The organism is Actinoplanes sp. NPDC023936 (assembly GCF_040639325.1).
Taxonomy (GTDB): Bacteria; Actinomycetota; Actinomycetes; order Mycobacteriales; family Micromonosporaceae; genus Actinoplanes.
The window spans coordinates 1-56843 of record NZ_JBEZZR010000042.1; the positions used below are offsets into that span (position 1 = coordinate 1).

General features: G+C 71.0%; 54 protein-coding genes (1 of these 54 running past the window's edge). 15 read left to right on the top strand and 39 right to left on the bottom strand.

All coding sequences use genetic code 11. The annotated features are described in order from the left end of the window. The first annotated feature begins 7 nt into the window (after positions 1 to 7). The 3 genes from AB0F72_RS35410 to AB0F72_RS35420 are packed head-to-tail and all read left to right on the top strand — an operon-like array spanning position 8 to position 1946. Positions 8 to 535, top strand: coding sequence for a hypothetical protein (locus tag AB0F72_RS35410; RefSeq protein ID WP_360441253.1), 528 nt, complete (start codon positions 8 to 10; stop codon positions 533 to 535). Between the two features lie 24 nt (positions 536 to 559). After that, complete coding sequence (locus tag AB0F72_RS35415; RefSeq protein ID WP_360441084.1) at positions 560 to 1483, top strand: 5,10-methylenetetrahydrofolate reductase; 924 nt, start codon at positions 560 to 562, stop codon at positions 1481 to 1483. Positions 1484 to 1541: 58 nt separating this feature from the next. Then, on the top strand, positions 1542 to 1946 hold the full coding sequence (locus tag AB0F72_RS35420) for a hypothetical protein (RefSeq protein ID WP_360441087.1): 405 nt from the start codon (positions 1542 to 1544) through the stop codon (positions 1944 to 1946). 3 nt (positions 1947 to 1949) lie between these two features. On the opposite strand, the gene AB0F72_RS35425 is transcribed toward AB0F72_RS35420, so the two are convergent. Further along, a complete protein-coding gene (locus AB0F72_RS35425; RefSeq protein WP_360441090.1) occupies positions 1950 to 2648 on the bottom strand; it encodes a hypothetical protein in 699 nt (232 codons plus the stop codon). Between the two features lies 1 nt (position 2649). Then, positions 2650 to 3114 carry a hypothetical protein gene (locus AB0F72_RS35430; RefSeq protein ID WP_360441093.1) on the bottom strand — a complete coding sequence of 155 codons (465 nt, stop codon included), beginning with the start codon at positions 3112 to 3114 and terminating at the stop codon, positions 2650 to 2652. 424 nt (positions 3115 to 3538) lie between these two features. On the opposite strand from AB0F72_RS35430, the gene AB0F72_RS35435 reads away from it, so the two are divergent. After that, on the top strand, positions 3539 to 3832 hold the full coding sequence (locus AB0F72_RS35435; RefSeq protein WP_360441096.1) for an MTH1187 family thiamine-binding protein: 294 nt from the start codon (positions 3539 to 3541) through the stop codon (positions 3830 to 3832). Beyond that, positions 3829 to 4503 carry an HAD family hydrolase gene (locus AB0F72_RS35440; RefSeq protein ID WP_360441099.1) on the top strand — a complete coding sequence of 225 codons (675 nt, stop codon included), beginning with the start codon at positions 3829 to 3831 and terminating at the stop codon, positions 4501 to 4503. Before AB0F72_RS35435 ends, AB0F72_RS35440 begins: the two co-directional genes overlap by 4 nt. A 3-nt stretch (positions 4504 to 4506) precedes the next feature. On the opposite strand, the gene AB0F72_RS35445 is transcribed toward AB0F72_RS35440, so the two are convergent. The 3 genes from AB0F72_RS35445 to recO are packed head-to-tail and all read right to left on the bottom strand — an operon-like array spanning position 4507 to position 6602. Then, positions 4507 to 5031, bottom strand: coding sequence for a phosphoglycerate mutase family protein (locus AB0F72_RS35445; RefSeq protein WP_360441102.1), 525 nt, complete (start codon positions 5029 to 5031; stop codon positions 4507 to 4509). Positions 5032 to 5046: 15 nt separating this feature from the next. Further along, on the bottom strand, positions 5047 to 5829 hold the full coding sequence (locus AB0F72_RS35450; RefSeq protein ID WP_360441105.1) for an isoprenyl transferase: 783 nt from the start codon (positions 5827 to 5829) through the stop codon (positions 5047 to 5049). After that, a complete protein-coding gene (gene recO, locus AB0F72_RS35455) occupies positions 5826 to 6602 on the bottom strand; it encodes a DNA repair protein RecO (RefSeq protein ID WP_360441108.1) in 777 nt (258 codons plus the stop codon). Before recO ends, AB0F72_RS35450 begins: the two co-directional genes overlap by 4 nt. A 107-nt stretch (positions 6603 to 6709) precedes the next feature. On the opposite strand from recO, the gene AB0F72_RS35460 reads away from it, so the two are divergent. After that, positions 6710 to 7474 carry a DUF4097 family beta strand repeat-containing protein gene (locus tag AB0F72_RS35460; RefSeq protein WP_360441111.1) on the top strand — a complete coding sequence of 255 codons (765 nt, stop codon included), beginning with the start codon at positions 6710 to 6712 and terminating at the stop codon, positions 7472 to 7474. On the opposite strand, the gene AB0F72_RS35465 is transcribed toward AB0F72_RS35460, so the two are convergent. The 8 genes from AB0F72_RS35465 to AB0F72_RS35500 form a co-directional block, all read right to left on the bottom strand. Next, the gene (locus tag AB0F72_RS35465) at positions 7433 to 8533 is read right to left on the bottom strand and encodes an acyltransferase (protein ID WP_360441114.1); all 1101 of its coding nucleotides are present in this window, start codon (positions 8531 to 8533) and stop codon (positions 7433 to 7435) included. The genes AB0F72_RS35460 and AB0F72_RS35465 overlap by 42 nt on opposite strands. 83 nt (positions 8534 to 8616) lie before the next feature. Continuing rightward, the gene (gene era, locus AB0F72_RS35470; protein ID WP_360441256.1) at positions 8617 to 9537 is read right to left on the bottom strand and encodes a GTPase Era; all 921 of its coding nucleotides are present in this window, start codon (positions 9535 to 9537) and stop codon (positions 8617 to 8619) included. Between the two features lie 218 nt (positions 9538 to 9755). After that, positions 9756 to 10136, bottom strand: coding sequence for a cytidine deaminase (locus tag AB0F72_RS35475; RefSeq protein ID WP_360441117.1), 381 nt, complete (start codon positions 10134 to 10136; stop codon positions 9756 to 9758). Beyond that, positions 10129 to 11502 (bottom strand): hemolysin family protein, encoded by a 1374-nt coding sequence (locus tag AB0F72_RS35480; protein WP_360441119.1) that lies wholly within the window; start codon positions 11500 to 11502, stop codon positions 10129 to 10131. Before AB0F72_RS35480 ends, AB0F72_RS35475 begins: the two co-directional genes overlap by 8 nt. 2 nt (positions 11503 to 11504) lie before the next feature. After that, on the bottom strand, positions 11505 to 11975 hold the full coding sequence (ybeY, locus tag AB0F72_RS35485; protein ID WP_014441299.1) for an rRNA maturation RNase YbeY: 471 nt from the start codon (positions 11973 to 11975) through the stop codon (positions 11505 to 11507). 24 nt (positions 11976 to 11999) lie between these two features. Continuing rightward, on the bottom strand, positions 12000 to 13076 hold the full coding sequence (locus AB0F72_RS35490; protein ID WP_014441298.1) for a PhoH family protein: 1077 nt from the start codon (positions 13074 to 13076) through the stop codon (positions 12000 to 12002). A 135-nt stretch (positions 13077 to 13211) separates the two neighbouring features. Continuing rightward, complete coding sequence (locus AB0F72_RS35495; RefSeq protein WP_360441124.1) at positions 13212 to 14609, bottom strand: serine hydrolase domain-containing protein; 1398 nt, start codon at positions 14607 to 14609, stop codon at positions 13212 to 13214. Next, positions 14606 to 14953: an HIT domain-containing protein gene (locus tag AB0F72_RS35500; RefSeq protein ID WP_360441127.1), complete on the bottom strand. Its 348-nt coding sequence runs from the start codon at positions 14951 to 14953 to the stop codon at positions 14606 to 14608. The genes AB0F72_RS35495 and AB0F72_RS35500 overlap by 4 nt, the downstream gene beginning before the upstream one ends. A gap of 69 nt (positions 14954 to 15022) precedes the next feature. On the opposite strand from AB0F72_RS35500, the gene AB0F72_RS35505 reads away from it, so the two are divergent. Further along, complete coding sequence (locus AB0F72_RS35505) at positions 15023 to 17491, top strand: glycoside hydrolase family 3 C-terminal domain-containing protein (protein WP_360441130.1); 2469 nt, start codon at positions 15023 to 15025, stop codon at positions 17489 to 17491. A gap of 610 nt (positions 17492 to 18101) precedes the next feature. On the opposite strand, the gene AB0F72_RS35510 is transcribed toward AB0F72_RS35505, so the two are convergent. The 3 genes from AB0F72_RS35510 to hrcA form a co-directional block, all read right to left on the bottom strand. Next, on the bottom strand, positions 18102 to 18836 hold the full coding sequence (locus tag AB0F72_RS35510) for a 16S rRNA (uracil(1498)-N(3))-methyltransferase (RefSeq protein ID WP_360441133.1): 735 nt from the start codon (positions 18834 to 18836) through the stop codon (positions 18102 to 18104). A gap of 176 nt (positions 18837 to 19012) precedes the next feature. Continuing rightward, positions 19013 to 20149: a molecular chaperone DnaJ gene (gene dnaJ, locus AB0F72_RS35515; RefSeq protein ID WP_360441136.1), complete on the bottom strand. Its 1137-nt coding sequence runs from the start codon at positions 20147 to 20149 to the stop codon at positions 19013 to 19015. A 34-nt stretch (positions 20150 to 20183) separates the two neighbouring features. Continuing rightward, entirely contained in the window at positions 20184 to 21206 is a 1023-nt protein-coding gene (hrcA, locus tag AB0F72_RS35520) for a heat-inducible transcriptional repressor HrcA (RefSeq protein WP_360441139.1), read from the bottom strand. Positions 21207 to 21358: 152 nt separating this feature from the next. Between hrcA and AB0F72_RS35525 the strand changes: the two genes are divergently transcribed. Beyond that, positions 21359 to 21892, top strand: a complete 534-nt coding sequence (locus tag AB0F72_RS35525) for a DUF4870 domain-containing protein (RefSeq protein WP_360441142.1) — start codon at positions 21359 to 21361, stop codon at positions 21890 to 21892. Here AB0F72_RS35525 and hemW read toward each other — a convergent pair. Continuing rightward, a complete protein-coding gene (gene hemW / locus AB0F72_RS35530) occupies positions 21885 to 23084 on the bottom strand; it encodes a radical SAM family heme chaperone HemW (RefSeq protein WP_360441145.1) in 1200 nt (399 codons plus the stop codon). The genes AB0F72_RS35525 and hemW overlap by 8 nt on opposite strands. Positions 23085 to 23110: 26 nt before the next feature. Between hemW and AB0F72_RS35535 the strand changes: the two genes are divergently transcribed. From AB0F72_RS35535 to AB0F72_RS35545, 3 genes are all read left to right on the top strand, one after another. After that, a complete protein-coding gene (locus AB0F72_RS35535; RefSeq protein ID WP_360441148.1) occupies positions 23111 to 23848 on the top strand; it encodes an enoyl-CoA hydratase-related protein in 738 nt (245 codons plus the stop codon). A gap of 55 nt (positions 23849 to 23903) precedes the next feature. Next, the gene (locus tag AB0F72_RS35540) at positions 23904 to 24770 is read left to right on the top strand and encodes a hypothetical protein (protein WP_360441151.1); all 867 of its coding nucleotides are present in this window, start codon (positions 23904 to 23906) and stop codon (positions 24768 to 24770) included. Between the two features lie 113 nt (positions 24771 to 24883). Beyond that, the gene (locus AB0F72_RS35545; RefSeq protein ID WP_360441154.1) at positions 24884 to 26524 is read left to right on the top strand and encodes a PAS domain S-box protein; all 1641 of its coding nucleotides are present in this window, start codon (positions 24884 to 24886) and stop codon (positions 26522 to 26524) included. 86 nt (positions 26525 to 26610) lie between these two features. Here the strand turns inward: AB0F72_RS35545 and AB0F72_RS35550 are convergent, their stop codons facing one another. The 4 genes from AB0F72_RS35550 to AB0F72_RS35565 all read right to left on the bottom strand — a co-directional run bounded on the left by AB0F72_RS35550 (position 26611) and on the right by AB0F72_RS35565 (position 30440). Continuing rightward, on the bottom strand, positions 26611 to 26892 hold the full coding sequence (locus AB0F72_RS35550; RefSeq protein ID WP_360441157.1) for a GlsB/YeaQ/YmgE family stress response membrane protein: 282 nt from the start codon (positions 26890 to 26892) through the stop codon (positions 26611 to 26613). 81 nt (positions 26893 to 26973) lie between these two features. Next, positions 26974 to 28854 (bottom strand): translation elongation factor 4, encoded by a 1881-nt coding sequence (lepA, locus tag AB0F72_RS35555; RefSeq protein WP_360441160.1) that lies wholly within the window; start codon positions 28852 to 28854, stop codon positions 26974 to 26976. A gap of 135 nt (positions 28855 to 28989) precedes the next feature. Next, positions 28990 to 29817, bottom strand: coding sequence for a transcription elongation factor (locus AB0F72_RS35560; RefSeq protein WP_360441163.1), 828 nt, complete (start codon positions 29815 to 29817; stop codon positions 28990 to 28992). 86 nt (positions 29818 to 29903) lie between these two features. Continuing rightward, positions 29904 to 30440 carry a DUF4240 domain-containing protein gene (locus tag AB0F72_RS35565; RefSeq protein WP_360441166.1) on the bottom strand — a complete coding sequence of 179 codons (537 nt, stop codon included), beginning with the start codon at positions 30438 to 30440 and terminating at the stop codon, positions 29904 to 29906. Between the two features lie 37 nt (positions 30441 to 30477). Here AB0F72_RS35565 and AB0F72_RS35570 point away from each other — a divergent pair, with 37 nt between their 5' ends. Both AB0F72_RS35570 and rpsT read left to right on the top strand, forming a co-directional pair. Next, on the top strand, positions 30478 to 31461 hold the full coding sequence (locus AB0F72_RS35570; protein ID WP_360441169.1) for a phosphotransferase: 984 nt from the start codon (positions 30478 to 30480) through the stop codon (positions 31459 to 31461). A 169-nt stretch (positions 31462 to 31630) separates the two neighbouring features. Continuing rightward, a complete protein-coding gene (rpsT, locus tag AB0F72_RS35575; RefSeq protein WP_014441280.1) occupies positions 31631 to 31897 on the top strand; it encodes a 30S ribosomal protein S20 in 267 nt (88 codons plus the stop codon). Between the two features lie 839 nt (positions 31898 to 32736). Here the strand turns inward: rpsT and AB0F72_RS35580 are convergent. The 4 genes from AB0F72_RS35580 to AB0F72_RS35595 all read right to left on the bottom strand — a co-directional run bounded on the left by AB0F72_RS35580 (position 32737) and on the right by AB0F72_RS35595 (position 38188). After that, positions 32737 to 33762: a hypothetical protein gene (locus AB0F72_RS35580; RefSeq protein ID WP_360441268.1), complete on the bottom strand. Its 1026-nt coding sequence runs from the start codon at positions 33760 to 33762 to the stop codon at positions 32737 to 32739. Then, positions 33759 to 34742 (bottom strand): DNA polymerase III subunit delta, encoded by a 984-nt coding sequence (gene holA / locus AB0F72_RS35585; RefSeq protein WP_360441259.1) that lies wholly within the window; start codon positions 34740 to 34742, stop codon positions 33759 to 33761. Before holA ends, AB0F72_RS35580 begins: the two co-directional genes overlap by 4 nt. Before the next feature lie 348 nt (positions 34743 to 35090). Beyond that, positions 35091 to 37460: a ComEC/Rec2 family competence protein gene (locus AB0F72_RS35590; protein WP_360441173.1), complete on the bottom strand. Its 2370-nt coding sequence runs from the start codon at positions 37458 to 37460 to the stop codon at positions 35091 to 35093. Continuing rightward, on the bottom strand, positions 37457 to 38188 hold the full coding sequence (locus AB0F72_RS35595) for a ComEA family DNA-binding protein (protein ID WP_360441262.1): 732 nt from the start codon (positions 38186 to 38188) through the stop codon (positions 37457 to 37459). The genes AB0F72_RS35590 and AB0F72_RS35595 overlap by 4 nt, the downstream gene beginning before the upstream one ends. Positions 38189 to 38552: 364 nt before the next feature. Here AB0F72_RS35595 and AB0F72_RS35600 point away from each other — a divergent pair, with 364 nt between their 5' ends. Further along, positions 38553 to 39323 carry a putative protein N(5)-glutamine methyltransferase gene (locus AB0F72_RS35600; RefSeq protein ID WP_360441176.1) on the top strand — a complete coding sequence of 257 codons (771 nt, stop codon included), beginning with the start codon at positions 38553 to 38555 and terminating at the stop codon, positions 39321 to 39323. Positions 39324 to 39342: 19 nt separating this feature from the next. Further along, a complete protein-coding gene (locus AB0F72_RS35605; protein ID WP_360441179.1) occupies positions 39343 to 40185 on the top strand; it encodes a hypothetical protein in 843 nt (280 codons plus the stop codon). Here AB0F72_RS35605 and AB0F72_RS35610 read toward each other — a convergent pair. The 14 genes from AB0F72_RS35610 to AB0F72_RS35675 form a co-directional block, all read right to left on the bottom strand. Continuing rightward, the gene (locus AB0F72_RS35610) at positions 40166 to 41014 is read right to left on the bottom strand and encodes a DegV family protein (RefSeq protein WP_360441182.1); all 849 of its coding nucleotides are present in this window, start codon (positions 41012 to 41014) and stop codon (positions 40166 to 40168) included. The genes AB0F72_RS35605 and AB0F72_RS35610 overlap by 20 nt on opposite strands. 29 nt (positions 41015 to 41043) lie before the next feature. Beyond that, the gene (locus AB0F72_RS35615; RefSeq protein ID WP_360441185.1) at positions 41044 to 41442 is read right to left on the bottom strand and encodes a hypothetical protein; all 399 of its coding nucleotides are present in this window, start codon (positions 41440 to 41442) and stop codon (positions 41044 to 41046) included. A 36-nt stretch (positions 41443 to 41478) separates the two neighbouring features. Beyond that, positions 41479 to 42111, bottom strand: coding sequence for a histidine phosphatase family protein (locus AB0F72_RS35620; RefSeq protein WP_360441188.1), 633 nt, complete (start codon positions 42109 to 42111; stop codon positions 41479 to 41481). Beyond that, positions 42108 to 42509: a ribosome silencing factor gene (gene rsfS, locus AB0F72_RS35625; protein WP_041829574.1), complete on the bottom strand. Its 402-nt coding sequence runs from the start codon at positions 42507 to 42509 to the stop codon at positions 42108 to 42110. The genes AB0F72_RS35620 and rsfS overlap by 4 nt, the downstream gene beginning before the upstream one ends. Positions 42510 to 42550: 41 nt before the next feature. Further along, positions 42551 to 43156, bottom strand: a complete 606-nt coding sequence (nadD, locus tag AB0F72_RS35630; protein ID WP_360441192.1) for a nicotinate-nucleotide adenylyltransferase — start codon at positions 43154 to 43156, stop codon at positions 42551 to 42553. A 46-nt stretch (positions 43157 to 43202) separates the two neighbouring features. Beyond that, on the bottom strand, positions 43203 to 44705 hold the full coding sequence (locus AB0F72_RS35635) for an ATP-binding protein (protein ID WP_360441195.1): 1503 nt from the start codon (positions 44703 to 44705) through the stop codon (positions 43203 to 43205). 59 nt (positions 44706 to 44764) lie between these two features. Further along, positions 44765 to 47260, bottom strand: coding sequence for an aminopeptidase N (pepN, locus tag AB0F72_RS35640; RefSeq protein ID WP_360441198.1), 2496 nt, complete (start codon positions 47258 to 47260; stop codon positions 44765 to 44767). Positions 47261 to 47411: 151 nt separating this feature from the next. Further along, on the bottom strand, positions 47412 to 47852 hold the full coding sequence (locus tag AB0F72_RS35645) for a GNAT family N-acetyltransferase (protein ID WP_360441201.1): 441 nt from the start codon (positions 47850 to 47852) through the stop codon (positions 47412 to 47414). A gap of 57 nt (positions 47853 to 47909) precedes the next feature. Next, complete coding sequence (obgE, locus tag AB0F72_RS35650) at positions 47910 to 49427, bottom strand: GTPase ObgE (RefSeq protein ID WP_360441204.1); 1518 nt, start codon at positions 49425 to 49427, stop codon at positions 47910 to 47912. A gap of 78 nt (positions 49428 to 49505) precedes the next feature. Then, positions 49506 to 49763 (bottom strand): 50S ribosomal protein L27, encoded by a 258-nt coding sequence (gene rpmA, locus AB0F72_RS35655; RefSeq protein ID WP_014441262.1) that lies wholly within the window; start codon positions 49761 to 49763, stop codon positions 49506 to 49508. An 8-nt stretch (positions 49764 to 49771) separates the two neighbouring features. Beyond that, entirely contained in the window at positions 49772 to 50086 is a 315-nt protein-coding gene (rplU, locus tag AB0F72_RS35660; protein WP_014441261.1) for a 50S ribosomal protein L21, read from the bottom strand. A gap of 237 nt (positions 50087 to 50323) precedes the next feature. Further along, positions 50324 to 53866 (bottom strand): Rne/Rng family ribonuclease, encoded by a 3543-nt coding sequence (locus AB0F72_RS35665; RefSeq protein ID WP_360441208.1) that lies wholly within the window; start codon positions 53864 to 53866, stop codon positions 50324 to 50326. A gap of 264 nt (positions 53867 to 54130) precedes the next feature. Further along, a complete protein-coding gene (locus tag AB0F72_RS35670; protein WP_360441211.1) occupies positions 54131 to 54865 on the bottom strand; it encodes a TIGR03936 family radical SAM-associated protein in 735 nt (244 codons plus the stop codon). Positions 54866 to 54916: 51 nt separating this feature from the next. Beyond that, positions 54917 to 56843: the 3' portion of a TIGR03960 family B12-binding radical SAM protein gene (locus AB0F72_RS35675; protein WP_360441214.1), read on the bottom strand. Its footprint extends 17 nt past the window's final position; only the last 1927 of its 1944 coding nucleotides appear in the window; its start codon lies beyond the right edge, outside the window; it ends in the stop codon at positions 54917 to 54919.

Below are 56843 nucleotides of genomic sequence, written 5' to 3' on the forward strand. Positions count from 1 at the left end.
CCACCTCGTGTCCCCCCCCCGATTCCCGCCCGCCGCCGCCCGGCCCCCCCCCGCGGCCGGCGCCGCCCGGATCGTCGGTCTCAGCCTGGGTCACCGGACCCTCGCCGAGGCCGACCACTGGATCGCCGAGCTGACCCCGGCGCCCGTGCTGGCCTGCACGCACCTGGTCGCGGAGCCGTTCCCGCACGTGGCGATCAGCCTGCTCACCGCTCTTTCCTACAGCAGCTCGGACGGCTTGCAGGCGGCCGCCGATCTCGCCGCCTCGGGGCAGCACGGCCGCGCCGTGCGGTTCCCCGGGGTCGAACGGCTGACCGGGGAGCTGACCGTCAGCGAGATCCTGCAGCGCAGCTCGATCTCCCGGGTGGAGGTGCTCGGCAGCGGGCCGGCCGCACCGGACACCGTTGTGGAGACCGGCGCTTTCGTCCGTCCCCAGTTCCGTGGCGGTGAGCTGGTGCTGGTCACCACGCCGGCGGCCGGCGGGCGGCTGATCCCGTTCGAAAGGCGGGATCCGACCCCCTGCTGTGCCGACCACTGATCGACACTTCCCTACTGTGGGGACATGACTCGTCTCCATCTGCCACAACAGCTGGCCGAAGCGCGCAGCGGCGTGCTGCTCTTCAGCATCACGCCGCCGCGGCGCAGCACCGCCGCGGAGCGGGTCGCGGAGATCGCCAAGGTCACCCTGGACCGGCTCAGCGGCCTGGACCTCGACGGCCTGATCCTCTACGACATCGACGACGAGTCCGACCGCAACCCCGACGAGCGGCCCTTCCCGTTCTCGGAGACCCTCGACCCGGCCCGCTATTACGCCGACCATCTGAACGGCTGGGACAAGCCGGTGGTCATCTACCGCTGCGTCGGGAAGTACTCCTCGGCCGAGCTCCGCGAGTGGATGTCAGGCGTCGACCACCGGGTCCTGAGCGTGTTCGTCGGCGCCTCCTCCGGAGGCAAGAACGTGCGCACCAGTCTGCGTGAGGCGCACGCGCTGCGCTCGGAAGTACGCCCGGAGCTGCCCCTGGGCGCCGTCGTGATCGGCGAACGCCGCGACGAACACCTGCGGATGCTCGCGAAACAGGAACGCGGCGCCGGCTTCTTCATCTCCCAGGTCGTCTACCACGTCAACGAGACGAAGAACCTGCTCTCCGACTACTACTACGCCTGCCGCGCGGGCGGCATCCCGCCCCGCACGATCATCTTCACGCTGTCGCTCTGCGGCTCGCTGAAGACCTTGGAGTTCCTCCGCTGGCTGGGCGTGGACGTCCCCCGCTGGCTCCAGAACTCCCTCCGGCACGCCGAGGACCCGCTGGCCGAGTCGTACCGCCAGTGTGTGGCGATCGCCCGGGACCTGATCGACTTCTGCGAGCACCTGGGCATCCCGTACGGCTTCAACGTCGAGAACGTCTCCATCCGCAAGACCGAGATCGAGGCCACCACCGACCTGGCCGCGGAGGTGGGCGAGCTGCTCCACTACCGCCGCCACTGACTGCCGCCACCACTGACACCCGCCGCCGCTGATTGACCGGGCCTGGCACCATCGCGTCGTGGCATGGGAATGGGTCGCACCGGCGGTGACGGGCACGGTCGGTGTCTTCACCATCCTGCTCGCCCACAAGACGCTCCGGGTCCAGCACGAGCGGGCCCTGGCCGCTGAGCGCCGCGGGCTCTACGGCAAGTTCCTCGGGGCGCTGCGCGAGGTGGAGCACTGCGACATCCGGGTCGCCTCGACCGAGGACCTTGACGAGACCCTGTCCCAAGGCGCGGTCCAGGCTTACCGGGAGGCCCGCACCCGGGCGTCCGCCCTGCTCGCGGAGATCAGCATCGTCGCCCCGTCGAAGGTGGAACGAGCCGCCAAGGCCTATTACGACGCGGCCGTGCTCAAGCCGTCAGGCAGCGCCGCTTCCCTTCGCCTCGCGCTCACCGACGCGATGCGAGCGGACATCGCCTGACCGTCAACGAGCGACAAGCACCTCGACGCGGTCCTCGACGCTCGTGACCTGGGCCGGAGCGGCGGCATGCATGATCTCGACCTCGGCCCGCTCGACCCGGAGCCGCCACGCCTGCGCGGTCCTGCCCACCGACGTCCGCGCGAGCTGGCGGGACCGGTCCCGGCGCCCGCGCCTGCCGGCGCCCCGACCCGAGGCCGCGGTGCAGCTCTCGGCCGTGGCGGCCGCGTCCCGGCTCCGCAGCCGGTGTTTGCTCGACATCACGACGAACGTCCCGAGCACCGCTGTCACGAACCAGCCGAAGACCGAACCCCACTTGAGGTGGCTGGCTGTGGCGGACTGGAGGTGCCGCAGGTGTTTCGTGAGAGCTGACCGATCGGCGATGGGTGTCCCCTCCGGGAGGATTTCGTCGAAGACCGAGGTGTCACCGGCCACGTCGAAGACATAACTGGCCATCAACGAGTCCAGAAGGGTGTGCCGCCCCGCTTTGTGGATCTGCCGGTCGACGAGTGCCTTGACGTGCCGCGCCGAGGTGCTGTCACCGATCTCGCCGCGGCGCAGCTGGTCGGTGATCCGGTCGCGCAGCATCCACAGCCGGTTCCGGTAGATGCTGTGCGCCAGGTTGGTGAGCTGCTTGACCAGAACGAACGGCAGCACGGCGACGGTCAGGGACATCAGCAGTAGCACTACCGAAATGGCGTCCATGTCACGGGCCCGCCTTCGGATTGGGCGGCGACTTCGCCTCGAGTTCTTTCTCCAGCTCGTCCATCCGCAGGCGCTGAGTTTTGATCTTGCGCTTCCGGAGCCGACTCTGAATGAGAAGAACTCCGGAGCAGACGCAGAGGACGACGGCGAACAGAATCACGATGCGAAAACTGTTCGCGGTAGGGGCTTCCTTGCCGGCCAGGTTACCGACGAGTTCGACGACCACGCGCAACGGAAATGTCGAGATCAAGAGCAGCAGCACCGCACCGAAAATCTCCGCGACGCGCTGCCACAACGAGTACCGAGCGACCCGGACCGTCGCCCGCTCCTTGTCGCGGAGCACCTGGTTTTCCGCCCTGAGCTGGGAAATCTCCAGCCTCGCCTCGGCTACCTGCAGCTCGGCCTCTTTGGCACGGTGCTCGAACTGCTCCAAGCGAAGCGCGGTGCGCTCGGCGTCGATGGACATGGCGGGCAGCATAGCGGTGTCCAATAGATCAATACCCGTAGCCCCAGCCCGACACGCGATTGGCGACTCCGAATCTTGGCGACTTCCGATCAATGACCCGCTACCCATGATCCCCCATTCCGATGGGCGCTTACCGTGGCTACCGAACGGCACACACGTTCAGAAACGCCTCAGCCCGTGACCGAAATCTGTCCCCCATCCGACACCGTTTAACTCAAAGAAGCCGAATGACCACTTTGCGTAAATCCTATCGCGCTTTTCAAGAATTGCGCATCATCATCACTGTGATACGGACTCCGCGCCCCGCCGGTTGTGCCACCACTACCGCGATCGGATGACCAGGCCACTCACGCCTAGTAGTTACGAAGCAAGACTAGTCCCATGCATAGATCAACTCAAGCGTGCGACCTGGAAGGATGAACCCATGCTGGTTGCCTTCTCTGTCACGCCGATCGGGGCCGGTGACTCCGTCGGGGACGCCGTCGCCGAGGCGGTGCGCGTCGTCCGCGCCTCGGGACTGCCCAATCGGACCGATGCCATGTTCACCACGATCGAGGGTGAGTGGGACGAGGTGATGGCGGTCGTGAAGCAGGCCGTGGACGCCGTCGCCGCTGTCGCCCCGCGGGTGAGCCTGTCGCTGAAGGCCGACGTGCGGCCCGGCGTCACCGGCGCGCTCACCGCGAAGGTCGAGCACATCGAGCGGGTCCTGAAAGAATGAAGCGACTGGTGATGTGGGACATCGACTACACGCTGCTGCGCGGCGGCGGGGTCGCGGCGCGGTCCTGGAAAGCGGCGTTCACCGAGGTGACAGGTGTCGCCTGGCAGGACACGCCGGTCTTCGGCGGGCGCACCGACCTGGACATCTGCGCCGAGGTGTTCGCGACGCACGGGGTGACCGACTGCACGCCGGAACGCTTCTTCGCCCGGTACATCGAGATGGTGCACGAGGTCCGGCACGAGTTCGCCGAGCAGGGCGCGCTCATGCCGGGCGTCCGTGAGGTGCTGACCCGGCTCCGGGGCCGGCCCGAAGTGGTGCAGACCCTGGTGACCGGCAACGTGCCCGAGGTCGCCCGGGCCAAGGTCGCCGCGTTCGGGCTGGGCGACGAGTTCGACACCGAGGTCGGCGGTTACGGCACCGACGACAGCGTCCGGGCCACGCTCGTCAAGCGGAGCCTGGAACGGGCCGAGGCGAAGTACGGCGAACCGTTCCGCCCGGTCGTCATCGGCGACACGGTGAACGACGTGCGGGCCGCCCTCGCGAACGGCGCGGTCGCCGTGGCGGTGGCGACCGGCGCAACGACCGCAGCCGATTTGCTGGCGGCGGGCGCGCACACGGTGCTGCCCGACCTCAGCGATCCGGACCGGGCGATCGAGGCGCTGACCGCCTGACCCTCACGGCCGCAGCTCCGGCGGGAACCCGGTCCACCGCAGCTCCACCGGCAGATGCGTCACGTCGTTGACCAGGATCACCCGGGGCACCTGTCCGGCCGGGAACCGGATCAGGGTGACCCCGGTGTTGCACTGGTTCACCACCCGGAACCGCTCGGTGGGCGCCGCGTACGCCTCCCGCAGGAACCACCCCACCTGGAAGTTGTGGGTGATGACCAGCTCGTGGCTGTCCTCCAGGACCGGACCGGTGAACCGGGTGATCATCGCGGCGGAGGCGGCCCGGTCGTCGCTGGGAACCCGGTCGTCGAGTTCCGGCGCCTGGCGGACCGGCACCGCCGGAAAGTGCCGGGCCACGATCTGCGCGGTGCGCACCGCCCGCGCTTTCGGGCTGTGACTGATCGCTTCCAGGGGCAGGCCGGCCAGCCGCAACCCGAGCAGCTCGGCCTGCTGCCGCCCGGCCTCGGTCAGATCCGACTGGTCGGGCACGGCCTCGCCGTGCCGCACGAGCCACAGATGCCGAACAGCCACACCGGCCCCCTCACCTCACGTCGGGCTGACCGGGTTCGGCAGCGCGCCCCCGAACCGGCGGTCCCGTTGCGCGTACAACTCGCACGCATACCAAAGGTGCCGCCGGTCGAAGTCCGGCCACAAGGTGTCCAGGTAGACCATCTCCGCGTACGCCGACTGCCAGAGCAGGAAGTTGGAGGTCCGCTGCTCGCCGGAGGGGCGCAGGAACATGTCCACATCCGGCACCTCGGGGTGGTAGAGGTACCGCGCGATGGTCTTCTCGTTGACCTTGTCGGCCTTGAGCCGGCCGGCTGCCACGTCCCGGGCGATCGCCGCCGCCGCGTCCGCGATCTCGGCCTGGCCGCCGTAGTTCACGCAGAACTGCAGGGTGAGCGTCGAGTTCTTCCTGCTCATCTCCTCGGCGGTCTGCAGCTCGGAGATCACGCTTTTCCACAGTCGCCCGGCCCGGCCCGACCAGACCACCCGCACGCCGAGGTCGACCAGCTGGTCGCGGCGGCGGCGGATGACGTCCCGGTTGAAGCCCATCAGGAAGCGCACCTCCTCGGGCGAGCGCTTCCAGTTCTCGGTGGAGAACGCGTATGCCGACAGGTACGGGATGCCGAGCTCGATGGCGCCCTCGATGGTGTCGAACAGGCTGTGCTCACCCTGCTCGTGCCCCTTCGTCCGGGACAGGCCGCGCTCCTTGGCCCAGCGGCCGTTGCCGTCCATGACGATCGCCACGTGTTTCGGCAGCGCGGCGGAGGGCAGCTGGGGCGGTCGGGCGCCGGAGATGTGCGGGGTGGGCGGACGCGGGCTCAAGGGTTCAACTCCCGTCGATCGACAAGCGGCAGCGAACGCAGCGCTCGTTCCATGTGCCATTGCAGGTGGGCGGCGACCAGGCCGCTGCACTCCCGGCGCACCGGAGACTCGGACGCGTCGGCGACCGCCCAGTCGCCGCTGGTCAACGCGGACATCAGGCCGAGGGTGGCCGGGCTGGGATGGGCGGCGCCGGGCGGCCGGCAGTCCGGGCAGACGGCGCCGCCGGCCGGGACCGCGAACGCGGCGTGCTGCCCCGGTGTGCCGCAGACCGCGCACTCGTTGACCGCGGGCGCCCAGCCGGCGAAGGCCATGCCGCGCAACAGGTACGCGTCGAGGACCAGGCTGCCGGCGTGCTCACCCGCCGCGAGCGCCTTGAGCGCGCCGAGGGTGAGCTGGAACAGCCGCAGCGCGGGCTCCCGCTCGACCGGGGTGAGCCGCTCCGCGGTCTCGCAGATCGCGCTGGCCGCGGTGTATCTCGGGTAGTCGCCCAGCAGTTTCTTGCCGCAGAGATCGATGGCCTCGACCTGACTGACCGAGTGCAGCGAGCTGCCCAGCCCTTCGGGCGAGCCGGCGAGCTGCAGGTCGATGTGGCCGAACGGCTCGAGCCGCGCCCCGAAACGCGACGAGGTGCGCCGCACGCCCCGGGCGACAGCGCGGAGCCGGCCGTGCCGGCGGGTCAGCAGGGTGACGATCCGGTCGCTCTCGCCGAGTTTCTGCACACGCAGCACCACCGCGTCGTCGCGGTAGAGCTGGCGTCGGTATCCGGCAGGCACCCCGCCATTCTGCCCGGTGCCTACGACAAACCCTGACCCGGATCTCAGGGTCGGCTCCGGGGCGGGACCGATGGCGCTCGGGGTGGCCGCGGAAATAGCGTTCCAGCATGAGCCGAAGAGTTGCCCTTGTACTCGCCGCCGCGTCGATGGTTGCTCTGACCGGCTGCGACGGAGTGGTCGGCGCCACGATGACCTTCGATGACGTCGAGAAGGCCAAGGTCACCGACATCGTGATGTCCGGCGCCAGCGGCGATGTGGTGATCACCACGGGCAGCGTCACGGAGACCCGGATCAAGCGGGTGGTCCGCGGCTCGGCCAACCCCGGCCCGTCCTACCGGCTCACCGGCTCGACGCTCGAGATCTCGACCGACTGCGGGCACCGGTGCAGCATCGCCTACGAGATCAGCGCGCCGGCCGGAGTGGTCGTCCGGGGCCAGCTGACCTCCGGCGACATGCAGTTCTCCGGGACCGGCGCCATCGACCTGAAGCTCACCTCGGGCGACGTCATCGTGCAGAACGCCACCGGTCCGGTGAAGGTCGAGGCCACCTCCGGCGATCTTCAGGTGATCGACGCGCCGGCGCTGACGGTCGACTTCACCTCGGGCAACGTCATCGCGGAGCGGATCGCCGGCCCGATCCAGGCGAAGGCCACCTCCGGCGACATGCAGATGGATCTCAGCGCGCCGGCCTCGGTGACCGCGTCCCTGCAGAGCGGCGACCTCAACCTGACGGTCCCGGAGGGCGCCTACCAGGTCCGCACCGACACCGGCAGCGGCGACGCGGTCGTGGAGAACCTGAAGAACGACCCGCGGGCCACCAACGTGATCGACCTACGCACGCGTAGCGGCGACCTTTTCGTGACGACCCGCTGACAGGGCATCCGCCGAGCGCACGCCCACGCCGGGCGGAGGCGAGACCGGCACGGGGCCGGGCGAGGCCGGGACCGGGGCGGCCGTCTTACGCCCGGGGACCAGCGCCGGCCGGCGGCCCGCCGACAGGTCCTCCACCCAGCCCACCACGGCCAGGGCCACGCCGAGGAGCACCGCCACCACGACGGCACGCCACGAGATGCCGACCCAGCCGGCCACCGGCAACCCGTGTGCCTCACCGACCTGGGTGACCGCCACGATGACCGGGATGTGCCAGAGGTAGATGGTGAGCGCCCGGGCATTCAGGACGGTCAGGACGCGGTGCTCCCGGACCATCGGGGACAGCCCCAGCGCCACCAGGATGAACGCGGCGGACCAGAGCGCGTTGCCGAGCGGGATGTCGTTGAGGTCGTATCCGCGCGGACCGGGATGGGTGAGCACCCAGGCGGCCGCGGGCACGGCCAGGGCGGCGGCCAGCGTGAACAGCCGTTTGCGCCCGAGCCGGCGAAGGTGGCCGTCGTGATGCGCGAAGCCGAGCAGCCAGGCGCCGCCGTACAGCGCGAGGTCGTGCGGCACGGCCGGCACGGAAAGATCAGCGATTTCCAGGACGGCCAGCGCCAGATAGGGCACCACAACGGTAATAACCGGAAATTTTCGGAATGCTGGTAATAGCAGCGGCGACAACAGCACGAACCACAGGAAGTCCCGCAGATACCAGGTGTGGCTCAGCGACTGCATCCACCACCCGGTGGCCTCCGGGTTCACCAACGGAAAACCCCAGAGCAGCAGGTGTACGTCGAACGGGGTACCGGCGATCAGCATCGCCGGCACCGCGATCAGCAATCCCAGCACCCAGAGCGACGGCAGCAACCGCCGCAGGCGCCGTTCCACCGCCCACACGCCGAACCGGTCCAGCGACGCGGCCATCAGCGAGCCGGCCAGCGCAAACATCACCGACATGGCCGGAAATACGACTGTCAGCGCTGTCCAGCCGGTGAGGTGGTAAACCACGACCCGCACGGTCGCCGCCGCACGCAACAGGTCCAGGTACCGGTTCCGCATGACCGAAGGTGTTACCCGCCCTCGACCGAAAAGCGCAAATCCCGGTGAACTATCCCATAGTCAGGAAATGTCTAATTATCGATTCAAAAACCCAGCTTACGAAGCTGCTTCGGATCCCGCTGCCACTCCTTGGCGACGCGCACATGAAGATCCAGGTAAACCTTGCTTCCCAGAAGTTCCTCGATCTGTTCCCGCGCCTGGGAACCAACCTGCTTGAGCCGTTCGCCCCGGGTCCCGATCACGATCGACTTCTGGCTCGGCCGCTCCACGTACAGATCCGCATAGATCTTGGTGAGCTTGCCCTCGACCTGCATCTCCTCGACCAGCACGGCGATCGAGTGCGGCAGCTCGTCGCGCACGCCCTCCAGCGCCGCCTCCCGGATCAGCTCGCCGATCAGCACCTGTTCCGGCTCGTCGGTCAGCACGTCGTCCGGATAGAGCTGCGGCGACTCCGGCAGGTACTTGACCATCACGTCGGTCAGCTGCTCCACCTGGTGCCCGGAGACCGCGCTGACCGGAATGATCTCGGCGAATTGGTGCAGCTGCGACACCGCGAGCAGCCGCTCGGCCAGCACCTGCGGGCTGACCAGGTCGACCTTCGTCACCACCGCGATCACGGTGGCCTTGAGCTGGCTCATCTCCGAGGAGATGAACCGGTCGCCACGCCCGATCGGCTCGTCCGCCGGGAAGCAGATGCCGATCACGTCGACCTCGCTCCACGTTTCCCGGACGAGGTCGTTCAGCCGCTCGCCGAGCAGCGTGCGGGGCCGGTGCAGACCCGGCGTGTCGACCAGCACGAGCTGCGAGTCCGGCCGGTGCAGGATGCCGCGGATCACGTGCCGGGTGGTCTGCGGCTTGTTCGACGTGATCGCGATCTTCTGTCCGACGATCGCGTTGGTCAGCGTCGACTTGCCGGCGTTGGGCCGCCCGACGAAACAGGCGAAACCGGCCCGGTAAACCCCGTCCTCCCGCTTGTCGGAACGCGCGGCCTTGTGCCGGTGCACTCGCGGCGAGATCCCCTTCCCGGTACGCGTATCCGGCTGCGCCGAAGCAGCGGAACGCGTGCGGGGCTTACGGGGTGGGCGCGCGTCACCGGTCGGGCTGGCTTTGCCCGTACCCAAGGAAGTGGTCTTCTCCTGCCTCTTCGCCGCCTGTCGTTCCTGGCGGCGGCGGGCGTTGCGCTCGCCCGGCGTGAGGTGCCGGTCGTCCGGTTCCGGCGCCATCACAGGACCGTGCCGAGCAGCGAGCCGTCCGGGCCGGCCACGTGCACCGGCGCGTCGGCGGCCAGGTCACGCACCGCGGCGTGCCCGGACCCGTCCAGCGTCGAGGCCTCGGTCACCACGGCGGCCGCCTCCAGTTTCGTCGCGCCGGAGGACGCCGCCTGCGCCACGGCCAGTTGCAGGGCGGTCAGGGCGAGGCTGGGCAGCGCCACCGACGCCGCCGCGTAGGTGCGGCCGTCCTGGTCGCGCACCGCCGCGCCCTCGACCGCACCGGCCCGCGCGCGCGCACTGCGCGCCAGCGTGACCAGCTTGGCGTCCTCGGCGCTCAGCGGGGTGCCGTCCGTGGCGGGCACCGGAACGGCGGCGTTGATCTGCTCAGGCATCTGCGGGTTGTCTTTCCTCGGTCTCGTCGACGTTCTCGTCGTTCTTCTCTTCGGCGGTCGGCTCCGGGCCCGACCGGCGCACCAGCACCGAGTCGATCCGGTTCCGCCGGCCGGTGGTGCCCTCGGCGACCAGGTGCAGCCCGTTCACGTCGACGTGGGCGCCGGGGATCGGCACCCGGCCCAGCGTCTGGGCCAGCAGGCCGCCGACCGTCTCCACCTCGTCGGTGGGCAGCTCCACGCCGAACACGTCGCCCAGGTCCTCGATCGGCAGCCGGGCGGCGACCCGCACCGAACCGTCCTCGAGGTGTTCGATGGGCGGGCGTTCCACGTCGTACTCGTCGGTGATCTCACCGACGATCTCCTCGAGGATGTCCTCGATGGTGACCAGGCCGGCGGTGCCGCCGTACTCGTCCACCACGATCACCAGGTGCGAGCGCGCCGCCTGCATCTCGGAGAGCAGGTCGTCGACGGGCTTGGACTCGGGCACGAAGGTGGCCGGGCGCATCGCGTCCGCCACCGCCTGCGCGGTCGCCGCCGGATCGCCGTTCTGGGTGCGGCGGATCACGTCTTTCAGATAGAGCACGCCGAGCACGTCGTCGACGGTCTCGCCGATCACCGGGATCCGGGAGAACCCGGACCGCAGGAAGAGGTAGAGCGCCTGCTGGAGGGTTTTCGGCGCCTCGATCCACACCATCTCGGTCCGCGGCACCATCACCTCACGGGCGATCGTGTCGCCGAGCGCGAACACCGAGTGGATCATCTCGCGCTCGCCGTGCTCGACGACGCCGCGCTGCTCCGCCAGGTCGACCAGCTCCCGCAGCTCCACCTGGCTGCCGAACGGGCCCTCCGGGAACCCCTTGCCCGGCGTCACCGCGTTACCGATCAGGATCAGCAGCTGGGCGAGCGGGTTGAGCACCTTGCCGAGCCAGCGCACCAGCGGGGCGGTCGCCCGGCCCACCGCGTACGCGTGCTGGCGGCCCACGGTCCGCGGGGCGACACCGATCACCACGAAGCTGACCAGCGTCATCGTGCCGGCCGCGACGAGCGCCGCCTGCCAGCCGACGCCCCAGGTGTCCACCGCGACGAGCGCCACCAGGGTGGTCGCGGTCAGCTCGCAGAGCAGGCGCAGCAGCAGGAGCAGGTTGACGTAACGGACCACGTCGCCGGCGACGGCGGAGAGCGCTGTCGCGCCGCGCTGTCCTTCCCGGGCGAGTTCGGCGGAGCGGGCCTGGCTGACCGTGGCCAGCGCGGCGTCGGTCATCGACGCCAGGCCGGCCAGCAGCACCAGCGCCACCGCGCAGATGATCAGTTGCAGGTCCGGCAGGCCCGCCGAGGCGGGCGCTGCCAGCAGAGAGGCGGGCTCCATGGTCAGCCGGCCTTGCGTGTGGCGCGCCAGCTCTGCAGAAGCTTGTTCTGCAGAGCGAACATCTCCCGTTCCTCGTCCGGCTCGGCGTGGTCGTAACCGAGCAGGTGCAGCGCGCCGTGCACGGTCAGCAGGTGCAGCTCGTCGGCGGCGGAGTGCCCGGCGACGGCGGCCTGTTTCGCCGCCACCTCGGGTGCCAGCACGATGTCGCCGAGCAGAGCCGGCTCGCCGACACCCGACTCGCCCGGGCCGTGGTCGACGCTGCCCTCGTCCATCGGGAAGGCGAGCACGTCGGTGGGCCCGTCGCTGCCCATCCAGCGATGGTTCAGCTCGGCCATGTAGTCGATGTCGACGAGCAGGATCGACAGCTCAGCGAGTGGGTTGACCCCCATCTCGTCCAGGGCGTGCCGGGCAACCGCGAGGATCGCGTCGGTGTCGACCTCGACTCCCGACTCGTTGGCGATCTCGATGGACATAGTGGTGCGATTACCCCTTGCGAATCAGCGCCGTCGCCCGGTGCGGCCACCACTGGCGGCCCGGCCCGGCACGGCATGGACGGATTGTGCTGCCTGTTGTTCCTGATCGGCGTCGAACCTGGCGTAGGCGTCGACGATCTCGGCGACCAGGCGGTGCCGCACCACGTCGGAGCTGGACAGCTCCGCGAAGTGCACGTCCTCGACGTCGCGCAGGATCTCCCGCACGACCTTGAGGCCGCTCGACGTGCCGCCGGGCAGGTCGACCTGCGTCACGTCACCGGTCACTACGATCTTGGAGCCGAAGCCGAGACGGGTCAGGAACATCTTCATCTGCTCGGGCGTGGTGTTCTGCGCCTCGTCCAGAATGATGAACGCGTTGTTCAGCGTCCGGCCCCGCATGTACGCCAGCGGCGCGACCTCGATCGTCCCGGCCGCCATCAGCCGCGGGATGGACTCCGGGTCGAGCATGTCGTGCAGGGCGTCGTAGAGCGGCCGCAGGTACGGATCGATCTTCTCGGTCAGCGTGCCCGGCAGGAAGCCGAGCCGCTCACCGGCCTCGACCGCCGGCCGGGTCAGGATGATCCGGCTGATCTCCTTGGCCTGCAGCGCCTGCACCGCTTTCGCCATGGCGAGATACGTCTTACCGGTACCGGCGGGGCCGATCCCGAAGACGATGGTGTTCTCGTCGATGGCGTCGACGTAGCGTTTCTGGCCCAGCGTCTTCGGGCGGATGGTGCGCCCGCGCCGGGACAGGATGTTGAGGGTGAGCACCTCGGCGGGGCGCTCGGTGGTGTTCGCCTCGAGCATCGCGAGCGTCCGCCGGACGGCGTCCACGCTCAGCGTCTCGCCTTTCTCGATGAGCTCGACGAGCTCGGAGAAGAGGCGTTCCGCCGTGGCGTTGTCGGCCGGCTCACCGGTGACGGTGATCTCGTTGCCGCGAACGTGCACGTCGCTGCTGAGGGATTTCTCGATGAGACGGAGGATCTCGTCCTTGGCGCCGAGCAGGTTCACCATGATCTTCGGATCACTGACCGAGATCTTGGTCTGCGCCCGCACCGGGCTGGACGAGCCCGTGCTGGAAGAGTTCGGCGTACCGGTCATAGGGCGGCCCTGGGGCCTCCGCCACCTGCTCTCTTTCTCTACGTCGCCTTTGCGGGGCGGCGTGCTGAAGGATCGTGCCATCCTATCCGCTCGGCCGGTGCCTCGCCGATGCCATTATCGCCGCCCCGCGCACGATCACCCGGCCGGTACGGGCTCCGGACCTGCGGAAGCGGGCCCGCCGTCGAACCCGTCCTGGAACCTGCGGAACCGATAGGTCGCCCAGTGCATCCGGACCACTTCCCCGGTGTCGTCCCGGGTCAGCCGCAGCAGCTCGCCCGCCTCCCGGCCGGACACCGTCCGCAGCACGTCCGGCCGGTCCGGCAGCGGCTGGAACACCGCCGGCGGCCGGTCCGCTGGCGCGTCCGCGAGCCGGGCCTCCAGCCGGTCGTCGTGCCAGGCGAAGACGAACTCGGAACCCTCGCTCCACCAGCGGCCGAGCACCGACCGGTACGACTTCGGCGCCGGCGGGGCGATCCGCCACGGCCGGATCTCCGCCGGATCCAGCTCGACGGCGAGCCGGAGCAGCTCGTGCACCAGCTCGTTGATCTGGCCGGCGCCACCCGAGGAGCCGAGGACCGCGCAGCCCAGAGCGCCCGGGTTGCCCTCGCCGCCCCGGCGGCCGTAGACGCCGGCCAGGAAGCCGGGCATCGCGCCGTCATGGCCGACGTGCACGACCCGCCGCCCCTCCGGGATCAGGATCAGGCCGAGCCCGAAGCCGGCGCCCCAGAGCGCCTCGTCGGTGGTGGTGAGCGGCCAGCGCATCTCGTCGACGGTGGTGGCGGCGAGGACCCGGCCGGCCGGGTCGATCCGTTCCGGGCTGGCCAGGAACGCGGCCCACTTCGCCATGTCGGAGGCGGTGCTCCAGAGCTGGGCGGCGGGTGCGATGCCGTCCAGCTCGATCGGCGGCTCCGGCCGGGCGGCGTCGGAGTACGCGTCGACCACGTACCCGATCGCGGCCTGCCGTGGCGTCGTCGCGGTGCTGGCGCGCAGGCCCAGCGGGGTCAGGATGTACTCGTCGAGGACCTGCTCCCAGGTGCCGCCGCGGACCTTCGCGACGAGCTGGCCGAGCACCGCCAGACCCAGGTTGGAGTAATGGAACCGGCGGGCGTTCGGCAGGACCCGCTCGGCCCGGTCCAGTTCGGCGACGAGCCGGGCCGCGTCCGGGGTGATCAGGGTGTCCCAGACGTCGCCGTACGGCTCCCGCTGGAAACCGGCCGTGTGCGACAGCAGCCGGCGCAGCGTGGCGTCGCCGTGCGCGGGCACGTCGAGGTACGCGGAGACCGGCTTGTCCAGGTCGATCAGCCCCTCGTCGCGGGCCTGCATGACGAGCACCGCGGTGAACGTCTTGGTGACCGAGCCGATCCGGAACCGGGTCTCCGGGCCGAGCGGATGCGCGGGGTTGCCGGACTCGCCGACGGTGAAGGCCCAGGGCTCACGGTCGGCGCGGTGCAGCGCGACCGAGAGGGCCGGGACGCGGCCGTCGGCCTGGACCTTGCGGGCGACGCGTTCGTACCGGGAGAGCGGCCCGCTCACTGGCCGGCCAGCATCGGGCCCAGCGGGGCGCCACCGAGGACGTGCGCATGCACGTGGAAGACCTCCTGGCCGGAGTCCCGGCCGGTGTTGAAGATCAGCCGGAAGCCGCCGGTCAGGTCCTCCTTCTCGGCGACCGCGGCCGCGGTGGCCAGCACGTCGGCGGCGGCGGAGGGGTCGGCGGCGAGTGCCACCACGTCGGCGTGATGCGCGACCGGGATCACCAGGACGTGCGTCGGCGCCTTCGGATCGATGTCCCGGAAGGCCACGGTCGTCTCGGTACGGTGCACGACGGTCGCCGGGATCTCACCGGACACGATGCGGCAGAAGAGGCAGGAGTTTTCCACCTATCGGATCTTAGGTGTTGCGGATTGAATGGTCGGCGGATCCTTGTCGCATATTCTGGGAGCGCTCTCATGACCGATCTCGATCACTTACTCGCACAGCTCACGCTGGACGAGAAGGTGTCCCTGCTGACCGGGCAGGACTTCTGGTCGCTGCCCGCGATCCCGCGCATCGGCCTGCGCTCACTCGTCATGTCCGACGGTCCGGTCGGCGTCCGCGGCACCGGGTACGCCCCCGACGACCCGTCGATCGCCCTGCCCAGCCCCACCGCCCTCGCCGCGACCTGGGACGCCGCCCTGGCCGAACGAGCCGGCCGGCTGCTCGGCCAGGAGTCCCGCCGCAAGGGCGTGCACGTGCTGCTCGGCCCCACCGTGAACCTGCACCGCACCCCGCTCGGCGGCCGGCACTTCGAGTGCTACTCGGAGGACCCGCTGCTCAGCGGCGAGATCGCCACCGGGTTCGTGACAGGCGTGCAGAGCCACGGCGTCGGCACCACCGTCAAGCACCTGGTCGGCAACGACTTCGAGACCGACCGGATGACCGTCGACGTGCGCATCCCGCCCCGGGCGCTGCGGGAGCTCTACCTGGCGCCGTTCGAGCGGGTCGCGGCGGCCGGCGGGTGGGGTGTGATGAGCGCGTACAACGGGGTGAACGGTGCGCCGATGGCGGCCAACGGGACGATCCAGGAGGACATCCTCAAACGCGAGTGGGGCTTCGACGGGGTGGTCGTCTCGGACTGGCGGGCGGCGCGCTCCACGGTCGGCAGCGCCCTCGGGGGCCTGGACATCGCGATGCCGGCGATGGACAACCCGTGGGGCCCGGCGCTGGCCGAGGCGGTCCGGACCGGCCGGGTGCCGGAAGAGGTGATCGACGACAAGGTACGCCGGGTGCTGCGGCTCGCCCTGCGAACCGGCGCGCTGGAGGGCCACCCCGTCCCCGACGTGCCGCTCGACGAGGACGGCACGGCTGTCGCGCACCAGGTGGCGGTCCGCTCGTTCGTGCTGGCCCGCAACGACGGCGTGCTCCCGCTGGCCGCGGCCGAACTGTCCCGCGTCGCGGTGATCGGCGCCCTCGCCACCGACGCCCGCGTGCTCGGCGGCGGCAGCGCCCAGGTCACCCCGCCGCACGTGATCTCACCGCTGGACGGGCTCCGCGCGGTTTTGCCGGGCGTCGAGGTCGCCTACGCGGTCGGCGCCGACCCGCGACCGTTCCTGCCCGCCGCGGCCGGCCCGGACTGGGGCAAGTTCCAGCTCGACCTGGACGGATACGACTTCACCGTGGAGACCGGGACCGTCCGGTGGATCGGCGACCTGCCCGGCGGCCGCGACGTCGCCACGACGACCAGCCTGGTCCTGCGCACCTCGCTGACGCCCGAGACCTCCGGCGAGCACCTGCTGGCGATCTCCGGCTTCGGCGCGTTCGAACTGACCGTCGGCGATCAGAAGATCTACCAGGGCTCGCTGCACCCGCCCGGCACCGGCCGCGCCGATCTCCTGCTGCACCCGCGCGAACAGCGCTTCCCGATCACCCTGGAAGCCGGCGTGACCGTTCCGGTGGTGCTCCGCCAGTCCTTCGAGCCCGGAATGGCACACTCGGTAGCCACTACCCTCGGTCACCGCCCCCCGGGCCCCGACGAGGAGGGCCTGATCGCTTCCGCCGTCGAGCTGGCGGCCCGGTCGGACGTAGCCGTCGTCGTGGTCGGCACCACCGAGCAGGTCGAGTCGGAAGGGTTCGACCGCACCTCGCTCGCCCTGCCCGGCCGCCAGGACGAGCTGGTCTCCCGGGTCGCCGCCGCCAACCCGCGCACCGTCGTCGTGGTCAACGCCGGCTCCCCGGTGCTCCTGCCCTGGTCCGAAGAGGCCGCAGCGGTCCTGCTCACCTGGTTCGGCGGCCAGGAGGCGGGTGCCGCACTGGCCGACGTGCTGCTCGGCGTCGAGGAACCGGGCGGCCGCCTGCCGACCACCTGGCCCCGGCGCGAACAGGACTGCCCGATCCTGGACGTCCGCGTCACGGACGGCGCGCTCACCTATGACGAGGACATCTTCATCGGATACCGCGCGTGGTTGCGCTCACCGGCCAGCCCACTCTTCACATTCGGTCACGGTCTGGGTTACACCACTTGGGGGTACGGGGACCTGACAGTCACCGAGAGTGAGGCGGTCGTGTCCGTTACCAACATCGGTGAACGCGCCGGTCGGGAGGTGGTCCAGATCTACCTGTCCTACACGGGCCCGGCGGGCGACACGGGCCCGGCGGGCGACACGGGCCCGGCAGGCGACACGGGCCCGGCGGGCGACGCGAGCTTGAACCACGGCGCGGGCCCGGCAGGCGGCGTGCCGGAGCGGCCGGAGCGCTGGCTCGCCGGGTTCGCCTCGGTGGCCGCCGCGCCGGGCGAGACGGTCACGGTGCGGGTACCGCTGCCGGAGCGGGCGTTCCAGGTATGGGACGACGGCTGGCGCACGATCCACGGCACCTACACCGTGACCGCGGCACACGCCCTCGACGAGCCCCGAGGTGCCACCACCCTGACGCTGAGCTGACGCCGGAAGGCGACGCGCGGATTGCCCCCGCGATCCGGACTCGCCAAGATCCGGCCACGGCCGAGCCGAGCCGTAGCTCCAGCCACGGCCGAACCGAGCCGTAGCTCCAGCCACGGCCGAACCGAGCCGTAGCTCCAGCCGGTAATGACGGCCTCATGACCTGCCCCAGCTACGGCTCGCGCGCCCGAGCCGTAGCTGGGGCATGGAATCCGCGCTTTTTTCATGCGCGAGCTACGGCCGGGCAGCGCGAGCCGTAGCTGGCGCATGTCATCAGGCTTGATTCCATGGCTGAGCGACGGCTCGCGGACCTGAGCCGTCGCTGAGGCAGGTTATCCGGCTGGCTGGTGGGCCGTCCGCGCGAGGATTGGGGTCAGGAGCACACGGGGCGGCTCCGGCACGTGGATGAAAGCACACCGAAGGCGTGCGTGTGCCCGCGTCTCGGTCCTGGCACATGTGGGAGTACACGATGGCGTTGTGTGTGCCCTCACCTTTCCTCGGCCGCAATCTTGGCAACTGACACCAAGCCCGGGGCGGATGACCCTGAGTTGCCAAGATCTGCGGCGGGGTGAGCGCGACGGCGGCGGCGGGCAGCGGGCGCGCGGTGGGCGGGTTACCAGCGGTGGAGGCGGGTGGCCAGGACTGCCAGCGCCGCCACCCCCGCCGTTGAGGTGCGGAGCACCGCGTCGCCCAAGCGGACCGGGGTGGCGCCTGAGTCGCGGAAAGTCTCCAGCTCGGCGTCGCTGATGCCGCCCTCGGGGCCCACCACCAGCACTATCTCGCCCTCGGCCGGCAAGGCGACCTGGGTCAGCCGCTCGGTCGCCTCCTCGTGCAGCACCAGCGCGGCTGCCGATTCGGACAGGCGGGACGCCACCTGTTTCGTCGAGCAGTCCGGGTCGCCGGCCACCACGGGCAGCCAGGAGCGGCGCGCCTGCTTGGCGGCTTCACGGGCGGTGGCGGCCCACTTGTCGCGGGCCTTGAAACCTCGGTCGCCGCGCCACTGGGCGACCGAGCGGGACGCCGCCCACGGGACGATCTCGTCCACGCCGGTCTCGGTCATCGCCTGGACGGCCAGCTCGCCGCGGTCGCCCTTGGCGATGCCCTGCACGACGACCAGCCGCGGGTCCGCCGCCGGATCCGCCCGCCGTTCGGTGATCGCGACGTCGACGCTTCCCTTGCCGACCGCGGTGACCTCGGCTCTCGCGGAGCCGCCCCGGCCGTCGGCGAGGATCAGGGACTCGCCTGCCCGGAGCCGCTGCACGGTGGCGGCATGGTGGCCCTCCGGCCCGTCCAGCGTGAACGTCGAACCGGTGGGCAGGCTCTCGACCAGAAACAGCGGCGCAGACACGCCCGAGACGCTACCCGCCCCTCGTCTGCTCCTGGTCAGCCCGGTTGCCCGGGACTGAGAGAAGAGGGGCGCAACCACTCACGCAGGCCGCCCGGCGCGGGGAGCGTCAGCGAACCCGCGCCGGGTCCTCGGCGGGAGCGACGGTCTTGACCCCCGCCCCGCTGCGAAAAACGTCTTTAATGTCCGTTGAAAGCGTCGCGCATCCGGGAGAAGAAGCCGCCCTGCTTGGAGAGCTCGGCAACGTCCTCGCCGCGGGTTTTCGCGAAGTCGCGGAGCATGCGCTCCTGGTCGACGGTGAGCTTGGTCGGCGTCTTGACGTCGAGGTGGACGAAGAGGTCGCCTCGGCCCTGGCCGCGCAGGTGCGGCACGCCCTTGCCGCGGATGCGGAGCGTGCTGGCGGGCTGGGTACCGGCCTTGACCTCGATGTTCTCCTCGCCGTCCAGGGTCTTGATGGTCATCCTGGTGCCGAGGGCCGCCGCGGTCATCGGGAGCGTGACGCGGCAGTGCAGGTCGTCGCCCTTGCGCGAGTAGACGTCGTGCGGACGCTCGTGGATCTCGACGTAGAGATCGCCGGCGGTGCCGCCGCCGGGGCCGACCTCGCCCTGCTGGGCCAGCCGGATGCGCATGCCGTCCTCGACGCCCGCCGGGATCTTCACGGTGAGGGAGCGGCGAGTCCTTATCCGGCCGTCACCGGCACAGGTCGGGCAGGGGGTCGGGATGACCGTGCCGTGACCCTGGCAGTTGGTGCAGGGGCGGGACGAGACCACCTGGCCCAGGAAGGTGCGCTGCACCGACTGGACCTCGCCGCGACCGGAGCAGACCTCACAGGTGGCGAGGTGCGTGCCGGGGGCGGTGCCGGCGCCGGAGCACTGGGTGCAGAGGACCGCGGTGTCGACGGTGATCGGCGCCTCGACGCCGAACGCGGTCTCCACCAGGTCGAGCTCCAGGCGCAGGATCGCGTCGGCGCCGGGGCGGGTCCGCGGGCGCGGGCCTCGGCCGCCACCGCCGGCCGCCGTGCCGAAGAACGCGTCCATGATGTCCTGGAAACCGACGAACGGTCCGGCGCCACCGGGGCCGGGGGCGCCGCCCCCACCGGGCGCGAGCGGGTCGCCGCCGAGGTCGACGATCTGACGCTTCTGCTCGTCCGAGAGAACCTCGTAGGCCGCGTTGATCTCTTTGAACTTCTCGTGCGCCTCGGGATCCGGGTTGACGTCGGGGTGGTACTGCCGAGCCAGTTTGCGGTAGGCGCGCTTGATCTCGTCGTCGGTGGCTTCCCGGCTGACGCCGAGAATTCCGTAGTAGTCCTTGGCCACGGGGTTTGGAGTCCTCAATGTCTGCGCGAATCCGTCAATTCTGTGCCAACAGGTCGCCAACGTACCGTGCCACTGCACGAACAGTAGCGATGGTGCCCGGGTAATCCATGCGAGTGGGCCCGAGAACACCGAGCCCACCAACGATCGTCGCACCCGGTCCGTAACCGCTGCTCACCACGGATGCGGACCGCAGATTGTCGATCTCGTTCTCGTCGCCGATCCGGACCCGGGTGGTGCTCGGCTCCAGGTCTCCGATCAGCTTCAGCAAGATGACCTCTTCCTCGAGGGCTTCGAGGACGGGGCGCAACGTGCCCTGGAAGTCCAGCACACCACCGCGGGTCAAATTGGCAGTACCGGCAAGGGCGAGGCGCTCCTCACTCCGCTCGACGAGCGTCTCGAGCAACACCGAGGCGAGACAGGCCATCGTCGGACGACGATCCGGAGCCGTCTCGTCGACGAGTTTCTGCACCAGGAGCGGGGTGTCGGCGAGTTTCTGACCGGCCAGCTTCTCGTTCACCCGGCGGCGCATCTCCCAGACGTCGTCCGGCGGGACGGGACCGGGCATCTCGACGAGCCGCTGCTCGACCCGCCCGGTGTCGGTGATCATCACGAGCGTGAGCCGGGTCGTGGAGATCGGCACCAGCTCGAGGTGACGGACCGCGGAGCGGGAGAGACTCGGGTACTGCACGACCGCGACCTGCCGGGTCAGCTGCGCCAGTAGCCGGACCGTGCGGTGCACCACGTCGTCCAGGTCGACGACGCCGACCATGAAACGCTCGATGGCGCGGCGCTCGGCCGGGCTCAGCGGCTTGATCCTGGTGAGCCGGTCGACGAAGAGACGGTAACCCGCGTCGGTGGGCACCCGGCCGGCACTGGTGTGCGGCTGCCGGATGTAGCCCTCCTCCTCGAGGACCGCCATGTCGTTGCGAACGGTGGCCGGGGAGACGCCCAGTTGGTGCCGCTCGACGAGAGCCTTGCTGCCGACCGGCTCGCGGGTCTCGACGTAGTCCTGGACGATTGCCCGGAGCACCTCGAGCTTGCGGTCATCGAGACTCATATGACCCCTCCCCCTGTTGGCACTCCCGAAGACAGAGTGCCAGTCTACGTCGCCCGCGGCGGCAACGCGATGATCGAAAGTACGTAGGGTTCTCAGATCTTGAGCGGCGGGGCGGGCACGACCGGGTCGATCGTCAGCCTTAGCGTGGACATATGACCGAACCTCCTCGCCCGCCTGAGGGAAATGACCCCTATGGCCAGGTTCCTCCGCCCGGGTATCAGCCCCCGCCCGGATATCAGCCTCCGCCTCCGCCCGGATACGGCCCGCCGCCCGGATATCCGCCGCCGCAGGACCCCGGATACCAGGGGCATGGGTACGGATACGGCGGCTACCAGCAGGGCCCGTCCAGCGAAGACCGCACCTGGATCGTGCTGACCCACTTCATCAGCGCCCTCGTCGCGTTCCTCAGCAGCGGTGTGCTCGGCTGGATCATGCCGCTGGTCAGCCTGCTCTCCCAGGGCTCCCGCTCGCCGGCCGTGCGCGCCGAAGCCGTGCAGGCGCTGAACTTCCAGATCCTCTGGTCCGTGCTCACGATCGTCGGCTGGGTCCTGACCTGCCTCCTGGTCGGCTGGCTCGTCATCGTGGTCACCTGGCTGATCGCCTGGATCGTTCCGCTGATCGCCGGCATCAAGGCGACGAGCGGGCAGCCGTTCCGTTACCCGATGAACGTCTCGATCATCAAATAACGTCGCGGATCACCGCGTCGGCCAGGAGCCGGCCCTTCAGGGTCAGCACCAGATGCCCCCGGTCGTGTGCGTCCTTGTCGAGCAATCCGCCGGCAAGGGCGCGCGCCGCCGCGGCCGCGTCCACCCGGTCGAGCGGGATGCCGTCACGCAGCCGGACCCGGAGCATCACGTCCTCCATGTGCCGGTCCTCCGCGGTGAGGATCTCCCGGGCCAGGCCCGGCGATTCGCCGCCGGCGAGCCTTTTGGCGTACGCGGACGGGTGCTTGACGTTCCACCACCGAACCCCGCCGACGTGGCTGTGCGCGCCCGGCCCCAGGCCCCACCAGTCGGCGCCGGTCCAATACAGCAGGTTGTGCCGGCACTCGCCGCCCTTCTTCGCCCAGTTCGAGACCTCGTACCACTCGAAGCCGGCCGCGGTGAGCGCCGCCTCGGCCGCCAGGTAGCGATCGGCCGCCACGTCGTCCTCCGGGAACGGCAGCTCGCCACGGCGCATCCGGGTGGCCATCCGGGTGCCGTCCTCGACGATCAGGGCGTAGGCGCTGACGTGGTCGACACCGGCCTCGATGACTGTCTTCAGCGATTTCTCGAAGTCGTCCGGGGTCTCGCCCGGAGTTCCGTAGATCAGGTCCAGGTTGACGTGCTCGAAACCCGCCTCCCGGGCCTCCAGCGCGGCCTGCGGCGCCCGGCCGGCCGTGTGCCTGCGGTCGAGGACGCGCAGCACGTTCTCGGCGGACGACTGCATGCCCAGCGAGATCCGGGTGAAGCCGGCGCTGCGCAGGGTCTTCAGGTAGGAAAGATCAACAGATTCCGGATTGGCCTCGGTCGTCACCTCGGCGTCGGACGCCAGGCCCCACGTCCGGTCGATGCCCTCCAGGATCCGGGCGAGATCGTCAGCGGGCAGCAACGTGGGTGTGCCACCCCCGACGAAGACGGTGTCGACCATCTTCGGCTGGACGACCTTCGCGGCGAGGGACAACTCACTCAGAACGGTCTCGGCGTACTCGTCGCGGCTCGCCCCACCACCCAGCTCACTCGCCGTGTACGTGTTGAAGTCGCAGTACCCGCAGCGGCTGGCACAGAAGGGGACGTGAACGTAGACGGCGAACCCGTTCTCGCCCACCCGTCCTGTCGCTTCAGCGGGAAGTGAGCCGTCGGTGGGTACGGGTTCGCCATCGGGGAGTGCGCCTGCCATCGCTCAAGCGTAGTTATGGTTCGGGCATGGATCCGGTCCGCACCCTGACTCTGGACAACCCTGCCAGCCGCAACGCGCTCTCCACCGCTGTGCTGCGCGGAATGCTCGACGACCTGGCCACGGCCGCCGCCGATCCGGCGTGCCGGGTGATCGTTCTCTCACACACCGGCCCGGTCTTCTGCTCGGGCGTCGACCTGAAGGAGACCGCCGAGGCGAAACCCGGCGACAAACTCCCCGCCGAGCTGCTCGCCGACGTGCTCGCCGTGCTCTGGGAGTTCCCGAAGCCGGTGGTGGCGCGGATCGCCGGTCCGGCCCGCGCCGGCGGTCTCGGCCTGATCGGCGCGGCCGACATCGCGGTCTGCTCGACCGATGCCACGTTCGCCTTCACCGAGGTGCGCCTCGGTGTGATCCCGGCCGTGATCAGCTCCACCGTGCTGCCCCGGCTGGCGCCTCGTGCCGCGGCCGAGCTCTATCTGACCGGTGACGTCTTCGACGGGACGCGAGCCGCGGAGATCGGCCTGGTCACCGCCGCGGTTCCGGCCGAGCGCCTGGACGACGCCGTGGCCGGTTACTGCGCCTCGCTTCTGCGCGGCGGCCCACTGGCGCTGGCCGGGACGAAACAACTGCTCAGGCGTACGCGAAACGAGTCGATCCGGGCCGAACTGGCAGATCTGGCGCACCGCTCCGCCGGATACTTCAAGTCCGAGGAGGGGCGCGAGGGCGTCGCCGCGGCACGGGAAAAGCGAGATCCCTACTGGATCTAGTCACGCGGGGTCCGGGCATTCGTTGTTTACGCTTGGCGGCCGACGACAGCGGGAGGTGTGGGTGCGCAAGAAGCCGATCGTGGGCGGGGTGGTCCTGCTGGCCCTCCTCGGCGCCCTGGGCGTGTTCGTGGTGCTACGCACCGTCGTGACCAGCATCAAGCTGCCGCAGCTGGGCCCCGAGTGCACGGTTCGCGCCGACGGCGAGGTCACCCTCGACTCGGTCCAGATGGCGAACGCCGCGACGATCACCGCGGTCGGCGTCCGGCGCGGGATGCCGGAGCAGGCCGTGATCGTGGCGCTGGCGACGGCGTTCCAGGAGTCGAAACTGGAGAACCTGGACGACGGCGACCGGGACTCGGTCGGCCTCTTCCAGCAGCGGCCCAGCCAGGGCTGGGGCACGTTCGAGGAGATCAAGGACCCGAGGTACGCGGCCGGCAAGTTCTACTCCGCCCTGAAGAAGGTGAAGGGCTGGGAGGAGATGCGGGTCACCGACGCCGCCCAGAAGGTGCAGCGCTCGGCGTACCCGGAGGCGTACCAGAAGTGGGCCGACGAGTCACGGGTGCTCGCCGCCGCGCTGACCGGCCGGGCCACCGGCGCGGTCGAGTGCCGGTACACCGGGACGCCTGCGGTCCGCGGCCCGGAGGCGGCCACCGCCCTGCTCGCCAGCCTCAAGCTGGACTGGGGCAAGAAACTGCCGACGAAGTCCGCCGCCACCGACACCGCCGGAGTGATCGTTGACGTCTCCAGCGCGGACACCGGCTGGCGGTTCGCGCACTGGCTGGTCTCGCACGCCGCGGTGAGCGGCCTCGAACGGGTACGTTTCGCCGACCTCGAGTGGCACGCCCCGGAGGGAAAGTGGCAGCCGGTGACGGACACCAGCACCGGAAGCACGGGACAAGTCGTCGCCGAGGTGTTCCGGTGACGCGACCCCAAAACTTTCGGTGACCAGGCGTAATATTTCGAGCGCGAGTGCCGGTTTGCGCTGCGTATACATCGACATGGACAGTCCGCAACCACCCTGGTACTAAGTAGAGCGTGTTGAGGGCGATCGAGTGGATCCTGCTGGGAGCAGGCAGCGTCGCCGCGATTCTCTACGGGGTGCACCGGCACCGTCCGGCCCGGCGGGCGCCCTGGTTCCTGCTCGCCGGGGCCTGCGCGGCGCTCAGTGCCGGCGACGTGCTGTACGCCTATCGCCGGATGGACCTGGCCGACGCCTGCTACCTCGCCATGTTCGCCCTGGTCGTGGTCTGTCTGATGCAGTTCACCCGGGACGGCTCGCTGCTCGCCGACCGGGCCCGCCTGATCGACCTGCTCGCGTTCTCCTGCTCGACGCTGCTCGTGGTCTGGGTCTTCGTGATCGGCTCGGCCGGGCAGTTCGGCGCGGTCAGCGCCGCCGACGTCATCGGCTGTCTGCTGCTGATCGGCGTCGCGGTCCGGCTGGTCCTCGCCGACCGCCGCAACGTCGCCGCGATTTTGCTGCTCAGCGGCGCGGTCGGCCTGCTCGCCGGGGACATCTTCTACCCGCTCACCGGCGGCTCCCCGGTGGCCGAGTCGGCCTACGTGGTGCTCTACCTCTGCTGGGGCCTGTCCGCGCTGCACCCCACGATGGTCCGGCTCACCGAGCCACGCCCGCCCGAGCCCATCACGTGGCGGGTGCAGTGGACCGTGCTGCTCGCCGCCTCGGCCGCCACTCCCCCGGCGGTTCTGCTCATCGAGGCGCTCACCGGTGAGGTCCGCGACGGGGTGGTGATCGCCGTGACCGGCGCGCTCACGCTGTTGCTCACGATCACCCGGCTGGCCGACGCGATCCGGCAGCACAGCGCCGCGCTGAGCCGGGAACGCGGACTGCGTACCGCGAACACCGCGCTGGTCGCGGCCGCCGACCCACCGGCCGTGGACACCGCCGTGCGTGCCGCGATCACCCGGCTGCTGCCGCCCGGCTCGGTGAGCCGGGTCGTGCTCGCCACCGACGACGGCCGGCTCGCCGCCGAATCCGTGCCACGCGCGCCCACCGGCGCCGGCTCACGCAGCTGGTTCGCGGCGGGCGCCGAGCCGGACGAGTGCGTGCTGGTCTGCCCGTTGCGACTGGAACCCCTCGCGGTGGCCCGGCCCAGCGGCGGCGCGCTCATCCTGACCGGACGCAAGGAAGCCCTCACCGCCTGCCGGGACACGCTCGAAGTGCTCGCCGGGGAGGCCGCCCTCGCCCTGGACCGGATCACCCTGGTCGCGGCGATCGGCCGCCGTGACAGCGACCTCTACCTGCGCGCCGTCATCCGGAACACCGCCGAGATCATGGCGGTCGTCGACTCCGACCACCGGATCCGCTATGCCAGCCCGGCGCTGCGCGACCTGCTCGGCGGTGACGAGCTCCCGCCGCTCACCGCGCTCGACGAGCTGGTCCATCCGGACGACCGCGAGATGGTACGGGTGAAGCTGCGCGCCCAGGGCGACGGCAGCGTGTTCTGCGCGCTGCGCCGGTCGGACGAGAGCCAGGCGTTCGTCGAGATGACCTACCGGGATCTGCGGGATGATCGGCTCGTCCAGGGGCTCGTCGTGACCATGCGGGACATCACCGACCGGCACGACCCGTTCGAACAGATGCCGCATCCCGATCACATCGGCGATCTTCCGGCCTGGGTCAATCGGCGCAGCGCCCAGCACAAATTCCGATATTGAAAGCCACTGGAACGGCCGAATGCCGGACCCCGGGGGTTGGGTCCGGCATTCAAGCCTGATGTGTTTCTGTGGTGCTTCCCCGATGATTATCGGGTCAGGCGGCGACGGCCACCGACACCGGCGACCAGCGCGACACCGATGGCGGCCAGAACCACCTGGAAGAAGAACTCGATCCAGTCGAAGCCCGCCGTGTCAGCGACACCCGTGGCCCGCGCGATAACCGTGCCGAGCAGGGCGGCGACCACACCGACGACCATCGTCAGCCACAGCGGAATGTTCTGCTTGCCGGGAACCACGAGACGGCCGAGAGCACCGATGATCAGGCCGACGATGAGAGCAACGATGATGCCGGTGAGCGTGAACTCCATGGGAATCCTCCTGGGGGGTAAAACTCTGTGTTGCGTCCGTCGAGCCCCAGAGTTCCCGACCCCCCGAGAAATCAAACCGCCCTATTTTTTGGTTGTCCCCTTGGTGTCACCGGACTCCGACGTGGACAGGGCGGCGATGAAGGCCTCCTGCGGGACCTCCACCCGGCCGACCATCTTCATCCGCTTCTTGCCTTCCTTCTGCTTCTCGAGCAGCTTGCGCTTACGGCTGATGTCACCGCCGTAGCACTTCGCCAGCACGTCCTTGCGGATCGCGCGGATCGTCTCGCGGGCGATGATCCGGCTGCCGATGGCGGCCTGGATCGGCACCTCGAACTGCTGCCTCGGAATCAGTTTCTGCAGCTTGGCGGCGATCGACGTGCCGTACGTGTACGCCTTGTCCTTGTGCACGATCGCGCTGAACGCGTCCACCGGCTCGCCGTGCAGCAGGATGTCCACCTTGACCAGATCGGCCGCCTGCTCGCCGGAGGGCTCGTAGTCCAGTGACGCGTACCCCTTGGTCTTGCTCTTCAACTGGTCGAAGAAGTCGAAGATGATCTCAGCGAGGGGCAGGGTGTACCGCAGTTCCACCCGTTCGGTGGACAGGTACTCCATGCCGAGCAGGTTTCCGCGGCGGCTCTGGCACAGCTCCATGACGGCGCCGACGTACTCGTTCGGCACCAGGACCGTGGCACGCACCACCGGCTCGTGGATCTCGGCGATCTTGCCGGCCGGGAACTCGCTCGGGTTCGTCACGGTCATGACGTTCCCGTCCTCGGTCATCACCTGGTAGACCACGTTCGGCGCGGTCGAGATCAGGTCGAGGCCGAACTCGCGCTCCAGCCGCTCCCCGATGATCTCCAGGTGCAGCAGGCCCAGGTAACCGACGCGGAAGCCGAAGCCGAGCGCCGCCGAGGTCTCCGGCTCGTAGGTGAGAGCCGCGTCGTTGAGCTTCAGCTTGTCCAGCGCGTCACGCAGCGCCGGGTAGTCCGAGCCGTCGATCGGGTAGAGGCCCGAGTAGACCATCGGCTTCGGGTCCTTGTAGCCGCCGAGAGCCTCCTTGGCCGGCCGGCTGTTGCCGGTCACCGTGTCACCGACCCGGGACTGACGGACGTCCTTCACACCGGTGATCAGGTAGCCGACCTCGCCGACCCCGAGCGCGCCCGCCTTCTCCATCTCCGGCGAGACGACACCGATCTCCAGCAGCTCGTGCACGGCGCCGGTGGACATCATCTTGATCCGGTCACGGGCCTCGATCCGGCCGTCGATGACCCGGACGTACGTCACGACGCCGCGGTACACGTCGTACACCGAGTCGAAGATCATCGCGCGAGCCGGGGCGTCGGCGTCGCCGACCGGGGCCTGGAACTGCCGGACGATCTCGTCGAGCAGGTGGCCCACGCCGACACCGGTCTTGCCGGAGACCCGCAGCACGTCGGTGGGCTCGCAGCCGATCAGCTTGGCGAGCTCCTCGGCGTACTTCTCCGGCTGCGCCGCCGGCAGGTCGATCTTGTTGAGCACCGGGATGATGTGGAGGTCGTTCTCCATCGCCAGGTACAGGTTGGCGAGGGTCTGCGCCTCGATGCCCTGCGCGGCGTCGACCAGCAGCACCGCGCCCTCACAGGCGGCCAGGCTGCGGGACACCTCGTAGGTGAAGTCGACGTGCCCCGGGGTGTCGATCATGTTGAGGACGGCGGTCTCGCCCTGCTTGTCGCCCTCCCGGACGGTCCAGGGCATGCGCACGGCCTGCGACTTGATGGTGATGCCGCGCTCGCGCTCGATGTCCATCCGGTCGAGGTACTGAGCGCGCATCTGGCGCGGGTCGACCACCCCGGTGATCTGCAGCATCCGGTCAGCCAGCGTCGACTTGCCGTGGTCGATGTGGGCGATGATGCAGAAGTTGCGAATGCGGCCGGGATCGGTCGATCCGATCACGTTCACGCCGGGGTCGAGCGGTCCAGGCACGGTCTTCCGTTCTTCTCGAGCTTGGTGTCGCGGTCTGGGCGATCCCCCGGCTCGCGCTGACTCGCGCGGTCCGGGGTGGCGCCGGCGATACAGCCGGCGCTCCCTATCGTCCCACGTCCGTGCGGGCCGCTCCGATCACACCCGTTCCAGGGCTCCGTGCGGCCCCGGCGGCAGCTCGACCGCGACCGGGTCGCCCGGCCGGACCGGCCCGCCCCGCAGCACCACCGCCATCACCCCGGCCTTGCGCACCACGTTGCCCTGCTCGTCCTGCCCGAGCACCTCCTTGAGCAGCCCGGACCGGAACCCGTTGATCTGCTGGCACGGGTTGCGCAGCCCGGCCAGAACGATCGCCGGCCGGTCGTCGGTGGCCGTCTCGTCCCGTTTCACCGCGGCCGCCACCGCCTCCGCGGCCCGCGCGGTCGCCTCGTCGAGCGTCGCCGCCGCGGCCGCCGCGAGCACCGGCCCCACCGGATGAGCTGCCCCGCCGGGCGCGCCCTCGGACGCCCCACCGGCCGCGCTCCCGATCGCCTCACCGCGCGCGTTCCCGGCCACGGCGCCGCGCGCGTTCCCGGCCGCCTCACCGCGCGCGTTCCCGGCCGCGGCGCCGGGCGCGCTCCCGCCCGCGTCACCGGGCGCGCCGAATCGCAGGATCGTCCCGCGCGGCAGCCCGAGCAGGTCGAGCCCGCTCGTCGTCACGTTCTCACCGAGACCGCCGGCGGGCACCTCGTAGCCCTTCCCCGCCACCTCCTCGAACAGCTCACCCTGGATCAGGTGGACCTGCCGCAGGTTCGGCTGCGCCGGGTCGGCCCTGACCCGGCTGCGGTGCCGGACGTTGACCCCGGCGTGGATGTCACCCGCCACCCCGAGGCCGGCGACCAGGACGATCTCGTCCCGGTTCGGCTTGGTGAACGTGTAGGCGTCGTTGCGGCTGACAGCGGCGACCGTCCCTCGTTGCGCACTCATGCCGCAGAGTCTCGCCAACCGGCCCGAGCCCGATCGAAGCGTTTCCCACCCTTTAGTCCGGCGGCCCCTTTAGTCCGGCGGCCCCTTTAGTCCGGCGGCTCCAGGAACAGCTCGGAGAGCCGGGGCAGCCGCCGCTGCATCTCCTCCTCGTTGTCGAAATCCCACAGGTCGGCGACCTCCGGACGGGTGCGCGCCCGCTCGCCCGCATCGGGCAGCGGCTCGCCGGTCGCCTTCTCGTAGGCCCGCGCGGCGATCGTCAGCACCTCCTCGGCCTCGAAGACCGCGCCGGTCTCCGCCGCCGCCCGCACCGCCGGCATGCCGGCCAGCACGTCCGGTGACTGCACCGAGGCGGCCACGGCCTTGCGCCCGTGCGCCACCAGCCAGCCCCGGAAGTTGTCGAAGCCCTCCTCGGTGCACCCGCCGTTGATCAGGTAGGCCGCGGCCCACAGGTCCTCCGTGCCGGAGGCGGCGAGGACCTTGTCGAGGTGGCGGCCCCAGGCGACGATCTCCTCCGGATCGCGGGTGGCCAGGTCGGCGACGGCCCGCTCGGCGACCTCGGCCGGGGTGGCGGGGCGCTGCTCGGTGGCGCGGTCGATGACCGCCCAGAAATCGTCGGTTCTCATGCCTGAATCCTCGCAGCCGGGTACGACAATTCCACAGATGGAGATCCGGCCGGTCACGCTGCCCGACGTCCCGTACGACGCGACGTCCGTACGCCCGAATTGGGCAGACCTGCCCGGCCGCGTGCGTGATGCGATCAGCCGGCGCCTCGGCTCGCCGGTGACCGCCGCGCGCAGCGCAGGCGGCGGATTCACCCGGGCGTTCGCGGCGATGCTCACCACCGAGGCCGGGACCAGCGCGTTCGTGAAGGCCGCGCCGCTGCGCGAGCCGACCTCCGAGTGGTACGCCCGGGAGGCCGCCGTCACGCGGGCCCTGCCCGCCGAGGTCCCGGCCGCCCGGCCGCTCTGGACGCTCGCCGAGGCCGGCTGGTTCGTCCTCGCGCTGGAGCCGATCGACGGCCGGATCCCCGCCCTCCCCTGGCAGCCGGCCGACCTGGACGCGGCAATGTCCGCCTGGTCCGCATCCGCCCGGGCGCTGGCCGAGCCGCCCGCCGAGATCCGGCATGTCGGTCTTCCCGCCCTGCCGGAGATCCTCCGGCACGAGATGTCATGGTGGTCACTGATCGAATCCGGCCACGAGCCGATGCCCTCCACCGCGCTCGACACCCTCGCCCCGGCCCGGCTGCACGAACTGGCCGCTCTCGAACGCGCACTCCCCGCGAAGGCCGGCGGCTCCGGCGTCTGCCACGGCGACCTGCGGATCGACAACGTGCTCATCGACAGCGCCGGCTCGGCCTGGCTCTGCGACTGGACCTGGCCCTGCCTCGGCGCACCCTGGTACGACGCGATCACGCTCCTGATCAGCGCATATGCCAGCGGGCTGGACGCCGACGCGTACATCAGCGCCTGGAACCCACCACCCGGCGGCGTCGACGGCGCGCTCGCCGCGCTGGCCGGATACTGGCTGGTGCGCGCCTCGGACGGCCCCAGCAGCGCCTCCCCGCACAGCCGCCAGCACCAGCGCTTCAGCGGCGGTCAGGCGCTGGCCTGGCTGGCCGAACGGCAGGGCTGGGAGGCACCGTGAGCTCCCGCTTCCACTCATGTTGACCGGAGTCGTTTTGGCGGCTCGCAGGCGTGCTGGTAATCTGGTTTTTCGCGTGTGGTGACACGCTGTTGCCGCCTGCTCCGGCAGGTGACTTCAGTGACCACCGCGTGAGACCGTTTTCCGAATCTAGTCAGGACAAGGCTGTCGCGTGGCGAACATCAAGTCCCAGATCAAGCGCAACCGGCAGAACGAGAAGGCCCGTCTGCGCAACAAGTCGGTCAAGTCGTCGCTGAAGACCGTGATCCGCAAGCTGCACGAGGCGGGCGACGCGGGCAACGTCGAGACGGCTACCGCTCTGCTGCGTGACGCCTCGCGTCAGCTCGACAAGGCTGTCAGCAAGGGCGTCATCCACAAGAACCAGGCGGCCAACCGCAAGTCGGCCATCGCTAAGAAGATCGCCTCGCTTTCCGCCTGATCTGCTCGTTCCGGATCATTCACCGGCCGCACGGACGCGACCGGTGAACCGCCCACCCTCCGGTGGGCAAGCTTCGCGAAGCCGGTCACCCTTCCCGGGGTGGCCGGCTTCGTGCATTTCCTTGTACGCGCAATGCAGGCTCCCGTGGCACTCCCCCGCGAGCTACAGCGGTGGTCAAGGCCGTCCGGCGCCTTTCGCGACCGGTGCATGGTCACCCACCGCCCAGCCACTCACGCCACCCGGCCCCGCAGTCCGCTGACGTCGCAAGCCCCGCCAGCAGCTCGGGTTGCCAGGCCCGCCCCCACGCGCCCCCGGCCCGCCGCCACTCGCACCACCGGCCCGCCGCCACTCGCACCACCGGCCCGCAAGCCGTGCATGTCGCCCGGTCGGCTGGCTCCCAGTGTTCGTCGAAGCGCCCTCGCGGCAGCACTGTGCGCCAGCTCGACCCGCCGGGCCGGCCGGCAGTGCGCTGATACCGCTGCGTGTCACGGTGGGTCCCGGCGACGGTGGAGCGCCGCCGGGTCCGAGTGATTCTGTGGGGCCTGGAGCGTCCGCGCGTTTCCGTAAAGCGCGACGTTTACCTCGGATGCCGGCACGCAGGGTGACAACGGTGCGCACCGACGGGCGGCCGTAGCCTTCGCCGGCGTCGACGGGCGACCGTGGCCTTCGCCGGCACTGACGGGCGGCCGTGGCCTTCGCCGGCACCGACGCGCGACCGTGGCCTTCGCCGGCGCCGGCCTCCGGCGGCAATGAGCCCGGGCACACCGTGTCGGCTACCCGGGGCTTTTGCGCGTGAGCGCCTGCTTTGTCACGAGGGCCCACTCATCCAGGCCCGACTGCTACTCGTAGCGACGGGCCGCCGAATGCCGGGCCATCTGCTGCCGCACGTCCAACTGCTCCGCCCACTGCCGCCGCACCGGGGCAGCGCTCGACGCCGGCGCACCCGCCCGGTTCGACTCGTCACCGGCATGCGTGTAGTTCGCCCCTGCCGGCATGACCGCCGGCTGCACCGGGCCGTAGCCGTCGTCCACCGCGCCGTGCCCGATAGCCGCCGGAGCATAGCCGTCGTCCGCCGCGCCATGACCGTCGTGCACCGCGCTATGACCGTTGTCCACCGCGCCGTAGCCGCTGCCCGCCCCGACGAAGCCGTTCTGACCAGCGGTGTAGTGCTCTTCGCCATAGGCGTCGCCCGAGTTCGGCCCGGCGAAACCGTAGCCACCCGGCATCTGCCTCGCGCCGGCGCCACGGAACCCGGACCGATCGGAACCGAATTCCTCGTAGACAGATGACTCGAACCCGGCCCGATCAAAACCCGACTGCTCGAATCCCGCCTGCTGAAACTCAGCCTGCTCGAAACCAGCCCGCTCGAAACCGGCCTGCTCAAACCCCGGCTGCTCAAGACCCGGCTGATCGAAGCCGGTCTGCTCCGAGCCGGGGAACCCGAACACCGCGCCAGCCTGCGAGGAGCCCGCCTGCGGGAATCCGAAGCCCGGCCCGGTCATCCGCTGCTCGACCTCCGGCGCGGACCCGGCCATCTGACCGGCGCCGTGCGTCTCCGCCATCGCCGCCGGGCGCAGCACCGAGGCGCGCGCCGTCGTCGTCTCGGTGGCGACCGGTGGCTGGGTGAGCGTCCCGGCGATCAGGTCGTTGAACTTGACCATCAGCGCGACGGTGAGCGGCAGCACCAGCACGCCCCACCAGCTGACCAGCTCAGCCAGGGCGAGGAGGATGCCGAGGACCACGGCGCCCTCGAGGAAGACGAAGCAGAGCAGGCTGCTCGGGGCGAGATGGCGAAGCTGGAGCATTCGCGCGTACAGCGGCAGGTGGTAGACCTCGGCCCGCCGCGATCGAACCGTCCTGGTCACCGAGCACCACCGTTCCGCCGGGCCGCCGCCACCGCGAAGACCGCCTGCTCAAGCGCGTAACCACGATCTTCCGCGCCACCTTTGACCGCCGCGTTGCACTCGGCGGCCGCGCGCATCGCGTCGATCAGCCCGTCCGGCGTCCAGCCGCGGCTGCGCTCCTGCGCCCGCTGGATCTTCCAGGCCGGCATGCCGAGCGTGCTGGCCAACTGGTACGGGTTGCCGCGACCGGCCGAAGCCACCCGCGCCACGGTCCGCACCCCGTCGGCGAGGGCGTCCGCGATCGGCACCGGGTCGACGCCGACGTGCAGCGCCCAGCGCAGCGCTTCGAGCGCGCCGGGCAGGTCACCGACCATGGCGGCGTCGGCGACAGTGAAGCCGCTGACCTCGGCCCGCCCCTTGTAGTAGCGCGCCACCACCGCCTCGGTGATCTTGCCGTCGGTGTCGGCGAGCAGCTGCGAACAGGCGGCCGCGATCTCCCGCAGGTCGTTGCCGACCGCGGCCAGCAGGGCGGAGGCGGCCGCCTCGTCGCACCGGGCGCCGTTGCGCCGGAACTCGTCCCGGACGAACGCGATCCGCTCCCGGTCGCCCTTCAGTTTCGCCGCCGGGACGACCTCGGCGCCCGCCGCACGCAGACCGTCAGCGAAGGCCTTGCCCTTGGCGCCACCCACGTGGGCCACGATCAACGTCACGTCCGGGTCGGGATCCTTCGCGTACCCCAGAAGAGCCGTTGTCAGGTCTTTGCGCGCGTCTTGTCCGCTTTTGATAACAAGCACCCGGCGCCCGCCGAAGAGTGACGGGCTCAGCATCTCGGCGACCTCGCCGGCGGTCAGCGCGCCCGCCTCATATTCACGGACGTCGGCGCCGGGGTCAGCGGCTCGGGCGGCCTCGACCGCCGCGGCTATGGCACGGGCGGCGAGAAGCTCCTCATCACCGTGGATGAGCAGCAAAGAGGCGGGTGGCGCGGAGTTCACGCTCAACATCGTCGCACGCGCCACCGACAAGTCAGCACGCCTCACTCCTTCGCGCATGGACGCCGATCACCGAATGCGAATCCCGACATATCGGTGGCCGATGATGCCTCGCCGCCCGTAAAGTCGGCTGCCCAGGTCGAATCGGCGAACGCCTTTCGTTGGGCGTTTCGTCCGTTATTGAGCGCTATCATCCGCGATGTCCGAGAAGCCAGTCCCGGAACCGGGCGTGTCGCCCACGCCGCACGGGCAGCAGACGCCCAGGGCAGAAGCCGCCCGAGGCAGCAGACGCCAAGGGCAGGAGACGCCCGAGGCAGGAGACGCCCAGGGCAGGAGACGCCGGCCGCAGGCCGCAACGCATCACCGAGCCGGCGGATCGCCCCGCGCCACGACCGCCAGCCCGCCCGGCGCGGCCACCGCCGCCACATCGCCCATCTCGTCGGTGCGCAGGATCCGCGCCCCGCCGAGCTCCAACCGGTGCAGCACCGGCCCGTTCGGATGCCCGTAATCGTTGTCCCGCCCCACCGACACCAGCGCGACCGCCGGATCCACCACGTCCAGCAGCTCCGGCGACTGCAGCGCGCTCCCGTGATGCGCCACCTTCATGACGTCCGCCCGCAGCCCGGCCGCACCGACCCGGTGGAACAGGTCGTCCTGCTGTTCGGTCTCGGCGTCGCCGAGCAGGAGCACGCTGCGCCCCGCGACGACCGCCCGCAGGATCAGCGAATTGTTGTTCGGGTCGGAGTTGGTGCCGCGCATCGGGTCGCCCGGCCCGAGCACGTCGAGCCGCAGGTCACCGACGGTCCAGGTCCAGCCGGGCCCGGCCGTCCGCAGCGCGATCCCGGCCCCGCCGGCCGCGGACTCGACAGCGTTCCGGCCGGCTGCCGGTTCCGGCCAGTCCGGTCCGATCACCGCAGTGACCCGGCGACCCCGGAAAACACCGCTGACACCGCCGATGTGGTCGGCGTGGAAGTGGCTGACCGCGAGCAGGACCACCTCACGCACCCGGAGCCGGCGCAGGCAACGGTCGACGGGATCCGGTTCCGGACCGGCGTCGACGACCACGGCCCGGCCGGCGCCGGCGGGCAGCACGACGGCGTCGCCCTGGCCGACCGCGCACGCGACGACCAGCCAGTGCGGTGGCGGCCAGCCGGAGGCGAGCAGGCGTACCGGCAGAGCGCCGAGAATCGCGCCCAGGGCGACGATGGTGGCGAGCCGCCGGATCACCGCCCGGCGGGCCGCGAACAGGAACGCCACGGTGATCGCGGCGAGGAGCAGCCCGCCCGGAGCGCCGCCCGGCCAGGGCACCGCGCCGGCCGGGATCCGGGCGCCGGTGTGCGCGACGACGACCAGCCAGGCGGTGGGCCAGTGGCCGAGCCAGGCGAGGAACGCGGCGCCCTCCGGCCAGAGCGGCGAGAGCACCGCCGCGCCGACGCCGAGCAGTGTGGCCGGAGCGATCGCCGGCACCGCGACCAGGTTGGCCGGCACCGAGATGAGGCTGATCGTCCCGGAGAGCGCGGTGACCACCGGCCCGCACGCCAACTGCGCGGCGGCGGGCACCGCGAGGGCTTCGGCGACACCGGCCGGGCAGCCGCGGGCGCGCAGGCCGTCGCGCCAAGGTGGGGCGAGCAGGAGCAGTCCGGCGGTGGCGAGCACGGAGAGCGCGAATCCGGGGTCGGCGGCGAGTTCCGGGTCGGCGACGAGGAGCACGGCGGCCGCGGCGGCGAGCGCGGGGACGGCTGCCCGCCGCCGTCCGCTGGCGAGGGCGAGCAGACCGATCGCGCCCATCGCCGCGGCACGGATGACGCTCGGGGACGGCCGCGCCAGGATGACGAATCCGGCCAGCGCGACGGCGCACACCGCCGCCGAGACCAGGGGTCCGGCTCGGATGCGGCGCACCAGGAAGAGCACCACTCCCAGCAGGATCGCCACGTTCGTACCGGAAACGGCTGTCAGATGCGTCATGCCGGTGGCGCGGAAATCCTCCTCCAGCGCCGGGTCGAGCCGGGTGGTGTCGCCGACGACCAGCCCGGGGAGCAGTCCGCCGGAGTCGTCCGGCAACGGTTCGCAGGCGCGCTGCAGGCCGGCCCGCAGCACGCCGGCGGCACGCTGGGCCCACGACGGCCGCCCGTGCAGCAGCGGGGGCTTGCGGGCGGCGAGCACGGCGACCCGCAGGTCGCCGGGGCGTGGTGGCAGGAGCCGTCCGGCGGCGCTCACCCGCTGACCGGGCAGCAGGCCACGCCAGCCGGGATCGGCGCCGAGAACCAGCGCGCGTGCGGCCAGGCGGATCGGTGCGGCCTCGGACCCGGTCACGGTACGCAGTTCCACCGCGACCAGATAGGTGGGCGGTCCCGCCCCACCCGGCAGGAGCCGCGGATCGTCACGCACCACGAGCTCCGCCTCGACGGGCTCACCCGACCGCACGAGCGCGGCCAGGGCCGGCGCCTCCCGCACCGAGAGCCGCGCCGCCGTGGCGACCGCCCCGCACCCTGCCCCGAGCGCCACCGTCACCGCGATCCACCGGACGGCGCCCCGCTGAGCCGGCGCCCCTCCGGGGGACCTCAGCCGGGCCAGCAGGAGGACACCGGCCGTGATCAGCCCGGCCCCACCCACCAGCAGTCCCGATCGGGCGGACATGTGCAGTGCGGCCAGCGACGACAGCCAGATGCCGAGCGCGAATCCGGCCAGCCGCAGATCCGGCAGGCGCCGGGTGCCGCCCGCCTCGCTCATCCGACCGTCACCAGGTCCTTGAGTTGCTCGTACCGGGCGTCGCCGATCCCGTCGACCTTGCGCAGGTCGGACACGGCCGTGAATCCGCCCTGCTGATCACGGGTGTCGAGGATCCGTTGCGCCAGCACCGGGCCGACCCCGGGCAGGCCGTCGAGGTCACTCAATCGGGCGGTATTGAGGTTGACCAGGCCGCCGGTCACGGCTCCTGCCGAGCCGCCCGGGACCGGCGCGGGGACCGGCGGCGTCACACCCACCATGATCAGTTCACCGTCGGTGACCCGCCGCGCCAGGTTGAGCGCCGCGACGTCCACGCCGGGCTCGGCGCCACCGGCCGCGGTGAGCGCGTCGGCCACGCGGGCGCCGGGCGGGAGCCGGACAAGTCCCGGTTTGCGGACCTTGCCGCCGACCGCGACCACCACTTCGACGGCCGCGCCACTGGCCGGCACCGACTCGACGGCCGGCGGTCCGGGTATCTCGACCGGGTCCAGGCGAGGCCGGGAGCGCCAGGCGAGGAACGCCGCGACCAGCACGACCACCACCGCGACGGCGGCGAGCGCCCGCACCCCGGGCCGGCCGGGGTCGAAGGCCCGCAACCAGGACCTTTTCTCCTCGTCGAACGCCCCGGCGCCGCTGAGCGGGGATGACGCCTCCTCCCGTTGACAGGAAGGCGAGGCGATCGAAGGACGAGAGATCGGCGCGTCCCAGGGATCCGCCGGCGGATCAGCCACGGCGGGGTCCGGCTGGTAGGGGGCGGCCCACGCCGTACCCGAGGGAAAGCCCGGCGAGCCGGCGCCGTGCCCTGCGTCGCCCGCCACCGGCTCGCCACCGGCGGGCGAACGCCCGAAAGGGCGTTCGGGCGGCGGGAGATCCTCCTCCGCCCAGCCCGGAATGATGTCCGACCAGCTCAGCGGCCCGCTTTTCGGGGGCGGGGCAGGCGGGACCGGCCGCAGCACGGCCCGCAGCCGCGCCCCGGCGACCTCACCGCTATTCTTCGCCTCTCGCACGGCCCGAAGCTAGGAACTTCGTGACCCGTCCGCCGACGCCCCTGTGGACGACGCGGGATTGTGGACAACTCCCGGGAGGAGGCCAGACGTGCTAGCGACATCGGATGCCGTCCACCGGCTGCGCGCCGCCGGCTGCGTCTTCGCCGAGGAGGAGGCGGCCGTGCTGGCCGAGGCGGCCGCGGACACCGCCGGGCTGGCCGCGATGGTCGACCGCCGCGCCGCGGGCGAGCCGCTGGAGCAGATCGTCGGCTACGCGGACTTCGCCGGGGTCCGGGTGCGCCTGCGGCAGGGCGTCTTCGTCCCCCGCGTGCGCAGCGAGCTCCTGGTCCGCCTGGCGGCGACGGAGGCCGCCGAGGGCAGCGTCGTGGTCGACCTCTGCTGCGGCTCGGGCGCCCTGGGCCTGGCCGTCCGGACGGCGGTTCCCGGCATCACGCTGCACGCCGCCGACCTGGACCCGGTCGCTGTCGCCTGCGCCCGGGACAACCTGGGCGGCGGCGTCCATCAGGGCGATCTCTACGCCGCCCTTCCCGGGCACCTGCGCGGCGGCGTCGACGTCCTGATCGCCAATGTTCCCTACGTCGCCACCCGGCACATCCCGTTCCTTCCGGCCGAGGCTCGCGACCACGAGCCACGCACCGCCCTGGACGGCGGCGACGACGGCCTGGCGGTGTTCCGGGCGGTGGCGGCGCAGGCCCGGGACTGGCTGAGCCCCACCGGCCTGCTGCTTTCCGAGATCACCGAGGCGCAGGCGGCCACGGCGTGCGCGATCGCCGATGGGAACGGATTGACGGCGGCCGTCACCAGCGACGATGATCTCGACGCCTACGCGATCATCGTCCGGCCGGCGCCGGCGCGATAGGGCCATTCGGGAGACGGAAGTGGGCCTGCTACGAAGGATCGCCCGGGCCCGGCTGGCACGCCGGGTGATCCGCCAGTTGCGCCGGGCGGGTGTCCGGGACGCACGCTACTCGGCGCGTTCCTTCAGCGTCCGGTTCACCGGTCCCGGCGACGACGAGCCGTCGGTGCTGCAGCTGGGGCCGCTGCTGGACCGGCGGATCCGGCGCCGGCAACTGGACGCGTTCGTGGCGGGGCTGCTGCGCAACCCCGGCCTTCCGGCCGACTGGGCCTCGGCCCGGCCGCTGCTGCGCCCGGTCCTGCGCGGGGAGGCGCCGGACGACCTGCTGCGCAGGCCGGCTCTGCCGTGTCTCTCCGAGTTCGTCGTGGTCGATCATCCCGAGACGATGACGTACGTGTCACCCGCCCAGCTGGCGATCTGGGATGTCTCGGCTGACCTGGTCTTCGGCACCGCACGGCGCAACCTTTCCGGGGCGGTCCTGCAGGGCGTCGCGTCCGGTCCCGTGGTGGTGCGGTTCGTCGACGACGGCAACGCGTACTGGACCTCGCACCTGCTGCTGGAGAACTGGCTGGGGCGGCTGGCCGACCAGGTGGGCGGAGTTCCGGTGGCGTTCGCGCCGGAGCGCGGCACGCTGCTGGTGACCGCGGACGGCAGCGAGCACCTGCCGGGCCTCTTCGCCCAGGCCGAGCAGATCTTCCGGGAGTCGGCGCGGGCCCTGACCCCGATGGCGTACGTGAGCAACGACCAGGGCTGCACGGTCCCCTATCCGGCGCCGCCCGGCCACCCGCTGCACCCGCTGGTCCGCCGGGCCGAGAAACTGCTGGCCGAGCACTCGAACCGGGAGATCACGCGCGGCGGTGGATGACCACCCCGGCCAGGCCCGGGCCGGTGTGCGCCGCCACGACCGCGCCGACCTCGGTGAGGTAGCAGTCCCGGAGCCGGTCACCGAGCCGCATGCTTATCGCGTCGACGAGCGCGTTCGCCCGGTCCGGTGTGCCGAGGTGGTGCACCGCGATGTCGGCCTCGCCGTCACCGGCCGCGTCGACGGCCAGGTCGACGAGCCGGCTCAGGGCCCGGCCGGCGGTCCGGACCTTGTCCCGGACCACGATCGCGCCGTCCGCCACGTGCAGGATCGGTTTCACCGACAGGGCGGTGCCGACCAGCGCGGACGCCGCCCCGATCCGGCCGCCGCGGCGCAGGAACTCCAGCGTGTCGACGTAGAAGAACGTGCTCACCCGCGACGCATGGTCGGCTGCGGCTCGGCGTACCGTCTCCAGGTCGTGGTTCTTGGCGGCCGCCGAGGCCGCCGCCAGGGCGGGGAAGCCCAGCCCCATCGCGGCTGTCCCGCTGTCCACCACCCGCACCTGCGGCCCGACCTCGGCGGCGGCCAGCTGAGCCGCCTCGTAGGTGCCGGAGAGTTTGCCGGACAGGTGCACCGAGACCACGCCGTCGGCGCCGGCCTTGAGCAGGCGGCGGTACTCGGCGACGAACTGGGACGGCGCGGGGCGTGAGGTGCTGACCGCCACCCGGCGGGTGCCCAGCGCCCGGGCGACCTCGGCCGGCGAGATCTCCAGGCCCTCCAGGCCGTCCCAGCCGTTGATGACGACGGTGAGCGGCACGATGGTCAGGTCATACGTGCCGCTCAGCTCGGCCGGCAGGTACGCGGTGGAGTCGGTGACGACCGCGATGGTCATGCAGGCAAGGTACTTGATGAAACCAGGGGTCAGCTGCCGGCCACGGAGGAGACCTTGAACGGTTCCCCCTGCTGACAGGTCGTCATCAGGTCCTTTTCCGGCGTGCCGGTCACGGTGATCTGGTCACCGGCCTTCACGGACTGCTTCTGAGCAGCGTCGTTGAAGATCAGCAGATGGCCGTCGAGAAGCAGGCAGCCGGGCTCGACGCCCTCGGTGACCGTGCCGGTCAGAGTGGTCGTGCCCTGGCTGCTGGACTTGCTCGGAAGGCTTGGATCATCGACCGGCGCTGAGGGGGCGACGGTCGTGGACTCGAGCGGCGCGGGGGCCCCGGGCTCGGTGCCGGTGTTGTTCGCGCAGCCGGCGGAGAGCGCCAGGAGCAGCGCGACAGGGACGATGCTGCCGGGAGCGATGCTTCGACGAATCAACATGGTCCTGAGACGTTACCGGAACGGCCGGGGTTCCCCTCAGACGGCAGGCGGAACGGGACGGTCGGTAAAGACGCCGACGTTGTACGCCGAGAGCTGCCAGCCCCGCTCGTCGTCCGCGGTCAGCTCCACCCAGTGGCAGTTCTGCAGGGCGCGCAGCGTGCGGACCTGCTGAATGGGCCAGCCGAGCAGGTGACCGATCCCCTGGCGGGCCGCCGCGCCGTGGGTGGCCGCCACGACCAGGCCCCCGGGTGCCAGCCGGGCCGCGTCCTGCAGCCCGTCGGCGACCCTTTTGCCCAGGTCGTCGAGGGTTTCCACGTCACCGCCGACCACGTCCTCGCCGGCTTTCCACCGGGCGAACTCGGCCGGCCGCTGGGCCGCCACCTCGGCGGTGGTCAGGCCCTGCCAGGCGCCGAAGAACCGCTCGCGGAGCCGCTGGTCGTAGCTGACCGTCTGCCGGGTGAGCGCGGCCAGCGCGGCGGCCGTGTCCGCGGCCCGGCGCAGGTCGCTGGCGACGATCGCGTCCGGCCGCATCGCGCCCAGCAGCGTCGCCGCCTCTGCGGCCTGCCGCCGCCCGAGGTCGTTGAGCGGCACGTCGGTCTGCCCCTGGACGCGCCCACCGGCGTTCCAGTCGGTGTTGCCGTGCCGCCAGACGATGACCCGGGTGGTCACGCCTCGGTTCCGGGTGCTCCCGCGTCGACCATGTCGCGGTCGACGAACGGAATCGTCGGGCAGTCCTTCCACAGCTTGTCCAGGGCGTAGAACTCCCGCTCCTCGGTGTGCTGCACGTGGACCACGATGTCGACGTAGTCGAGCAGCACCCAGCGGCCCTGGCGCTCACCCTCGCGCCGCACCGGCTTCGCCTTCTCCGGCAGGTTGACGAGCGCTTCCTCGATGGCGTCCACGACCGCGACGACCTGACGCTCGTTCGACGCCGAGGCGATGACGAACGCGTCGGTGATGTAGAGGTGGTCGCCGACGTCGATGACGGAGATGTCCTGCGCCTTCTTGTCGGAGGCGGCCTGAGCGGCTGCCATCGCGAGTTCAAGAGCGCGTTCGTTGACGGGCAAAAGAATCCCCTCGGTCCAGGTATGTCAGGACGTCAAGCGTCTCACATCGCGCCGGGAATCCCCGAGTCCCGATAGAGCCCTCGCTTGTTGATGTACTGCACGACACCATCCGGGACCAGGTACCAGACCGGGGAGCCGTCCGCCACGCGCTTACGGCAGTCACTGGACGAGATCGCCATGGCCGGGACCTCCACCAGCGTCACGCTGTCCTCCGGCAGGCCGGCTCCGGAGAGCTCGAAGCCCGGCCGGGTCACGCCGATGAAGTGCGCCAGATCCAGCATGGTGAGCGCGTCCTTCCACGACATGATCCGGGAGAGGGCGTCGGCGCCGGTGATGAAGTAGAGCTCGGCGGACTGGCCGTACAGGGTGCGCATGTCCCGCAGCGTGTCGACGGTGTAGGTGGGGCCGTCCCGGTCCATGTCGGCGCGGCTCACGTGGAACCGCGGGTTGGAGGCGGTGGCGATCACCGTCATCAGGTAACGGTCCTCGGCGGGCGAGACCTTGCCCTTCTCGTACGGCTGACCGGTCGGCACGAACATCACCTCGTCGAGGTCGAAGCGCGCCTGCACCTCGCTGGCGGCGACGAGGTGGCCGTGGTGGATGGGATCGAAGGTGCCGCCCATGATGCCAATGCGCCGTCCGGACATCTGGAAAAGATAGCCTTTGTTCCGATCAAGGGGCGGCGGGCGGGGGTCAGCCGTCCAGGCGTTTTCTCACCGCGGTCAGCAGGTCGTTCGCGGTGAACGGCTTCTCCAGCAGGGCCACGCCGGGATCCAGGGTCCCCTCGGACGCCAGCACCGGCTGGGCGTAACCGGACATGTAGAGCACCCGGGTGCTCGGCCGGACCACCACCAGCCGCTCGGCCAGCTCCTTGCCGAGCATCCCCGGCATCACCACGTCACTCACCAGCAGATCGATCTCGCCGTCGTGCCGGGACGCGAGGTCGAGCGCCTGCCGCCCGCCCTCCGCGGAGAGCACCCGGTACCCGGCGCCCCTGAGGATCCGGCCGGCCACGTCGCGGAGCGCGTCCTCGTCCTCGACGACCAGCAGCGTCTCGCCACGGCCCTCGGTCTCCGGCTGGGCGCCGTCGAGCTGTTCCGGCACCGGTTCGGCGCCGGCCGGCAGCAGCACTGTCACAGTGGTGCCGAATCCCAGCTCGCTGGTGATGTCGACCTCGCCACCGGCCTGGGTGACGATGCCGTAGACCGTGGCCAGCCCGAGCCCGGTCCCCTCGGCGCTGCCCTTCGTGGTGTAGAACGGCTCGAACGCCCGGTCCAGCACCCCGGCGTCCATGCCCCGGCCCGTGTCGGTGACCCGCAGCCGCACCTGGTCGTCCTGGCGACCCGTGTCGATCACCAGGTTGCCGCCGGCCGGCATCGCGTCCCGCGCGTTCAGCGCGAGGTGGACCAGCATCTGTTCCATCTGGGCCGGGTCACAGGTCACCGACGGCAGGCCGGGCTCCGGCCGGAGGATCAGCCGCACGTGCTCGCCGAGGGTCCGGCAGAGCAGCTCCCGCACCCCGCCGATCAGCGCGTTCAGGTCGATCGCCTGCGGGCGGACCACCTCTCGCCGGGCGAAGGCGAGCAGCTGATGGGTCAGGTCGGTGCCGCGCTGCCCGGCCTTCACCACCTGCTTCGCGTCGGCGGCGATCATTCCGGCGTCGGGTTCGGCCGACTCGGCCTCCTCGATGACGAAGTTCGCGTAGTTGAGGATCACCCCGAGCATGTTGTTGAAGTCGTGGGCGATGCCGCCGGCGAGCTGGCCCAGGCTCTCCAGCCGCTGACTGCGGTGGGCCTGCGCCTCGGCACGCAGCCGGGCCCGCTCTTCCTCGGCGCCGAGCCGCTCGGTGATGTCGCGGACCACCGCCACCGCGAGCCGGCCCTGCGGGGTCTCGACGATCGTGGTGGAGGACTCGACCGGGAACTCGGTGCCGTCCTTACGGCAGGCGGTCGTTCTGATCATGCCGATCGAACCGGGCGGGCTCTCGCTCATGACCCGTCTTCGCTCCTCGCGGAGCGCCCGGGACGCGTCGGTCATCAGCACGTCGACGGACTGGCCGACGAGTTCGGAGCGGGGCCAGCCGTACAACTGCTCGGCACGGTCGTTGACGAGCACGATCCGATCGCCGTCGATCACCAGGATCGCGTCGGGCGCGGCCTGCAACAGCCCGCCGGCCAGCTCCTCGGACCACTCCACGCACCCACCCCCGTAAGCACAGATTACGAGGTCACGGGGGTGGGAACGGGAGAATCAGATCAACCGCGAGCGGCCAGCGCCCGCCGCATGTCGTCGTCCGCGTCCTGCACGACGCGGCGCAGAATCGGGTTCAGATCCGCTGTGGCGAGCAGCTCGGCGGCGAGCTGCCGGGTCCGTTCCGAGACGGCGACGTCCGGGTACGCGGCCAGCGCCGTCTTCTCGGCGCTCATGCCCTTGCGCACCCGCACCATCTCCGGCATCTCCGCGAAGTAGCGCCGCACGTACCCGGACAGCACGTCGAGCTGCTCGGGCTGCCAGAAGCCGGCCGCGGTGAGCTCGGCGAGCCGGTTGGAGAGCGAGCCGTCGGCGACCGCCGCGGTCCAGGCGGCCTCCTTGGCGGCGGGGTCCGGCAGCGCGGCCCGGCAGCGGGCGGCCCACTGCTCACCGCTGGCGCTGCGGTCGGCGGCCAGTTCCGCGTCGATCGCCGCGGAGCCGGCCGCGCCGAGCACCGCGAGCCGGTACTGGATGAGCCAGCGCAGATCGGCGTCGACGGTGAGCCCGTCCGGGACGTTCTCGCCGTCCAGCCAGCCGCGCAACCGGGCCACCTCGGTGGTCGCGCCGATCAGGCCCCGGGCCGCGGCCAGCTGGTTCGAGCCGCCCGGCGGGGACACCCGGAGCAGCCGGTCGGCGGCCTGGGCGACCAGTTCCAGCGCGGCCGGGCGGGTATCCGGCGTGGCGTACCTGTCGACGAGTCCCCGGGTGGCCCGCAGGACGTCCTCGATGATCACCACCTCGGTCTCCATCGGCAGCGCGGCGAGGACCAGGGTGACCAGTTCGGCGACCGGGCGCTCGCCGTCCACCACGGCGTCCAGCACGGCGGCCCAGATCACGGCGCGGGCCAGCGAGTCGTCCAGCAACGGCAGCAGCAGCGGCACGGCGGCCGCCGACTCCTCGTCCAGCCGGACCTTGGCGTAGGTCAGGTCCCCGTCGTTGAGCAGCAGCAGATCGGCGGCGGGCTCACCGGCGAGCTCGGCGATCACGGTACGCCCGGACGCCTCCAGCTCCACCTCGAGAAGCCGCCGCCGCACCACGGCGCCGCCCTCCACCTGGTCGAACAGGCCGATGCCGACCCGGTGCGGCCGCAGCGTCGGGAACTCGGCCGGCGCGGTCTGCACCACCGCCACCTCGGCGTAGTTAGCGCCGTCCCGGCGCACCTCGGCGCGCAGTGTGTTGACCTGGGCCCGGCGCAGCCACACGTCGGCCCAGCCGGACAGGTCGCGCCCGCTCGCCTTGGACAGCGACCCGAGCAGGTCGGCGAGGGTGGCGTTGCCGTAGGCGTGCGCCGCGAAGTGCGCGTTCAGCCCGGCCAGGAACGCCTCGTCGCCGAGCCAGGCGACCAGCTGCTTGAGGACGGCCGCGCCCTTGGCGTACGAGATGCCGTCGAAGTTCAGCAGCGCCGCGTCGGTGTCGGTCACCTCGTTCGGGGCGACCGGATGGGTCGACGGCCGCTGGTCGGCGCGCAGCCCCCACGCCTTGCGGTGCATCGCGAACGTGGTCCAGGTGCCGGCGTAGCGGGTGGCCTCGGACGCGACCCGGGTCCCCAGGTACTCGGCGAACGACTCGTTCAGCCAGAGGTCGTCCCACCACGCCATCGTCACCAGGTCGCCGAACCACTGGTGCGCCATCTCGTGGGCGATCACGTTGGCCCGGTGCTCCCGCTCGCTCTCGGTGACCACCGAGCGCGGGATCATCTCGTCCCGGAAGACCACCAGGCCGGGGTACTCCATCGCGCCGAAGTTGAACTCCGGCGCGAACGCCTGCTGGTAGTGCCCGAACGGGTAGCGGATCTCGAACATCTCGTGGAACCGGTCCAGGCACTGCTTGGTGATCTCGAAGATCTCGCCGGCCTCGGCGTCCAGGTGCTCGGCGAGGGCCGCCCGGGCATAGAGCGCCAGCGGGATGCCGTCGTGCTCGTCGGTGCGCACGTGGTACTTCCCGGCGATCAGCGAGGCCAGGTACGTGGAGATCCGCTTGGTCGGCGCGAACTCCCAGCGGCCGCCGTCGCGGGACACCAGCACGCCGTTCGTCGCGACCGTCCACTCGGCCGGCGCGGTGACGCTCACCTGCCAGGACGCCTTGAGGTCGGGCTGGTCGAAACAGGGCAGCACCCGGCCGCCGTTGTTGATGAACAGGTGCTGGTAGAGGTAGACGTTGCCGTCCGCCGGATCGATGTAGCGGTGCAGGCCCTCACCGTCGATGGAGTACCGCATCAGCGCGTCGACGGCCAGCTCGTTGCTCTCCGCCAGCCCGTCCAGGTGCAGGCGGCCGTCGCGGATCGCGGCCGGGTCCACCGGGGCGCCGTTCAGGGTGATCGAGGACATCTCGGCCGGCTCGAACTCCAGGAACGTGGCGGCGCCGGGCCGGGCGCGGAAGCGGACCACCGCCCGGGAGCGGAACGTGTCGCCGTCAGCGGTGACGTCCAGGTCGACGTGGTAGGTCTCGACGTCGACGAGGGACGCCCGTTCTGCGGCCTCGGCGCGGGTCAGGGTCGGCATGAAAACCATTCTGCCTGCCGGGAAAAGACCCTGTTCTGCTGGACCCGGCCCACGTCCGGGAGATCTTGGCGGAGGGCGCCGCGCGGGTGCGTCCCACCGCTTCCGCGACGGTACGGCGTACGCGTGCCGCCCTCGGCCTGGTGAACCGGACCTACTGAACCAGGGCCGGCAGCCGCTTCTCGAAGCAGAGATTGCGCGGGTCCCCGTAAGCGGGGATCCGCGCATAGCCGGACGACTGGTAGAGGGCGATCACCGCGAGCAGATGGGCGGCCGTCTCCAGCCGGATCACCGGGCGGCCGGCCGCGAGCGCCTCCTCCTCGAGAGCGACGATCATCTGCCGGCCCAGCCCACGCCCGCGGTGTGCCGGGCGCACGTACATCCGGGTGATCTCGGCGACCTCGGCCTCCGCGGCACGCCAGCCGCCGCAGGCCACCGCCCGGCCGTTCACGATGCCGACCAGGTACTCGATGTCATCACGCGGCTCGAATATCCGCTCCCCCGCCCGGGCACCGGCATCCGTCAGTTCCCGCTGTTGAGCGGTGACCAGGGCGGCCAGTTCGGGGTCCAGGGCGGGACGGTTTTCGATCAGCACGGGGGTGACTCTAGGTGACCAGCCTTGCCAGCGGGTTGCCGAGACCTGGCCTATGCCCTATTCGTCGGTGTCGCCCGTGCCGTTCGCGTCGTCATCGTCGTCGGTGACCAGCACCGGCACCTGCGAGTTCTTGACGCTGCTGACCGTGCCGTCCGCCGCCATGTGCTGGATCTCGTCCTCGGAGCGGACCCGGCGGGCCTTACGGGCCGCGAGACGCTGCGCCGCGCTCGGCCGGGTGTCGAGTTCCTCCAGGCGGGAGTCGGTGCCGCGCGGGCCGGAGACGTACTCCCCGGCGTTCGGCTGCCAGTCGAACTCACGGTCGCCGATCCGGACCGGGTCGCCGGGCTGCGCGCCCTTCTTGCCCAGCATCGCCTCGACGCCGAGCCGGTCCAGCCGGTCGGCGAGGTAGCCGACGGCCTCGTCGTTGTCGAAGTTCGTCTGCCGGACCCAGCGCTCGACCTGGGCGCCGCGGATCACGAACACGCCGTCCTCGTCCTGCTCGATCGTGAAGCCGGCGTCGTCGACAGCGCGCGGGCGCAGCACGATGCGGGTGGGCTCCTCGACCGGCTTGGCCGCCCGGTTCTCGGCGACGAGCTTCGACAGGGCGAAGGTGAACTCCCGGAGACCCTCGCGGGTCACCGCGCTGATCTCGAAGACCTGGTAGCCGCGGGCCTCCAGGTCGGGGCGGACCATCTCGGCGAGGTCCCGGCCGTCCGGGATGTCGATCTTGTTGAGCACCACGAGACGCGGACGGTCCTCCAGACCGCCGTACGCCGAGAGCTCGGCCTCGATCGCGTCCAGGTCGGCGAGCGGGTCGCGCTCGATCTCCGGCGCCGCCGCGTCCAGCACGTGCACCAGCACCGAGGTGCGCTCGATGTGCCGCAGGAACTGCATGCCGAGGCCCTTGCCGGTGGCCGCGCCAGGGATCAGGCCGGGCACGTCGGCGATGGTGAACGTCTCCTCGCCGGCCTGCACCACGCCCAGGTTCGGCACCAGGGTGGTGAACGGGTAATCGGCGATCTTCGGCTTGGCCGCGGACATCACCGAGATCAGCGAGGACTTGCCGGCCGACGGGAAGCCGACCAGGCCGACGTCGGCGACGCTCTTCAGCTCGAGCACCACGTCGAACTTGTCACCCGGCTCACCCAGCTCGGCGAAGCCCGGCACCTTGCGCCGGTTGTTCGCCAGCGAGGCGTTGCCACGGCCACCCCGGCCGCCGCGGGCCACCTCGAACTCGGTGCCGCTGCCGACCATGTCGGCCAGCACCTCGCCGGACTCGGACATCACGACGGTGCCGTTCGGCACCTTGAGGATCAGGTCCTTGCCGGTCGCGCCGTCGCGGTTCGCCCCGGCGCCACCGCCGCCGTTGTTGGCCTTGATGTGCGGGTGGAAGTGGAAGTCCAGCAGGGTGTGCTGCTGCGGGTCGACGACCAGCTTGATGCTGCCGCCGTGCCCGCCGTTGCCACCGTCGGGGCCGCCGAGCGGCTTGAACTTCTCCCGGTGCACGGAGGCACAGCCGTGCCCGCCGTCACCCGCCTGCAGATGCAGCACGACCCGGTCGACGAACGTGGTCACTTCAGCACTCCTCTTACCGGTTGGAAAAACAACAGCGGGCCGCGGACCCGAGGGTCCACGGCCCGCTGTAAAGAAAAACTACTCCGCGACCGGCACGATGCTGACGGTCTTGCGACCACGCTTCGTGCCGAAGAGCACGTTGCCGTTGGCCAGAGCGAAGAGCGTGTCGTCGCCACCACGACCGACCAGGTCGCCGGGGTGGAACTTCGTGCCCCGCTGACGGATCAGGATCTCGCCGGCGCTGACCAGCTGACCACCGAAACGCTTCACGCCGAGGCGCTGGGCGGCGGAGTCACGGCCGTTGCGCGAGCTGGATGCACCCTTTTTATGAGCCATAGCTGCGCCTACTTCCCGCTCTTGATGCCGGTGACCTTGACGCGAGTCAGCGGCTGGCGATGCCCCTGGCGCTTGTGGTACCCGGTCTTGTTCTTGAACTTGTGGATCCGAATCTTCGGTCCCTTGGTGTGCTCGGCAATCTCGCCGGACACCGTCACGCTGGCAAGCTTGGCCGCATCGGTCACCAGGTTGTCACCGTCGACGAGGAGGACCGCGGCCAGGGTCAGGGCGTCGCCGGGCTGACCCGCGAGCTTCTCAACCTCGATCACGTCGCCCTCGGCAACCTTGTACTGCTTGCCGCCGGTCTTGACGATCGCGTACATCGACGCGGACTCCCTGAGACTTGCGCAGCCGGAAAGCTGCTGGCGGATAGTGCTGGGGGCTCCGGCAAGCGCTCGGAAGCGCGCACGGAACGGGTGCCGGAAAGGCACCGTCGGCAAGACTACTTCATCGCAGGCCCGAGACCCAAACCGGGCCCGTCGACCCGGTCCCGGGACGGCCCGGAACGCGGCTGGCCGCCCCCGCTACGAGAGCAGGGACGGCCAGCCGTGAACAAAACCTCAGGGACGGGTACGCCGCCGGGTGCTGCTGCGACGGGAACGCCGCCGCCCGCCGGCACCCGCGCCGACCGCGTCGTCGTCGTCCTCCGCCGCGTCCGGGTCGTCCGACCCGGCCAGCCGCATCGGCTCGGTCTCGGCGTACTCGACGCCGTTGGCCTCGGCCGTATCGTCCGGCTCGGCCGACTCGTAACGGGACAGGTCGTACCCGCTCATGTCGTACTCACCGCCGTCGGAGCTGGTGAGCGGCGCCTTCACCGGCCGGCTGATGATCCCCGAGCCGGCCACCGGCGGGGTTGCCGCCGGGGCTGCTGCCGAGGCTGCCGGAGGGGCCGCCTGCGGAGCTGCCGGAGGGGTCGCCACGACGGCGGGCGGGGCCTCCGCCACCTGGGCGGCCGGACCGCTTCCGGCCGGCTCGACGGCGGCCGGAACGTTCTCCGCCGGCGTCGTGACAGCCCGCTCGGGCTCGGCGACCGTTGGTGCTACCACCGTTGGCTCTACCACCGTGGGCTCGGTCACCTCGACCGGAGCGGCGCTCTCGCCACCCCGCCGGCGGCGCTTGCCGCTCGGTGCCTGCTGAGTCGGCGGCTGCTGGGGCGGCGCCTCGGTGCGCACCGCCGCCGCGACCGCCTTCACCTGCGTCGCAGTGCCGCCGCCACCGCTCGAGCGCTTCTCCGGCACCGGCTCCGGGTGAACGATCACCCCACGGCCCTTGCAGTGGTCACAGGTCTCGCTGAACGCCTCCAGCAGGCCCGCGCCGATCCGCTTCCGGGTCATCTGCACCAGGCCGAGCGAGGTGATCTCGGTTACCTGGTGCTTGGTCCGGTCCCGGCCCAGGCACTCGGTGAGCCGCCGCAGCACCAGCTCGCGGTTGCTCTCCAGCACCATGTCGATGAAGTCGATCACCACGATGCCGCCGAGGTCGCGCAGCCGCAGCTGACGCACGATCTCCTCGGCCGCCTCCAGGTTGTTGCGGGTGACCGTCTCCTCGAGGTTGCCGCCCGCGCCGGTGTACTTACCGGTGTTGACGTCGACCACTGTCATCGCCTCGGTCCGGTCGATCACCAGGTGACCACCGGACGGCAGGAAGACCTTGCGGTCCAGCGCCTTCATGATCTGCTCGTCGATCCGCCACTCGGCGAAGGCGTCGGCCACACCGGTGTGCCGGCGCAGACGCTCCACCAGGTCCGGGGAGACCGACTCGAGGTAACCCTCGACCTCGGCGTACGCCTGCTCCCCCTGCACGACCAGCTCGCGGAAGTCCTCGTTGAACAGGTCTCGGACCACCCGGATGACCAGGTCCGGCTCCTCGGAGAGCGCGCGCGGCGCGTTGCCCTCGGCGGCGCGGGCCTGGATGTCCTCCCACTGCGCCTGCAGCCGCTTCACGTCCCGGGCCAGCTCGTCCTCGCTGGCGCCCTCGGCCGCGGTGCGGACGATCACGCCGGCGCCGTCCGGCACCAGCTTCTTCAGGATGTCGCGGAGCCGCTTGCGCTCGGTGTCCGGCAGCTTGCGGCTGATCCCGGACGCGTTGCCGTTCGGCACGTAGACCAGGTGCCGGCCGGAGAGCGCGATGTGGCTGGTCAGCCGGGCGCCCTTGTGACCGATCGGGTCCTTGGTGACCTGCACCAGCACCGAGTCGCCGGAGCGCAGCGCCTGCTCGATCGAGCGGGCGCGTCCCTCCAGGCCGGTGGCGTCCCAGTTCACCTCGCCGGCGTAGAGCACGGCGTTGCGGCCGCGGCCGACGTCGACGAACGCGGCCTCCATGCTCGGCAGCACGTTCTGCACCTTGCCCAGGTACACGTTGCCGACCATGGTGCCGGAGGTGGCCCGGGCGACGTAGTGCTCGACCAGGATGCCGTCCTCGAGGACCGCGATCTGGGTACGGTCCTGCTTCTGCCGCACCACCATGACCCGGTCGACCGCCTCCCGGCGGGCCAGGAACTCCGACTCGCTCAGGATCGGCGGGCGGGTGCGGCGCTGCTCGCGGCCGTCCCGGCGGCGCTGACGCTTGGCCTCCAGCCGGGTCGAGCCGGAGACGCCCTGCACCTCGTCGGAGGTGCGGCGGGGCTCGCGGACCCGGACCACGGTGTGCACGCCGTCCTCGATGCCGCCGACCTCGGCGTCACCACCGGAGCCCTTGCGGCGGCGGCGACGGCGGCGACGGGTGACACCGTCACCGTCGGTCTCCTCGTCGCCCTCCTCGGCCGCGGCCTCGGCGCTCTCGTCGTCGCCGTCCTCGTCCTCGGTGTCGGACTCGCCGTCCTCGGACTCGTCGGACGGGCCCTTGCCACGGCCACGGCCACGGCGGCCACGGCGGCGACGGCGGCGGCCCGACTCGTCGTCGCCGTCGTCGTCGTCCTCGACGTCGTCGGACGTCTCGTCGGTCTCCTCGAGAGCCGGCTCCTCGACAATGGCACCGGCCTCGGCGGTCTCCTCCGCGGCGCCACGACGGCGGCGGCGGGAACGCCGGGTGCCCTCGACAGGCGCTTCGGCGGCGACTTCCTCGGCCGGCTCGGCGGCGGCAGCGGGAGCCTCGGCCGGCTCGGCCGTGACCGGCTCGGCGGCGGACTGCCCGGCGGCGCCGCGACGGCGGCGGGTGGTCGTGGTGGGCTGCGGCTGGTCCTCGGCCGGTTCGGCGGCGGCCGGCTCGGCGGCGCCACGGCGGCGGCGGGTGGTGGCCGGGGCGGCCTGCGCCTCGGACGGGTCCGGCGGCATGAAGAGCACGGCGGGTGGCAGGGCCGCACGGCGGGCCGGCGACGGGCCGGCCGGCTGCTCCTCGACGAAGTCGTCGTCGAGCGGAAGGATGCCGACGACCGGGACACCTGCCGCGCGGGCGGCCGAGGCGGCCTCGATCGCGGCGTCCGCGATCAGCTCCTCGTCGATCTCCTCCGGGTCGGCCTCGGCGGCGGCCGACGCGACCACCGGCACCGGCTCGGGCGCGGGGGCAGGCTCCGGCGCGGCGGCCGGCTCGGGCTCGGCGGCGGTCTTACGGCGGCTGCGCGTGGCCTTCGCGGCTTTCACCGGAGCGGCTTTCGCGGCCTTGGCGGCCTTCGCCGGAGCGGCCTTCACCGGCTCGTCCGTGGCCGGGGCCTCGGAAGCGGCCGCATCGGCAGACGCGGCCGCAGTCTCAGCAGCGTTCCCGGCGGCCGGGGAAGCAGGCGCGGTCTCCGCGACCGGAGAAGCAGCGCTTCCGGCGACCGGAGAAGCAGCGGTCTCCGCGACCGGAGAAGCGGCCGGGGCGGCGGCCTTGCGGCGGCTGCGTGTGGCCTTTTTCACCGGCGGCGGGGTCGATTCGCCGGCCGTCGTCTCAGTAGCCGGGACGGCGGCCACCTCAACCGGGGCCTCCGCGGCGGTTTCGGCGACAGCCTCCGGGGCGGCCGGCGCCGGAGCGGCGGCCTTCCGGCGGCTGCGGGTCGCCTTCTTCGCCGGCGCGGGCGGCTCGGTGGCAGCGACCTCGATGGCGGCGCCGGGCTCGGCGCCGGCCGTCTCGCTCGGAGCGGCGGCGGTGCTGTCCGGCCCGTCGGCCGCAGGCTCAGGCGCTGCCACCTTGCGACGCGGGGTGCGCGTCCGGCGTGCCGGGGTAGTGCTTGCGGCGGTATCTCCGGGCGGCGTGACTGCACCGTCCCGTTCACCGCCCTGTTCTCCCAGGTTAACTGGGGGCTCGTTATCGAGCATGGGGCGCTCTCCAGTTCTCGGCGACCCCGGGCGCGGGTAAGCGCTGCCACGCAGGGTCACTGCAAAAGTGTTCCGGGCCCGGCCACGTCCGGTCGGGCTGCCGAAGTCTGCCAACGAACACCGACCGGACTCCGGTCAGCGTCCTCCGATGCCAGCGGCCTCGCGATCCACGTCCAACGGATCGACGATAACCCCCTGCGCGGTGAGTGTGCCCTGGGCCAGCCGGGTGACCCGTGGGGGGACCGGCGGCTCCAGGCCGGCCACCACGCGCAGGCCGGAAAGGACGTCATCGGGCCGCACGGCGGGCGTCACCTGCCGTACGACAAGGTCGATTATCGCACACGGTACTCCGATGGCCCCGGAAGGTAGGTCTGCCTCTTCGGTCACTGTGCACCGGGCCACCGCCGCGCGCGAGTCAAAAGATCGACGGCCCTGCTTGGTCATGCGCTCGACCAGCACTTCTGTGGATTCGAGGAAGGCCGCGACGGCGTCCTGCGCCGTTTTCGTCTCGACCTCGGGGAGCTCGATCCGCCACTGCGAGGCGTCGATCCGGTCGGCGAGACTGCCCTCGGCCGCGATCACCGCTTCCAGGATGTCGAGTCCCGGCGAGAGCGCCGCGTCCAGCGCGACCCGCAGCTGTTCCGGATCGACCGGGGTCTGCAGACCGATCTCCAGGAACTCCGCCTCGCTGCCGACACCGGTGGGCGCCGCGCTCGCGTACGAAATCTTGGGGTGTGGGGTGAATCCTTGTGAATAGGCGATGGGAACCGCGGCACGCCGCAGGGCACGCTCGAAGGCGCGAGCGAAGTCGCGGTGCGAGGTGAAGCGCAGCGGTCCGCGCTTCGCGTACCGAAGGCGGATCCGCTGCACGACCGGGGCTTGACCGCCGACCGGTTGGTTCTTCGGGGGAATGTCGTTCTCCTAAGCGGGGACCCGCAGGTTGTTCACGGGGGTCAAGGGAAGCAGCTTCTTGCCGGTGGGACCGATCTGGATCTCGGTGTCCATCGACGGGCAGACACCGCAGTCGAAGCACGGCGTCCAGCGGCAGTCGTCCTGCTCGTACTCACTCATGGAGTCCTGCCAGTCCTGCCACAGCCAGTCCTTGTCCAGACCGGAGTCCAGGTGGTCCCAGGGCAGAACCTCGAGCTCGTCGCGCTCGCGGGTGGTGTACCAGTCCAGGTCGACGCCGAAGTCCGGGAGCACCTCGGCACAGGCCTCGACCCAGCGGGCGTACGAGAAGTGCTCGGACCAGCCGTCGAACCGGCCGCCCTTCTCCCACACCCGGCGGATGACCTGGCCGACCCGGCGGTCGCCGCGGGACAGCAGTCCCTCGATCAGCGACGGCTCGCCGTCGTGGTAGCGGAAGCCGATCGCACGGCCCAGCGAGCGGTCGCTGTTGATGGCCTGCTTGAGCATCTTGAGACGGCCGTCGATCACCTCGGGCGTATCCATCTTCGCCCACTGGAACGGGGTGTGCGGCTTCGGCACGAAGCCGCCGATCGACACGGTGCAGCGGATGTCCTTGGTGCCGGCGGCCTCCCGCCCGGCCCGGATCACCTCGTGCGCCATGTCCGCGATCTCGAGCACGTCCTCGTCGGTCTCGCTGGGCAGGCCGCACATGAAGTACAGCTTCACCTGCCGCCAGCCGTTCGAGTACGCCGTGACGACCGTCCGGATCAGGTCCTCCTTGGTCACCATCTTGTTGATGACCTTGCGGATCCGCTCCGAACCGCCCTCCGGCGCGAAGGTGAGGCCGGTGCGCCGGCCGTTGCGGGACAGCTCCTGCGCCAGGTCGATGTTGAACGCGTCGACCCGGGTGGACGGCAGCGACAGCGAGACGTTGGTGTCCGCGTACTGCTCGGCGAGGCCGGAGCACATGTCACCGATCTCGGAGTGGTCGGCGCTGGAGAGCGAGAGCAGGCCGACCTCGTTGAAGCCGGAGAACTCCAGGCCCTCCTTGACCATCTGGCCGACCGTGGTGATCGACCGCTCCCGCACCGGCCGGGTGATCATGCCGGCCTGGCAGAACCGGCAACCCCGGGTGCAACCCCGGAAGATCTCCACGGCGTACCGCTCGTGGACCGTCTCGGCGAGCGGGACCAGGGGCTTCTTCGGGTACGGCCACGCGTCCAGGTCCATCGTGGTCCGCTTGGCGACCCGGAACGGGACGTCCGGCCGGTTCGGCACGACGCGCTGGATGCGACCGTCGGGCAGGTAGTCGACGTCGTAGAAACGGGGAACGTAGATGCTCTCGGTCCGCGCGAGGCGCAGCAGCAGCTCGTCCCGGCCACCGGGGCTACCCTCGGCCTTCCACTCCCGGATGATCCCGGTGATCTCGAGGACCGCCTCCTCGCCGTCACCGAGCACCGCGGCGTCGATGAAGTCGGCGATCGGCTCCGGGTTGAACGAGGCGTGCCCGCCGGCGAGGACCACCGGGTGCTCCTCGGTGCGGTCCGCGCTGCTGAGCGGGATGCCGGCCAGATCGAGCGCGCTCAGCAGGTTGGTGTAGCCCAGCTCGGTCGCGAACGAGATGCCGAAGACGTCGAACGCCTTCACCGGCCGGTGCGCGTCGACGGTGAACTGCGGGACGCCGTTCTCCTTCATCAGCGCCTCGAGGTCCGGCCAGACCGCGTAGGTTCGCTCGGCCAGCACGTCCGGTTGCTCGTTGAGCACCTCGTAGAGGATCTGGACGCCCTGGTTGGGCAGGCCCACCTCGTAGGCGTCGGGGTACATCAACGCCCAGCGGACCACCGTCGCGTCCCAGTCCTTGACGACGGCGCCGAGCTCGCCGCCCACGTATTGGATCGGTTTGCTGACCCGGGGCAACAATTGCTCGAGCTGCGGAAAG

Excerpts from the sequence above, each read along its gene's own strand:
- AB0F72_RS35415 (WP_360441084.1), top strand. The coding sequence starts at position 560 with ATGACTCGTCTCCATCTGCCACAACAGCTGGCCGAAGCGCGCAGCGGC.
- AB0F72_RS35425 (WP_360441090.1), bottom strand. The coding sequence starts at position 2,648 with ATGGACGCCATTTCGGTAGTGCTACTGCTGATGTCCCTGACCGTCGCC.
- AB0F72_RS35430 (WP_360441093.1), bottom strand. The coding sequence starts at position 3,114 with ATGTCCATCGACGCCGAGCGCACCGCGCTTCGCTTGGAGCAGTTCGAG.
- AB0F72_RS35435 (WP_360441096.1), top strand. The coding sequence starts at position 3,539 with ATGCTGGTTGCCTTCTCTGTCACGCCGATCGGGGCCGGTGACTCCGTC.
- AB0F72_RS35440 (WP_360441099.1), top strand. The coding sequence starts at position 3,829 with ATGAAGCGACTGGTGATGTGGGACATCGACTACACGCTGCTGCGCGGC.
- AB0F72_RS35460 (WP_360441111.1), top strand. The coding sequence starts at position 6,710 with ATGAGCCGAAGAGTTGCCCTTGTACTCGCCGCCGCGTCGATGGTTGCT.
- AB0F72_RS35465 (WP_360441114.1), bottom strand. The coding sequence starts at position 8,533 with ATGCGGAACCGGTACCTGGACCTGTTGCGTGCGGCGGCGACCGTGCGG.
- AB0F72_RS35475 (WP_360441117.1), bottom strand. The coding sequence starts at position 10,136 with ATGCCTGAGCAGATCAACGCCGCCGTTCCGGTGCCCGCCACGGACGGC.
- AB0F72_RS35480 (WP_360441119.1), bottom strand. The coding sequence starts at position 11,502 with ATGGAGCCCGCCTCTCTGCTGGCAGCGCCCGCCTCGGCGGGCCTGCCG.
- ybeY (WP_014441299.1), bottom strand. The coding sequence starts at position 11,975 with ATGTCCATCGAGATCGCCAACGAGTCGGGAGTCGAGGTCGACACCGAC.
- AB0F72_RS35490 (WP_014441298.1), bottom strand. The coding sequence starts at position 13,076 with ATGACCGGTACGCCGAACTCTTCCAGCACGGGCTCGTCCAGCCCGGTG.
- AB0F72_RS35505 (WP_360441130.1), top strand. The coding sequence starts at position 15,023 with ATGACCGATCTCGATCACTTACTCGCACAGCTCACGCTGGACGAGAAG.
- hrcA (WP_360441139.1), bottom strand. The coding sequence starts at position 21,206 with ATGAGTCTCGATGACCGCAAGCTCGAGGTGCTCCGGGCAATCGTCCAG.
- AB0F72_RS35525 (WP_360441142.1), top strand. The coding sequence starts at position 21,359 with ATGACCGAACCTCCTCGCCCGCCTGAGGGAAATGACCCCTATGGCCAG.
- hemW (WP_360441145.1), bottom strand. The coding sequence starts at position 23,084 with ATGGCAGGCGCACTCCCCGATGGCGAACCCGTACCCACCGACGGCTCA.
- AB0F72_RS35535 (WP_360441148.1), top strand. The coding sequence starts at position 23,111 with ATGGATCCGGTCCGCACCCTGACTCTGGACAACCCTGCCAGCCGCAAC.
- AB0F72_RS35550 (WP_360441157.1), bottom strand. The coding sequence starts at position 26,892 with ATGGAGTTCACGCTCACCGGCATCATCGTTGCTCTCATCGTCGGCCTG.
- AB0F72_RS35560 (WP_360441163.1), bottom strand. The coding sequence starts at position 29,817 with ATGAGTGCGCAACGAGGGACGGTCGCCGCTGTCAGCCGCAACGACGCC.
- AB0F72_RS35565 (WP_360441166.1), bottom strand. The coding sequence starts at position 30,440 with ATGAGAACCGACGATTTCTGGGCGGTCATCGACCGCGCCACCGAGCAG.
- AB0F72_RS35570 (WP_360441169.1), top strand. The coding sequence starts at position 30,478 with ATGGAGATCCGGCCGGTCACGCTGCCCGACGTCCCGTACGACGCGACG.
- holA (WP_360441259.1), bottom strand. The coding sequence starts at position 34,742 with ATGTTGAGCGTGAACTCCGCGCCACCCGCCTCTTTGCTGCTCATCCAC.
- AB0F72_RS35590 (WP_360441173.1), bottom strand. The coding sequence starts at position 37,460 with ATGAGCGAGGCGGGCGGCACCCGGCGCCTGCCGGATCTGCGGCTGGCC.
- AB0F72_RS35610 (WP_360441182.1), bottom strand. The coding sequence starts at position 41,014 with ATGACCATCGCGGTCGTCACCGACTCCACCGCGTACCTGCCGGCCGAG.
- AB0F72_RS35615 (WP_360441185.1), bottom strand. The coding sequence starts at position 41,442 with ATGTTGATTCGTCGAAGCATCGCTCCCGGCAGCATCGTCCCTGTCGCG.
- nadD (WP_360441192.1), bottom strand. The coding sequence starts at position 43,156 with ATGTCCGGACGGCGCATTGGCATCATGGGCGGCACCTTCGATCCCATC.
- pepN (WP_360441198.1), bottom strand. The coding sequence starts at position 47,260 with ATGCCGACCCTGACCCGCGCCGAGGCCGCAGAACGGGCGTCCCTCGTC.
- rpmA (WP_014441262.1), bottom strand. The coding sequence starts at position 49,763 with ATGGCTCATAAAAAGGGTGCATCCAGCTCGCGCAACGGCCGTGACTCC.
- rplU (WP_014441261.1), bottom strand. The coding sequence starts at position 50,086 with ATGTACGCGATCGTCAAGACCGGCGGCAAGCAGTACAAGGTTGCCGAG.